The sequence below is a fragment of the Bdellovibrio bacteriovorus genome, assembly GCF_048286975.1.
Classification (GTDB): Bacteria; Bdellovibrionota; Bdellovibrionia; order Bdellovibrionales; family Bdellovibrionaceae; genus Bdellovibrio; species Bdellovibrio bacteriovorus_H.
Genome location: NZ_JBLVRT010000005.1, coordinates 56603 through 113372, shown reverse-complemented (window position 1 = coordinate 113372; position 56770 = coordinate 56603). Strand labels below are relative to the sequence as shown.

The following is a 56770-nucleotide window of genomic DNA, read 5'->3' as shown; positions in this document are numbered from 1 at the left end:
CCCGCCATCAATTGGATGATCCCTTTCAGGTTTATTCCGGTGTCAGTGCCGGGGCCATCAATGTGGCTCTGCTGGCGGGCAATCCTGCATCATTTGTTCAAAGCAGTAAAAACCTGGTGAATCTGTGGTCTAAGATCGACAGCGACAATGTCTTCTATGCGGATCTCATGGCGTTGTCCCGGGGTGGACTTCAGTGGATGACCGAGTTTTCTTTGGGTGGGGGCAGAAAAGATTCCGGCCTGCGTTCTCTTCTTTCCACGCATCCTTTGCATAATTATATTCTGGGGAAGTGTCAGTTCACTGAGATTCAAAAGAAAATCAATGCCGGTATCTTGCGGGCGGTATCGGTATCGGCATTGGAGTATGACAGTGTTTCAACCGTTAGTTTTTTTCAGGGTGTTCCCGAGTTGAAAACCTGGGAGCGAGGCATGCATCGAAGTGAAAAAGTGACTCTTTCCGTCGAGCATATCATGGCCTCATCGGCGATTCCCATGTTGTTTCCTCCAGTGAAGGTGCAGGATCGTTACTACGGCGATGGCTGCATTCGCAATCAGTCCCCTTGCGGACCTGCGATTTATCTTGGCGCCAATCGCCTGTTGGCCGTCGGGGTTCGCCGTCGTCAGGACACATTTTACAGCTATCATCACGCCAGTGGCGGAGAGATGCCCACCGTCGCCAGGGTTGCCAATGTGCTGATGAATGCGGTTATGATGGACGGTCTTGAGTCTGATATCCAGCGCATTCAGCAAATCAATGAAGGGTTGAAGGGGCTTAGCAATGAAGAGCGTCGTCGTTCGAACTGGCACGAACTTGAAACACTGTGGATCTCACCCTCCGTGGATTTTTCGGATCTGGCTAAGAAAAAGGGCAGCGAACTTCCGCGTATTATTCGCTATCTGCTGCGGGGGCCGGGGTCCATTGATGAATCTGCTGAATTACTGAGTTACCTGATGTTCACGCCCTCTTATTGCCGTCAGCTGATTGATATTGGCTTTTCAGATGGCATGAAAGAACAGGATAGAATTTCTGAGTTCTTTGATCGGGCGCAGGAAAAGGTTGATTCCTTCAGAGCGAAACTTTAGCCTAGAACAGAGGTGTTCTATGAGCAACGAGTTTGTAAATGCACGCGGCATGTCTCCGGTGATTGGTGAAAAGGTTTTTGTGGCGGATAACGCCCGTATTATCAGCAATGTGGAAATTGGTGATAATTCCTCGATCTGGTACAACGTGGTGATCCGTGGTGACGTGATGCCGATTCGTATTGGCAAAGAGGTCAATGTTCAGGATGGAGCCGTTATTCATGGCACTTATGGAAAATGGGGCACAACGCTCCATGACCGCGTGACCATTGGACATTTGGTGATGTTGCATGGCTGTGAAATCGGTCGCGGTACACTGGTGGGCATGGGTTCGATCATCATGGACGGGTGCAAAGTCGGCGAGCATTGTTTGATTGGTGCCGGCACTTTGATCACGGAAGGCACTGAAATTCCGCCCCGCAGTCTGGTTGTGGGACGGCCCGGAAAAGTAAAACGGGCGCTGACGGATGAAGAGGTCGCGCTGCTTGAAAAGTCCGCTGACAACTATCTTTTGTACAAGACCTGGTACTGATAAATCACCCTTGTTTTGCTTGAACTCAAAGGGATTTCCGCTCAGAATAACAAAAACCTGCCTCTAGGAGCTTTGTTATGGATCGTGAAGTCCCTTACGCACTGACGTTTGACGATATTCTTCTTCTTCCCCAATACTCTGAAATCACTCCCACGGATGTTGTACCTCGTTCTGTATTTGCCCGTGGTAAATATCTGAACACGCCGATCATTTCCGCGGCGATGGACACGGTGACTGAAAACCGCGTTGCGCGGGTCATGGCTCAACATGGTGGTTTGGGGATCATTCATAAAAATATGGATATCGACAAACAGGCCCTGGAAGTTGAAAAGGTAAAAAAATATGAAAGCGGCATGATCATGGATCCCATCACTCTGGGGCCGGATCATCTGGTGGAAGAAGCTGTGGCCCTGATGGAAAAATATTCCATCAGCGGTGTTCCGGTCACAGTCAATGGTGAGCTGGTGGGAATTCTGACCAATCGCGATCTGCGCTTTGAGGAAAACTTCAATCAGCCGATTCGCAATCTGATGACCAAAGAAAATCTGGTCACTGCGAAAATGGGCACAACTTTGGATGAAGCAAAAAAGATTCTGCAAAAACACCGCATTGAAAAGCTGCCGGTGGTGGATTCCAAAGGAAAACTAAAAGGTCTGATCACGATCAAGGATATTGAAAAGGCTAAAAATTATCCTCAAGCCACCAAGGACGAACATGGTCGTCTGTTTGTCGGGGCTGCGGTGGGCGTGGGGCCTGATTCCCGTGACCGCGTGGAGGCGTTGGTGGCGGCGGATGTCGACGTTCTTTGTGTCGACACAGCCCATGGTCACTCTAAAAACGTGATCGAGATGGTGAAGTATATTTCCCAGAAACATAAAGATGTGATTGTTGTGGCTGGAAACGTCGTGACAGCTGATGGCACACAAGCCTTGCTGGACGCCGGTGCTGAAGTTGTCAAAGTTGGTGTGGGACCTGGAAGTATTTGCACCACGCGTGTGGTGGCCGGTGTTGGGATGCCGCAGATTTCTGCGGTGATGGAATGTGCGAAGGTTGCGCGTTCCCGCGGTAAAACAATTATTGCTGACGGCGGTATTAAATTCTCTGGTGACATCACCAAGGCGCTGGCTTTGGGTGCAAATTCCGTGATGATCGGAAATCTGCTGGCGGGGGCTGAAGAATCACCGGGCGAAACAATCTTGTTCCAGGGCCGTACTTATAAAGTCTATCGCGGGATGGGCAGTCTGGGAGCGATGTCCAAAGGTTCCAAAGACCGCTATGGCCAAATGGACGTCGAAGAAAATGACAAGCTTGTTCCAGAGGGCATCGAAGGCAAGGTCGCTTACAAAGGATCTGCTTCCGGAGTCATTCATCAATTGATCGGTGGCTTGAAATCCGGAATGGGTTATGTCGGCGCCCGCAATATAGATGAGCTGCAGAGCAAGGCGAAGTTCGTGCAGATTTCCGCCATGGGTCTTCGTGAATCCCACGTGCATGATGTCAGCATCACCAAAGAAGCACCTAACTATCGAATTGAGTCATAATTATGCGTGGTTTTGTCATTCTTGATTTTGGTTCCCAGTTCACACAATTGATTGCCCGTCGTCTGCGTGAGATGGGTTTTTATTCAGAAATTCATTCCTTCGAATATCCCACGGAAGAAATCCGTAAGAAAAATCCTTACGGCATCATCTTAAGCGGCGGTCCGAATTCAGTTTATGAAGCCGGTTCACCGCAAAGAAATGTGGCTGAACTTCGTAACATAAGTCCTGTGATGGGTGTTTGTTATGGAATGCAGCTTTTGACTCATCAGCTGGGCGGCAAAGTGACACGCGCTGAACATCGTGAGTATGGCCTGAATTATGTAACATGGTCCAGTCCGATCCAGGGTGTTCCTGAAAGACAAAAAGTCTGGATGAGTCACGGCGACGTGGTTGAAAAAGCCCCCGAGGGTTTTAAAATTATCGCAAATTCCGACGGCCATCATCCCGCAGCCATGCAGGGTCCTGGCGTTTTGGCGGTGCAGTTCCATCCCGAGGTGGCGCACACCGATCATGGAATGGATCTGTTGAAATATTTCGCGCAAGGCATGTGTAAAGCTCCGGCGGACTGGGATGCTCCTCACATCAAGGATATTTTGATCAAGGAAGCGCAAGACAAAGTCGGACCTACGGATCATGTTCTGGTGGGTTTAAGTGGCGGCGTTGATTCCACGGTGGTGGCGACTCTGCTGACCAAGGCTTTGGGTGCTGAGCGTGTTCACTGCGTGTTTGTTGATAACGGTCTGTTGCGCAAAAACGAGTATGAAGCTGTGCTTGAGTCTTATCATCGCATTGGGCTGAATTTGCGCGGTGTGGATGCTTCTGAAGAATTTCTTTCAGCCCTTCAGGGCAAGTCTGATCCTGAGGACAAGCGTAAAACCATCGGACGTGTGTTTATTGAAGTCTTTGATAAAAGCTATGATCACAAACTTCCGATCAAATGGCTGGCGCAAGGAACACTTTATCCGGATGTGATTGAAAGTGTGTCGTCAGTGGGTGGCAGCGTGACGATCAAGTCGCACCACAATGTGGGTGGTCTGCCGGAAAAAATGAAATTGGGTCTGGTGGAGCCAGTTCGCGAATTGTTCAAAGATGAAGTGCGCGCACTGGGGGCACAGCTTGGACTTCCAAAAGAAATGCTGTGGCGTCATCCGTTCCCGGGGCCGGGCTTGGCAATTCGTGTGTTGGGTGAAGTGACGAAAGAAAAACTGCAAATTCTTAAAGAAGCGGATGATATTTATATTTCAGAGCTTCGTCGTCGCGGTCTTTATGAAAAAATCTGGCAGGCGTTCTGTGTTTTGCTTCCGGTAAAAACCGTGGGCGTGCAGGGGGACTCCAGAACTTACGATCACGTTCTGGCTTTGCGTGCAGTCACCTCCAGTGACGGCATGACCGCAGACTGGTATCCTTTCGAATTCCAGTTCCTGCGTGAGGTCTCCAATCTGATCACCAACAAGGTCAAAGGCGTCAACCGCGTCGTCTACGACGTCACCAGCAAACCCCCCGGCACCATCGAGTGGGAATAACCAAAAGGTACCTGCTTACTTTTTCCGAAGCGCTGTGCTAGATGCGCTGCTTCGGAAAAAGTAAGCAGGTACCTTTTTTGTTTGTCATGATTTTTGTGTAACTCCTGATTGGGGGTTGGTTTTGTTAGCCTTCTTTGGATGAAAACAAAACACATCCATAAAATTTCCAAGGGTATTACTTTACTTATTGTTCTTTCCTGTATGGCGGCGCTTGCGGCGGCGGGGCAGATTCTTTATGAAAGCTCTGGCATTTCCAGTTTTAAATTGAAGCAGGCCGAAGACGGCAGTCGTGTGATTCAGCGCACTTCTCAAGACTATCAGACTTATCGCTCTTATTCGGAAGTGGATGGGGATCAGCTGTATCTGATTGGCAGCGCAAAAAACACCGAGGAATATTTGAATGCGGAAGGTATTTCCGGAAGCATTTCCTGGAGTGTTCGTAAAGGCGAGCGTCTGGAGCGGGTTTTGTGGGGTAAAACAGAAGCGGCCACCGAGTTGAATGTGCATGATAGTTATCCTGTGCTGGTTTCAGGCTTGGGAGGTTGTTGTGCCGAGATGACGGGGTATCGGTTGTTCAATCTTGAAGATGGACGCCTGCTGATGTCCTTCAATGATTTCAAGTATCGCCAGAAAGTGACTCAGCCCTTTTCGTTGGAGGTTCCTAACTCGGATCTGGCCATTCGTTACATCGGTTTGCTTTCTCAAGACAGCACCCGAGATCGTGACTTTGTGGCGCCAGCTCCTGGGAAAAGTGCGGTTTTGTTGATCAAGTACGCCAACGAAATGCTTCGTCAAAAGTTGCAGGTGGACATGGAAGTGGCAGATGGGTATGCGGCCAGTGTTTTGGATGTAAAACTTGAGAAAGACCCGGCAGCTCCGAACAGTGACAAAATCGAATTCCGCGACGATCAGGCGACACTTTGGAATATCGATGGGTCGACCCTTCCGGCGCAGGTTTCTGGAGTTATTCTCACAGTCACGATTGATGCGGGTCTGGGGTCAAAAACCATCAAAATTCCCGTTAAAAACGACAGATTGGATCTGGGGTCTGCTCAAATTCCGGGCGGAGTTTCCATTCAGCCGTTGGTGCAACTTGGGGTCTTTTAACGCACTGAGAGAAGTGTGACCTAAACACCCCCTTTTATTGAAACAAAAAGGGGGCTAAGATATGAAATTGTCATGTCTTTTGTTCATCTACACGTCCACTCAGAATATTCCCTTTTGGAAGCCGCTTGCCGGGTTAAAGCCATTGCTAAAAAAGCAGCGGCCATGCAGATGCCCGCGGTGGCCCTTACTGACAACGGCAACATGTTCGGTGCTGTTGAGTTCTTCTTTGCCTGCAAGGACAACAACGTAAAACCAATTCTGGGGTTGGATGCGTACATCGCGCCAGGGTCTCGTCTTGAAAAAAAGCAGGATCGTGATCAGGTCAACACCGGGCCACGCCGCTTGGTGTTTCTGGCGCAGAACAATGATGGCTATCGCAATCTGTGTAAACTTTCTTCCATCGGCTACCAAGAGGGCTTTTACTGGAAGCCTCGTATCGATTACGAAGTTATTCAGCAGTACAACGAAAATCTGATCTGTTTGACCGGCGGCTTGCGCGGTGAAGTTGCAGAGTCCTTCCTGCGTGAAGGTCCGGATGCGGCGTTGGCAAAAATTCGCCAGCTGAAAGAAATCTTCAACGATCGTCTGTATCTTGAAATGTGCCGAACCGGTGTTGCGGAATGGGATCGCCTGAATCCATTCCTGCTGGAAGCTTCCAAGATCACCGGAGTTCCTGTTGTGGCGTCCAATGACGTGCACTACATGACTCAGGATGATCAGATGGCTCAGGAAGTTTTGATCTGTATCGGGTCGAATAAAACTTTGAGCGATGAATCCCGTTTCCGTCTGGGCACTGATGAATTTTATTTAAAAAAGCCAGAGCAGATGACCGAGCTTTTTGCCGATGTGCCGGAAGCAATCGCGAACACTCTGCAAATCGCTGAACGCTGCGATGTTAAATTTAAACTGAAAGATGATCAGGGAAAACCGATCTATCACCTTCCAACTTTCCCGACAGACGATGGTTTGTCGCTGAAGGAAGACATTGCCCGCAAAGCCAAAGCAGGCCTTCTGGTACGCTTCGAAGAGGCCGCCGCGCGTGGCGAGATGGTGCCGGAAGATAAAATTCCCGAGTACGACAAGCGCCTGGAATACGAACTGGGCATTATCGATCGCATGGGCTTTAACGGTTACTTCCTGATCGTCCAGGACTTCATCAACTGGGCAAAGGTGAATGACATTCCGGTGGGGCCGGGGCGGGGTTCCGGTGCCGGTTCCCTGGTCGCTTATGTTCTGCGAATCACGGATCTGGATCCGCTTCCTAATTTCCTTCTGTTTGAACGTTTCCTGAATCCTGAACGTATTTCCATGCCCGACTTCGATATCGACTTCTGTCAGGATCGTCGCCAGGAAGTCATTCAGTATGTAACCCGCAAGTATGGTCAGGAGTCTGTTTCCCAGATCATCACTTACGGTAAGTTGCAGGCCCGTGCCGCCATCAAGGACGTGGGCCGTGTCTTGGGTATGACCTTCCCGGAAGTCGATGCCGTGACAAAATTGATTCCGGAAAAACTTGGCATCAATCTTAAAGAGGCCATGGAAATGGAACCTCGTATTGGCGAGATGATGGAGATGAATCCAACAGTGAACACACTGATGGATCTTGCTCAGCGCGTGGAGGGGATGGTTCGCCATGCGGGTATCCACGCCGCCGGGGTTATCATCGCCGATGGTCAGCTGGTTCGTCATGCTCCGCTTTACAAGGGCGCTGACGGCGAACAGGTCGTTCAGTACGACATGAAGCACGCCGAAAAAATCGGTCTGATCAAGTTCGACTTCCTGGGTCTGAAGACCCTGACTCACATCAATCACGCTTTGAAGCTGATTCTGAAAAACCGTGGCAAAAAAATCCAGTCGCAGATGATTCCGATGACGGATGCCGCGACCTTCGAAATGATGTCCCGCGGGGATACCGCCGGGGTGTTCCAGTTCGAGGGTGAGGGCATCACCGATGCCACTCGTAAAATTCGTCCATCTTCGTTTGCCGATGTCACTGCGATCACGTCGTTGTACCGACCGGGTCCAATGGCGAACATTCCGGACTTTACCGATCGTAAGCACGGAAAAGCACCGGTGGAATACCTTCTGGAAGACACCCGTGAAGTCCTGTCCGAGACCTACGGGATCATGGTCTATCAGGAACAGGTTATGGGTATCGCCTCTCGCATCGCCGGATACTCTCTGGGTGAAGCCGATATGCTTCGTCGTGCGATGGGTAAGAAGATCAAAGAGGAAATGGATCAGCACCGCGAACGCTTCATGAAAGGGGCGATTGAGCGCGGGCATGACAAACAACGTTCATCAGATCTGTTTGATCTGATGTACAAGTTCGCCGATTACGGTTTCAATAAATCCCACGCCGCCGCGTACTCGGTCGTCACCATTCAGACGGCCTGGCTGAAATGTCATTATCCGGCTGAATTCTTCGCCGCTCTTCTCAGTACCGAGCTTTCGGATACGGAAAAGATCGTAAAATACTCCAAGGATGCCACCAAGCGTGGTCTGACCGTGCGTTCGCCAAGCGTGAACTTCTCTGATTATCTGTTTGATGTTCATGGTGATGAAATTTACTTCGGCCTGGGGGCGATCAAGGGCGTGGGGCAAAATGCGGTCGAGGCGATTATCGAGGCCCGCAGCAGTCTGCCGGACAAAAAGTTCACCACGCTGGATGAATTCTTTAATTCCATCGACACCCGTCGTGTGAATAAAAAAGTGATCGAGTGTCTGATCAAAGCCGGGGCCTTTGATGGTTTCGGCGCGCACCGTGCGCAGCTGGTTGCCGGTTATCAGAAGTATCTGGATCGCGCCATTGGTCTGCAAAAAGACCGTGAAATGGGGCAGTCTTCGTTGTTTGACCTGGGGCCATCGACGGAAACCAAAGTGACTTTGGAAGACGTAAAACCTTGGGCGCGCACGGCTTCATTGACTTACGAAAAAGAAGTTCTGGGCTTTTACCTGAGTGATCACCCATTGAAGGGTTTTGACACGCTTTCTGAGCTTTGGACAACGTGCAAGGTGATTGATCTGCCGGCGCAGATGCCAGCTCCGGGCAGCCCGGAAGCGGAAGCCTTGAAAGCTGCCAAAAAAGACTGGAAGAACCGCGATGCGGGTAAAAAACGTGTCGTCGTGGCGGGACTAATCACTGAGCTTCGCGAGCTGATCACGAAAAAAGGAACCCGCATGGCGTTCGGCAAGGTCGAGGACCTGACGGGCAGCTGTGAGCTTGTGATCTTCCCGGATTCTTATGCTCGATTTGAAGCCCAGCTTCGCGATGAAAGACCGGTCCTGGTCGGGGGTGGTCTGGAAGTGGAGGATGGTTCGGCCAAGATCATGGTTGATACCGTATCTCCCTTGGAAGATATCCTAAAAAAAACCAAGCGAATGGTACTAAGATTGGATAAGATTAATCCTGATGATTACCCACGCCTGCAGTCGTTGATGAGGGACTATCCGGGAACAACCTCGGTCAGTCTGGAAATTGAACTGGGTGAGCTGAACCGCCGTGTCCTGATGGAGATGGAGGAAGCTCAGGGAATCAGTGTGAATAACGAATTCTTTGAAGGTGTTCATTCCCTGTTTGGAAGAACAGACTTTATCGAGTTGAGGAGCTAGGAATGCGTTTAGTAAGTGTGGTTGCAGCAGCATTGATGATCTTCGTAAGTGGCACCGCCCTGGCCCAGCAGGCAGAACTGGTGGATCGCACCTATTCCGGTGTGTCCAAAGAAACCAACCCGCAGGTGGCAAAAAGAGTCATTCAGGATGAAGCGGCTCAAAAAGTCTCTGAAGAAATCATTCAGGAACTGATTGGTAACGACCGCTTCCTGAAAAACAAAACCCTGATTCAGAATAAAATCATCCGAAATTCCGCACGCTACATTCCGTTTACGAAACCTTCTGCGCTGACTCAAAGTGCGGATGAATTCAAAATGTCCGTGGCGATGAAGGTGTCTTTGAAGGATCTGAAGCAGATGCTTCAGGACAGTTCTCTTTTGAATGAAAACGAAGCGGTGCCGGTGGTGCTTCCGCTGGTCAGCTGGCAGGACCGTGTTGAAGGTCGCAGCTATCGCTGGTGGTTGCCGCTGGATAAAAATCCACAAGGCTTCCTGGTGAAGGAAGGCCGTCTGCTGGAAGAGGCCCTGCGTGGCGCTTTCCAGAAAAATAATTTTTATCTGATCAAGCCGATTGAAGCAGGCTTGGCAGCCAGTGTTCCGGCGGACTTCCAGAATGAAAAAGTTGGTGGCGAAGACGCTCAGTTCTTTGCTCAGTATTTCAATGCTCCAGTGGTGGTTGACGGGCAAGTGAACCTGACCAAAGGGGAGCGCAATAACTTCCGAATTGAAATCAAAATGACGGCTTTGCAGGTCAGCAACGGCCGTGCTATTGCCGATGTGTCCCGTCGTTTTGATACGGACGGTGGTTCTTTTGAAAATGCCATTGACAAGAAACTGCGTGAGGTTCTGGAAGGCACAGCCAATGATCTGGCGGTGCAGGTGATGGATGCATGGCAAAGAGGTTCTGTCGGGACTTCCGTGATTCGTCTGACCATTCAGGGGCGTCAGCCTTTGCCGGTTCTTGAGGGTGTGAAGGAAAAAATCCGCTCGCAGTTGACTCAGGTGAAAAATATCCGCGAGCGTCTGGTCAGTGCTGACAGCGTCAGCTTTGAGGTTGACACGTCGGTGCCGGCATCTGAGCTGGTGGGTAAGCTTGAAACTTTGGATCTGGACGGGAAAAAGCTTTCCCGTGTGTCTGAAGGACAAAATGAGATCGTTTTGAAGTGGGCTCAGTAGGAAAGGACTCCTGGTGAAAAAGTTATTCTGTCTGGCAATTGTTTTCTGTGTGACTGCGTGTGCAACTTTGGATCGCAGTGCAAATCCAACCACCCGCCGGGAAATCAAGGATGTGAATTATGAGGCGCGCAAGGATGATTCTGCTCCTCGCAAGCGCATGATGGTTCTGCCGTTCCTGGATGCGGGTGACAAACGTCCGCAGGAACTGCGTGATCAGGCTCGTGCTGCCTTTATTGCGGATTTGAATCGCACAGGCGAAGTGATTGCTTTGGACAGCCGTGAGTTGAAAGTGGATCTGGCCAAGATGGTTGAAAATGGTCAATACAAGCTGCCGGAAGTTGCCAAGGCAGCTCAGGCCCTGGGTGTGAACACCGTTCTTGAAGGCAAGATCATCGACATTCGTATCAAACGCAAAGCTGACAACGTGGGCGTGGTTCGTCATTTGACCACGGCATTTGAAGTGGTGGCGCAGGTTCGTGTTGTCACGGGTCGCGCGGGCCGCGAGGTGTTTAACACGGTAAAAACTGTCACGGTTGAAGAGCAGGGTGTGCGTGTTGCAGAACGTGTTGAAACGGACAAGTTCCTGGCGAACAACCCGGATATGATCACAGTGTTGGTAAAAGATGCCTTCCTGGATTTCACTCCGCAAGTCCTGGCGTCTTTGGATAAAGTCACCTGGGAGGGTCGCATTGCTGCGATCAATGGCGACAGAATCTATCTGAATGTCGGCAGAGTGTCTGGGTTGCAGGTCGGTGATCTTTTGAAAGTCACTGAAGATGGAGATGATGTGTATGATCCCGAAAGTGGTGGTCATATTGGTCGTGTTCCGGGCAGACTCAAAGGAACACTCGAGGTGATTAGTTACTTCGGTAACGATGGATCTATTGCCGTCATACACTCGGGATCTGGATTTAGAGAGAATGATCGCATTGAGCTGTACTAACCTTGTGGATAGTTGCGGAACATCAGTGTTTCGTGTCTCGATATAAACATACCTTGTTTTCTTTTATTAACAGCTGGCAATTCTAAATTGCTTGTTTGGAGCCCATAACCGCATCAGATATACTCGCTGTGTGGGCACAAATACGTTTTGTTTTTTTATCAGCGCATTTCTTTTATCTTTTTCTTCACACGCATCAACGACGTGGAATGTTCCTGCTTTATACTGGAGCATGAAGATTGAAGGCCAGGTCGCCATGCGAAAGGGCTTTGAAGAGGAGATTGAGAAATTCAACAAATCCAATTCTGATAAAATCAAAGTGATTCCTTATGTGGCTGGTGAAGGCCGCAAAGGCATCTTGAATCAAACAACCCAACTGGATGATGCTCTTAAAAAAGATCCGAATGTGATTGTGATTCAGCCCACAGACAACTCGGCTTTGGCGCGTGGTCTGCAGGAGGCCAACACCAAGGGTATTCCGGTGATTGCCTATGATCAGTATATTGTGAATGGAAATCTGGCGTCATTCCTTACCAGTGATAACTATCAGGGGGGGCGCGACAATGGCGACTATATCGAAAAAACTTTTGAAAAAGGAAGCACGATCCGTATCGTGGTCTTTGAGTATCCGCAAGTGTCTTCCACGATGGATCGCGTGGATGGATTCTTTGATGCTCTTCGTGAGCACAATCGCAATTTCAAAGTGTTGAAGCGCTATCAGGCGGTCGATCCCGCTTCGGGCGAATTGGCGGTAAAGCAGTTTCTGAAGGATTTTCCGGAAAAAGGCAGTGTTGATCTGATTCTGACCGTGAATGACGGCGGAGGGATCACAATTGTGAAAACCCTTTGGGAGAAAAAACGCACCGAGATTCGTCATGCCACGTTTGACGGTGATCCGGAGTCGGTTGAAAATATCAAAAACAATAGACTGACGATCATTGATTCCGCCCAGTTTTGTGCAGAACTTGGTCGCGAGACGGCGCGAAACCTGATTGCGTATCTGAAAAAAGAGAAAGTTCCATCCAAGAAACTTGTTCCAACCTTCCCTGTGACTGCCCAGTCGGTGAAAGATTATCCGGGGTGGATGGGGCGTCCTTCATCGAAGTATGTCACGGTGACGCCGGAGAAAACGCCCGTGCCTGTAAAAACGAAATCAATTCCCACCTCTTCTTCCAATCGTCTGATTGTAAAGATCGGGGTGGCTCCATTATGCCCTTACCTTTGCGAAAAAGGTCCTGGTGTGTGGGGTGGATATATCTATGATATTCTGAAAGACATCGCCCAAAAGCAGGGCTTTATCCTGCAGATGGAAAGCATTGCCAACACCCGTTTGGTGTCCAATCTTCTGTCGCGCAAGGTGAACTACATCATCGTGCCCTCTTATATGGTTCGCTATCTGCCGAATATCCGTATTGTGGGCCCTGATCTGGGGATGAGTTACCTGGGCGCGCTGGTGCCTTTGAATTATAAAGACTCCCTGATTGACAGTGAATCCATTGCTTCCAAGAAAATCGTCTATGCCGATGTGGGAAGCGAAGGCAGTGCAGAGGTTTTTTCCACTTCCGGAGGTTCCCGTGTGATCAAGCTGACGGGTTCAGATGTGGCTGATCGCATGATCAAGATGATCAATGATCGTCGCGTGGATCTGGCATTGGGCGATTATAATTTGCTCAGTTATTCGATGGGTCGCAAAGTGGGCGTGAATCTGAAATTGGTGCCGACTTCATTGACTGGTTTTAGTTCTTTGGTTTTGGTCAGTGTGCCGAAAGAGCCCGAGTTTGGCTCTGTTCCTCAGCACCTGCAGAACTGGTTCCTGCAGGCACGTCAGAGCGGTGAATTGGAAAGTATTCTGAATAAATACAATCTGAAAGACTGGCACCTGATGTCTCAGGACTAGCTTTTCCAGACTTCGGCGGTCAGTTCAAAAGAGCGCAGACGATCGGCGTGATCGTACATATCAGACAGAATCATCACTTCATCAGCACCGGTACGCTGGATAAATCTTTCCAGCCCCGCTTTGACCTCGTGTTTGTCGCCGATGATGGCATTGCTCAATTTGCTTAAAACAATTTCTTTTTCACCCGGGCGCCAGATTTGCTCCATGCTGCTTACGGGTGGCAGCAGATTCACGCGCTGATTGCGGATGATTCCCAGAAAACGCAGATACAAGGTTGTGGCCAGTCGCTGGGCTTGCTCGGTGGTGTCAGCGGCAACGACCTGCAGGCCCACCATCACATAAGGTTTCTTCAAGTATCGCGAAGCCTGGAATCCTGAGCGGTAAATATGAATCGCCTCTTCCATTTGTTCCGGCGCAAAGTGCCCGGCAAAGGAATAAGGAAGCCCCATGACTGCCGCAAGTTGCGCGCTATAAAGACTGGATCCCAGCAACCACACCGGGACTTCTGTTCCCATGGCTGGAATCGCGCGCACGCGTTCATGCCCGTGGCTTTTTGCAAAGTATCCGATCAGCTCGCGCACATTTTCAGGGAAGTCATTTTCATTTCCCTGCATATCGCGCCGTAAAGCATGCATGGTCAGGCGATCTGTGCCCGGAGCTCGTCCCAACCCAAGATCAATGCGACCAGGATACAAATGCGCCAGCGTGCCGAATTGTTCGGCGATCACCAAGGGCGCGTGATTCGGCAGCATGACGCCGCCAGATCCCACGCGGATGGTTTTGGTTCCACCCGCCACATAGCCAATCAGCACCGAAGTCGCAGAACTGGCAATACCATCAAGATTGTGATGTTCGGCCAGCCAATAACGGTTGTAGCCCCATTTTTCTGTGTGCTGGGCCAGATCCAGAGTGTTGTGAAATGAGTCTGCAACGGATTTACCGTCGATGATGGGCGCAAGGTCCAGGACAGAGAGCTGAATTTCAGAAAGCTTTTTAGTATCAGACATAGGCACATTATAGTCCTGTCTGTCCGAAACAACAACTCGTATCCGCAATAAAAAAGGGACTGATTTCTCAGCCCCTTTTTCGTGGTCCGAAGTAAAAACCTGAATTACAGGCTTTCAGATCTTCTCATAACCAAATAAGCCACTTCCTGATCGGAAAGCTCAGCGGAAGCTTCCACTTGCGCACGCGCCAGGAAATCACGCTCATAGTTCATGGCCTGCGCCAATGCCGGAGTCGGCTCGCCGCCTTCAGCAAGGAAGGTTGCAGCGTCCTGATCTGCGTGCAGATAAACTGCCTGAGAATGGTTGGCCGTGATGTCGCTCAGGAATAGAGCTGATGTGGAAAGCAGCAAGCCTGCCAATACACCATCACCGAAGTCGCTGTTACCATGGTGACCACCGTGGCCACGGCCGTGCTCTGGGCGCGGTCTGTGGTGAGGACGAGCCATTGCGGATTCCATGCCGATACCCATGATCAACAAAGAGATCAGTACTAGTTTTTTCATTAAAACCTCCTGCGGTTTGTTAGTAGTTCTAGGTTCTGTTTAATTCCAACAAGTTCCTGGTCAATGCCCGGGAACTTTTTCATAACCAAATCTTTGTAAGCTCCGCCCCATTTGATGCCTTCTTGCAGGCGCAAAGCGACTTCTTCATCAGAAACCACTTCTGCCGCCACAGGCACACCATAACCGCCTTGGGCCAATTTCCAAGGCAGACGGTTTTGTGAAGCCTGATTGATGCCGGCAATCACCTGCACGAATGCGGATTCGCGGTTGTCACCTTGAAGCAGGCGGGCGATCAGTTTTCCTTGCAGACCTTGTTGCACCAAATTGGCGTACTTTTCCAGAATGTAGGCATTGCCAATATCTTCGAAGGTCTCTAGCGTCTCGTACACTTTTGCACGCTCTGAAGCTTTGGAGTGTTCCGCCCACTCGGGCAAGTCACGATAGCCCAGGAAGTACGGGCGCATGTGATTAAAGGCCTTATCCAGGGATTCTTTCTGGCTTGGGAAAAAGTAGCCTTTGCGTTTGGCGTCTTTTTCATCTTTCAAAAGACCTTCATCCACCAGGCTGTGCAGTTTCAAATTGCGATAAACACCCAGTGGACTTGCCGCAAAGGTGTCCTGATAAGCATGACTTTTCGGCAAAGCCGAGCGCATCAACTGATCGGTTTCCGAAGCACAGTTGTTGGACAGGAATTTATAGTCGCCCGCATAGCTCCAATAGTGCTCAAGAGCGCTTTCCACCAGAATTTTCTTTTCGGTCGCAGAAATCTTCAGTGGCAGACTGATCAGATCGCGCCACTGGCCACGAGTGTATTCATCAATGACCTCACTCATGGCGAAGGTCATGATCTGTGAGGGATACTTTCCAGTCAGACCATCCCAGTAATTCACGATCACGTCATCAATATTGGCGCGATAGCTCAGCACCACATGGAAAGCCACGTCTGCCAGACATTCCGGGCCCACGGTTTTGCGGGTCGGGGCGCACACCACCAGGCGCAGCATTGAATGCCCCCAGCGGCTCATCATCTCTTCACCTTTGCTGGCAAAAAGGAAATGCACTTCGTAGACTTTGGCAGGGTCGATGTCGATCTTCCATGCACCGGTGCTGGTGTACAGATGGGTGACGGGGGCACAGTTTTCGGCAGCAAACGGAACAAATCCGGTCAGGCTTTGGAAGTAAGTGTGGAATGAAGGTTTACGGCACTGATAGCTGGGATCAGTCAAAAACTGAGTGAAGTTGTAAGCGAAGTGTTCGTCCGGCGAATCCAGTTCGTTGATATTTCCCACGCGCACAGGCAGTTCGTTTTTGCTGTGAATGCGGTTCCCCTTAAAGTCAGAAAGATTCTTGTAAGACGGGGATCCGGAAACGCGATAAGAGCTTTTCAGATAGTACTGGCAGATCGGAAATAGATTTCCATTTTGACGATCGGTTTCATGCTGAAATTCGCAACTGGACAGGGCGGCCTTATCAGCGGCATTGTCCCAGTGTTTGTCAGAGCGGTCATACAGGCGGGAAATCTCAAAGATCAAGGCGCGGGCCGCGATGTTTTGAATGCTGTCGCCTGGACAAGGGGATTTGGCTCCCTTGAGATAAGGCAAAAGACCTCTGTGCAGATAAATGCGCTTGCGGAATTTTAGAATGCTGCTCTTAACCAGATCTTTATAGTTCACATCTTTGCTGCACAAGTTGCCCGGCAGCGCACCCATGTCTTTAAAAGCAACTGTCTGTGGACCCACGAACTTGATCACTTGGGGAGGCAGGCGCATTTCCGTTTTTGAAAGGAATTCCCGGATCAGTGTCGTATTGACCTCGGAGTCAGCGCTTAATGACGCGGCATTCGCGCTGATTGTCGCGAAAAACAGAAGGCCCAGAGCTGTAATAGATCTGTATTTCATATGAATACCATTCCTTAAAGCCCTCTGATGTGGGGCTGGTCGCACAATGACTCCAAAAAACACAAGCAGTGTCATTAGAGCAAAGTGAGTGCCAAAGGGTGGTAACAAAAAATTTGTAAATTATGGAATTACTAAGAGGAAATGATGGAACGACAGTGAAGCAGAGCGTAGAGATTGTGAGTCCTACGGACTGCTCAGAGGAATTATGATTTTAGATTTTGAATAAGCGTCTTGCCCAAGATTTTGAAACTCTTCATTTCGCCGCGAATGCGCGCCACTTGCAAGCCCCCTTGAATACTGGCTTGAATCAGATCAGCGGTTTCTTCCACGGGCAGATTTTTTCGGAATGTTTTTTCCTGAATACCCTGTTTGATTGTGCGAACCAGCCAGGCTTTTTGTCCCAGATGAAATTGCAGCAGCTTTTTCTTCATTGGATTTGAAACGCTGCCATAGTCGGCACACAAAACTCCACCGGGACAGATCTTGTGATCGGCACCGATTTTGACAAACATCCGGATCAATTGTTCCATTTTTTCTTCAGCAGGGAGATGCTCTCTTTTCAGGGCCCAGTCGGCATAGGATTTTTGGTATTCCTCAATCAGTGCCATGCCCAAGTCTTCTTTTGAGGCGAAATAATAATGCAGACTGGCTTTGCGGATACCCAGAGCGTCAGCAACTGTTTGAAAGCTGAAGCCGTTAAAACCAAGGGTTTGCAGATAATGGCGTCCCAGGTCCAGGGCGCGGGTTCTAGTGTCCATACTCTAATCCTTTTCAGTCCTTGCATTCAAGGACCGACAGGGATATTATCTACCTATCAGTAGGTAGGTATCAAGCAGAATAACTGCAGGTAACCAGAATAGGTACCAGAACAGGACAGGTAGATATGAACAACCGTAAAACCATGAGACCCGTCGCCATCCTGGCCGGCTCCAGAACTCCGTTCACCAAATCCTTCACGAATTATTCCCGCACCTCCAACCGTGAGCTGATGACAGCCACTGTGCGTGATTTGGTCGACAAGACCCAGCTGCGCGGGGCTTTGCTGGGGGATGTGTCCTTGGGGGCGGTGATGAAAAATGCCTCGGACTGGAACCTGGCCCGTGAAACTGTTCTGGGTGCAGGACTTGATCCGCACACGCCGGGTTATGACGTACAACGCGCGTGCGGGACGGGTCTGGAGACCGTGGCGCAAATCGCGTTGAAGATCGCCTCGGGCCAGATCGAAAGCGGTATCGGTGGCGGGACTGACACCAACAGTGATATCGCCGGCGTTTTGCCTCATGAATTTTCCTGGATCATGATGGAGGCCCAAAAAGAAAAAACACTGGGCGGGCGTCTGAAAAAGTTCGCGGAACTAAAGCTTCAATATCTGAAACCACGCTTCCCGAATGTGCAGGAACCGCGCACCGGTAAATCCATGGGTGATCACACCGAGATGATGGTTAAAGACTGGATGATCACACGCGAAGCGCAGGATGAGCTGGCTTACCACAGTCATCAGAATGCGGCGAAGGCTTATGCTGAAGGCTTCTATAAGGATCTGGTTTTTGATTTCAAAGGTCTGAAACAGGACATCTTTGTTCGTCCGGACACGACCATGGAAAAGCTGGCAAAGCTGAAGCCGGCTTTTGATTTCAATGGCACGGGCACACTCACCGCCGGTAACAGCACTCCGCTGACGGATGGTGCTTCCGCAGTGTTGTTGGGCAGCGAGGAATTTGCCAAAGAGAAAAATCTTCCGGTGCTGGCGTACTTTGTCGATGCCGATTATGCGGCCGTGGACTTTGTTAAAGGCGAAGGTCTTTTGATGGCGCCGACTCGCGCGGTGGCGAATTTGCTTCGCCGTAACAACCTGACGCTGCAGGATTTTGATTTCTATGAAATTCACGAAGCTTTCGCAGGCCAGGTGCTGTGCACTTTGAAAGCCTGGGAAGATGAAGAATACTGCCGTACACAACTGGGTTGGGACAAGGCTTTGGGATCCATTGATCGTTCCAAAATGAACGTCAAAGGCGGAAGCCTGGCTTTGGGACATCCTTTTGCTGCAACTGGCGGTCGAATCGTAGCCAGTCTGGCGAAAATGCTGGCACAAAAAGGTTCCGGCCGTGGTTTGATCTCCATCTGTACCGCTGGTGGTATGGGTGTGGCTGCGATCATTGAAAGATAGTAATTGTTTCTCTTCCGGGCAGGACCTCCCACTGCCCGGACGACCTTTATTAAAATCTCCTAACTCGATCTTTCATAAAGCTTTGTCTATATTCCCTGGCCTTCACACAATGCAGGAGAAATATATGATGAATCTGTCCCTTTTTATTCTGATCAGTTTACTTTCCGCCGCCGCGTTTGCAGACACCACGATGATTTGTCGTATGGGTGATATCGCCGATATGGATATTCGTGTGGAATCTCTTGAGGGACGGAAAGAGCGTTTGACTGTGACGGTGTATTCAATGGATGGCGAAAGCAAAACATCCTACACGAATTCATCATTTGATAATTCTTCTTTAAGTCAGTCGTTGGCAGCAGGGCATTTGGATGCGTTGGTGTCTGTCAGTGATCTGCAAGACACCTTCGGTGGTGCTTATCTGGAGGCGGGTCGTCTGCTGATGAAACATAACAAGTCAGAGGACCGTTATGATGTTCAGTTCGCGGCAAAGGACGTAATCTTTACCGCGTCTTGCAAGTAGGACTATTTGATGGTTGCGCCCAGGCCGTATTTGCTGGGTGACTGGGCGTAGGCGGCTTCGGCTTCCGGCAGCCAGCTTTTCAGATTGTTTTTACGAGTCTGATCAGATGGGTGCGTGGAAATAAATTCGGGTGGAGCCGCCCCCTGTTTTGCGGCATTCATACGATCCCACAAAACCAAAGATTCTTTTGGATCATATCCGGCCTTGGCCATATAGATCTGACCTTTTTTATCTGCGGATGTTTCATCACCACGGCTGAATTTTCTTTCCAGGAATGTCAGGGCAAAGCCTGCGGCCACGCCACCCAGGGCGCTCCATTTGCGGCACTCATCGGTTTTACACAACAACTGACCGCCGACGACGGTGGCGCCCGCAATCAGGATGCCGGCATAACTTTGTTGTTTGGCGCGGATATAACCTTCCATCCCGTGGCGCAAAGTCGCGTGAGCCACTTCATGCCCCATCACGGCAGCCAGGGCGCCTTCGGTTTTTAGCACGGGCATGATGCCGGTATAAACCGCCATCTTACCACCGGGCATGCACCAGGCATTCACTTCCGGGCTGTCGATCAGGATGACTTCCCATTGAAAGTTTTCGCCAGAGGCTTTCGCGATACGATCGGCCACACGTTGAACCATCGCGGTCCATTCTTTGTTGGTGGAGATTTTGGATTTGGTTTTGATTTCAGCGTAAGCTTTTGCTGCTTCGGCGTTGATGTCGGCTTCGTTCACTTTCGGAGCCAGAGTGGAGCAGCTGATAAGCATGGATGTCATTAGCAGGGCGATGAGTCTCATTGTTTTCATGAAACTAAGATAGCGCAGAAAACTTGCAAAAATCAATCTGCCGCCGCAGGAGCCTTTGTTTACTAAAGCAGTTTGTGATCTGACGGGGTTTTGCTCGAAAGCAGAGAGGAAGAAAATGGTGCGAATAACTGGACTTGAACCAGTGACCTCTTCCATGTCAAGGAAGCGCGCTACCAACTACGCTATATCCGCACGTGTGGTATGAAGACAAAAATCTATCCCATTAAGATGGTGGCAGCAATCATGGATGCGGGTGGTCAGGAGTCCCGTTTTAACGAAAGCGGGTCTAAACTAGGGTCTTTCGCCTTAAGGAGTTCATCTATGATCGAGTTTTACACCGCCTCCACCCCCAACGGCCGCAAAGTGACCATCATGCTGGAAGAGTTGGGTCTTGCCTACAATCTGCACAAAGTGAACTTGAAGGATCTGGAGCAAAAAAAGCCTGAATTCCTGGCGATGAACCCGAATGGAAAAATCCCCACCATCATCGACAACAAAGGGCCGGAAGGGCAGACGACAGTGTTTGAAAGCGGCGCAATCCTTTATTATCTGGCTGAAAAGCACGGAAAGTTTCTGGGAGCATCTTTGCCGGAAAAAACCCGCACGATGCAGTGGGTGATGTTTCAGATGTCGGCGATAGGGCCGATCTTCGGGAACTACTATTATGGTCTGAACACGCTGACTCCGCACAACCCGGGATTTATCGAACGCTTTGAAAAAGAGGCACGTCGTCTGGTGGGTGTGATGGAAATCCAGCTTTCCGGGAACAAGTACCTTTCGGGTGAAAGTTACACCATTGCCGACATGGTGACCTATCCTTGGGTGGCAGGCTTTATTCACGCCCAGCCGGGCTGGTTTGAAGACAAGCCGGCAGTTAAGCGCTGGGCCGAGCTGGTGGGAGCGCGCCCTGCAGTCCAAAAGGCCATGGCCTAAGGGGCTTTTTTCACGCAACTGTTTGCTGCATTGTGGGCTTTCTTGAAGTGGATTAAAAATCGATCCATCAAGGAGGCCTTTGTGCTTAAAATGATCCCTGTTCTGTCTTTGTTACTGGGCTCTCAAGCCCTTGCCCATGTGTCCCTGGAAAATCCTCATGCCGCTGCTGGCAGCTATTACAAGGCTGTTGTGCGCGTTCCTCATGGCTGCGATGCCACAGCCACCACGTCCTTGACGGTGCATTTGCCCAAGGGCTTCACCACTCCGAAACCAATGCCAAAACCAGGCTGGGATGTGAATGTTGAAACTGACGGCAACGGTGTTGCCACGGCAGTGAAATTCAGCGGTGGAAACTTGCCGGATGCATTCTATGATGAATTTGTGATTCGGGCGAAAATCACAGCCCCGGCAAATTCGACTTTGTATTTCAAAGTGTCGCAGGTCTGTGAAAAAGGTCAGATTGACTGGTTTGATATCCCGGCACCAGGTCAGGATGAACACGAACTGGCCGCTCCGGCGGCAAGTTTGAAAGTCACCGCAGGAGCTTCAGGCCACTAGATCTTGAGGTTCTTAAAGTCCCACAAATCCTGATCCATCATCTGACTTGGTTTGATGTTCGACATGGAAGTCTGGATGGAGGCATAGATGTTCGGGATCTCTTTTTCGAGGTCTCGAACAAGCTTCTTGATACGCTGACGTTTCAGTCCGTCCTGGGATCCGCACAGGTTGCACGGGATCACCGGGAAGTCCCAGTCCGCCGCCAGTTCTTCGATATCTCTTTCAGAAACATAGCACAGCGGGCGAAGCAGAATGTTGCGTTCGTCGTCGGATTTCAGTTTTGGTGGCATGGCCGCCGTCGTGCCGACATAGAACATGTTCAGCAAGGCCGTGTGAACCAGGTCATCGCGGTGGTGCCCCAGCGCCAGCTTGGTAAAGCCATTGTCATGAGCAAAATTATAAAGAATCGCACGGCGCAGGCGAGAGCAAAGCGAGCAGAACGTCCCGCCCTGAACTTTTTCTTTTACGATCGAATAAGTGTCTTTTTCAACGATATGAAAAGGCACGCCCAGGCTTTCCACCCAAAGTTTGAATTTGGACACATCAAAGCCCGGTTGCTTTTGATCCAGGATAGCCGCTTCGACTTGGAATTTACGCTCAGAGCGTCTTTGGATTTCGGTCAGCAAAGCCAGCAGAACGCTGGAATCTTTGCCGCCGGAAACGCAGACCATGACCTTGTCGCCGTCTTCAATCATGTTGAAGTCGTTCAGCGCCTGCACGATCTGTTTGCGGATTTTTACCGCCAGTGGATGTTCAAAATTAACGACTGATTTCATGGCCTTGGTTTGTATCTGATAGCTCAACCACTTGTCGAGCTAATTTGATGCCCTGAGCCTTCAGAGCCTCAATCCCGCGCACATATACCTTGTCGCCAATATTGAACTGAGAACCGTAGTTATCAATGAAGTAGATGATTTTCACTTCCACCCAATGTTCATTGGTGTCACTGACATAGGCCCAAGGTGCCGGAATGCCTCGGATTTCACCCACTCCTGCGACGGTGCGTTCCAGAATCTGCTTGGCCAGTTCAATATTCTGCCCAAATGCCAGGCGGAAGATTTGACGACGAACAATAGGGTTGTCCGGCGGGGAGAAGTTTGAAATTTGAGCATTGGCCATAAAACGGTTCGGGAAGGTGATCAGCTCATCAGAAAAACCCACCAGGGTTGTGGAGCGCCAGGTGATCTCGCGCACCTGGCCGGTGGCTTTCTGAATACCGCTCGTGATTTCCAGCCAGTCACCGATCTCAAAGTTGCGATCCAGCTGCAAAGAAATTCCGGCAAACAGATTTCCCAAAGTGTCCTGCAGCGCCAGACCCAGAATCACCGAGGCCGCGGCTGATGTCGCCAGCAGCGGGCCGACTTCCAGTCCAAAGACATGCGTGATGCCCCAGAACACCAATACGATAGACAGGATCAGAGAGAAAATGTTCACCAGAAGCAAAGGAACACCGTGCTTCATTGAGCCCAGGAACAGGTACTGCAGGACTATCAGACGGGATGTTTTCACAAACACCACGTTGCCCCAAATAAAAGTCAGGAAGGCGACATACGGAATGAACTTCGCAAAGCGCCCGATTTGGGGTTCAGAGGTCTGCATGAATATAAAGAGCAAAAACAGGAAGGCCAGGATGACATAATGGCGAAGCAAAGTGCGGAAATGATTGCGAAGACTGCGATGTCTTTCGTCGGAAGCTTCCTTCAGGAAGAACTTGTAGAAGATCCACGTGATGGCAATCAAAGCCCCCAAAAGTATGAAAGGCTCAAGTTCAAGGAGTCCATAGAGTGCCTGAATTTTGATAAACTTTTCTGCCATGCGGATGTGTCCCTCTTGAACTCTGATTATAGTGACTAATTTTTAGTCTAGTCGAGTCTAAAATTCATCCCGAGTGTAATCTGTCCAAGTAAGCCTGCCGATAAGTTCCCTATGAAAACACACGGAATGGTTTTGATCTTAGGGATGATGATGACGGCCTGCGCACCACAGGGGTATGAGGCCATGAACAATATCGCTTCGCAGGTGGGTAATGACATTGCCTGCAAAGACAACAAGCTGGAGATGAAGCTCTGGGATGGCCTGAAGGCCTATCTGATTGAGCAAAAAGAGATCCCGGCGGCTGAAACACTGAAACAGGCCATGCGCGATCAGGTGCAAAAGCTGGCTGCTGAAAATCCAAGCATGACAATTGAGGATCAGGAAAAGTTGCAAGCCGAGCTGGATAAGCTGGTGGTGTCTTTGCTTGAGGAAGCCCCAAAAGGTGAACGCGTGGAAACGCCAGAACAGCTTTTGATGCTTCTGTCAGCGATTGACGTTGGGGACCGTTCCACAGTCTTCAGAAGCTACATGCAGGATAAAGTTCGTGGCAATTTCACTCAGCTTTCAAAAACAGTGGAAAGTTTTGAGCTGAATTGTCCTTCCGGCGACAACTCCACAGCGGGTACGGGTTCTTCCGGTTCTGATTCTGGCAGCACTGATGCGGGTTCAGGATCGGGCGGCAGTAATGTGGTGGAAGAGCCAACACCGACGCCAAATCGTGATTATGAATACCACAAAGCCCAGGCCTTGAATGCCGGGGAGCCTTTGGCTGTATTCGGCGCCCGATGGGCCTTTGCAACCTCTTATCAGACCTGCCAAAGCGTGGCTTTGCCGGATCTGAATGCGCAGACCGAGACTATCTCCGGTATCTCTATCGTGGGCAAACACTCTGACGGTGTGGGCAGCAAGCGTGAGATCGCAAGTCTTTCCAAGGTTCAGGCGACTCATCCTTATATCAAGGGTGTGTCAGGATATGGTGAAGGTTGTTTTGCGGTTAAGTCGAATCCTTTGATTTACGATTACGGCGGTAAGCCATACGGTACAACTGCCGCTGATTCCCCAATCGATATGTTTAAGAACAACGGTGATGGCACCAAGGTTCTGGGTATTGACTGTTCTGGTTACGTTTACACTTCCATGGCGACGGCGGGTCTTCGTTTGAAGGCGGGTCGGGTGTTGAAGGCTTCTGACTCCTGGGCGTGGGGCTCCAGTTCTTATGTTGAGCCTCAGAACAATGGTCTGACTTGTTTGAGCAAGATCTCTGTGACACCTTCGACGTCCCTGAAAGCCGGTGACATTGTGGCGGTTTATGGTCACGTTCTGTTGATCGATAAAGCGGGTTCTGATCCATTCGGTATTGCTTCGGCAAAAACCGAAAGTGATTGCTCGAAAATCAAATCCAGCGGTTTTGATTTTACTGTCGCGCAGAGCTCTCCGAACGTGGGTGGCGTGGGTATCAATTTCTTTGATGCTCGTGTGTACCTGCCAACCAGTGCGAAAATGCAGACGGGTCTGGAAAAGTACGCTTACTATGCGTGTCTGGCGAAGGTGAACAACAAGACCTACACACCGAACGTGGGTACATTGTCGGTGATTCGCCACAAGGGCACGGCGGACTGTATGGCTCCGCGAGTGAAAATGGCCCGTGAAGCTTGTATATCTTCTTGCTCTTCGCTTCGCAGATAGTCCCGGGCGATGCTGCTTCAGCTTTTGGCCCGACCGGGCCTGCAGCTCTGCCGGCTGGCGCCAATGAATAACTTTTTGACAGAGTGACAATAGGGGTCTCCGTGAAAATCACGGGGACCTTTTTATTTGGTTTTTACGACTGAAAAGTCATTACAAAAAAATATCTTTTAGGGGTGGATGTGAACGGGTGCTGAGTGTGATATAACTCTCCTCATGAAAAAGACATTGCTTCCCCTTATTGCTCTAAGTCTGTTTGCTACAAACTCTTTTGCTGCCGGTTCCAAGGCTCTGGATAAGTCTTTCCGCTATTGCCAAGACATTTCCCAGGTCGACAAACTTCTGGATCGCAGCCGTGAAAGCGTGGACCGTCTTCAGGCTGAAGAGTTGAAGGTGGAAAGAATTGTGGTCTCTAAAGACCGTAAAGAGCTTTATCTGATCTCTGGCGACACTTTGTTGAAAGTGTACCCGGTGGCCTTCGGCAGAAACCCTGTCGGCCACAAACAGTTTGAGGGTGACAACAAGACGCCGGAAGGTTTGTACTCTATCGACTATAAAAATCCTCAAAGTCAGTACACAAAAGCTCTGCATGTTTCCTATCCGAACAAAGCGGATGTGGAGTTTGCAAAAGCGCAGGGAAAATCCGCGGGTGGCGATATTATGATCCACGGTCTGCCTTCGGAAGAGCGCAAGGGCCAGGCGGTGGGTTTGATCCATCCAATGAACTGGACCCAAGGGTGTGTGGCGGTGACAAATCCAGAGATCGAAGAGATTTATTCTCTTGTCAAAGAAAAGACTTTGATTGAAATCTGCAAAATGTCCGGCAACTAAATTTCAAATATTTCGGTACGTTTCAAAGAAAAAGCCACCTTTATCAGGTGGCTTTTTTATTTTTGCTTCAGCCTACGTTCCGGTCGGGGCCGAGCAGGCTTTTTTGTAGTGTTTCAGCAGGGCCGTGTCGACCAGGCTTCGTTCGTATTCATCCACAATAAAGACACCGATGGCGTCGTTGGCGTTTTTCACCCGAGGTAGCCCGCGCACGATGTCGGGAGCATAGAAGTCGTCCTCTCGTCCATCAAAAACCACGATCTGATCCCGCAGAGGCTGATTGGAATCATAGACGCGGATTTCGATCCGGCCGTTGCTTTTAATTTCAAAGGACTTGGCCACCACAACGTGCTGGGCGGTGCGGGTGGGGCGTAACAAAAGCAAAGTCAGACGGTGGGATTCAAGGTTTCTTAAAAGCACATCACGGGTCTGGCGGTTCTTGCGACCACTGCGGGCGTCATCACCAATCACGAATTTCAGGTTTTTTGCAAACTCATGAAAGCGCTCTTTTTGATAGTGTTCAATTTCATGCTTCCAGGCGCGGTACATTGTTTTGCCGTTTGAAAACTTCTGGGAAAACCCGTACTGCATCTGCGACCACAACGGCGTATTAGTGCGCCACTGGGAATCTTTTTGGCTGAAAACTTTAAATTCACTCAATGCCGTTTCTTTCAGTCCGCTGCCTGAAGCATATGGCCGACTGCCGCGCACCATATCCAGGATTTCAGTTGTCTGCTGAGGTGTTGGATCGCTGTGCTGACTCCAGCGCGACAGATAAAAGAACAGACGCTGCGTGCGCGACAAGGACCAGCACGCCGCCAGATCATACAGCCCTGCTGAAAACGGCCAGTTCACTGACAGAGTGTGATAGCTGCTGCCTAAGGATTCAGGGCGGATGCGTCGATAGATTTCATCGGTCGAAATCCGGTCACAGGCCAGATTTTCCACCAGGGAGTCCGAGATTTTCCCGGTCGGGGCGGCAAAGCTGTGGGTTGATAAAAGGGACACCAATAAAATGAGGATTTGTTTTGCTGTTTTTGTCATAACTAAGGTCCAGAGACCGCAAGAATTGATGCCCCGTCAAGTTGCTATCGTTTAACATACTTGAGGAGGTTTCATGGGGGAAGAACAGCTAAAAAGGCCAACGGGAATGTACCTGATGGCGATTCTTTTTATTCTGGCTCCATTGGGTAATCTTCTGATCAGTTTTGTAAGCTCTGAATATGTTAATTCACAAAGCGGTTTTGTCTCGTTCGCGCAATCAGTTTCAAATTTGGATTGGATGTGGCTGGGGCTTTTGCTTCTGACCGGGGTTTTGCTTTTGCGCGCTCATAAGGCGACATGGACTTTGGCTATCGGCACGTTGATGCTGGTGCTTTTCATCAACTTGTACCGCTGGGGTAATGGCGAGTTTTCCGACAGTGGTCTGCTGGTTCACGGACAGCTTTTCATGTCGTGCCTGATCACGGCCTTTGTTCTGTTATTGGCGTTTTATTTCCGCTTTCCTTATCTGGATCGTCGCGCTCAGTGGTTGTTCCCGGCGGCGTCCCGCTATGATTTCCGTACTCCAGTGAATGTGGTGGCTCAGGACATCTTTGATGGTGTTACTGAATCCATTTCGGTCAGCGGGGCACGGGTTCGCCTGCAGCGGGATCTTGAGGGGTCCCAAGGATTGCGTTTCGTGGATGTGATTTTCCCGGACATTCGTAATATGAAGGTCAAAAGTCGAGTCGTGGAATATCGCGATAACGTGCTTCGCCTGAAGTTTAAAGAGCTTACAGAGCGGGACCGGGTGTATTTGCAAGAGTGGCTTCGGTCTCAGATTGAGACAGCCACAGAAAAGTTAAGTTAAGTCCGGGTTCTTTTTAAGTTTTTTAGAATGTGTACCGAAAAGACTCAAAAGCATGAGGTCGTTATGAGATGGAAGTTGAAACCGAAGTCATTGATGAAAAGTCTTGCAGCCAGCGCATCGGCATTCACGATGTGTATGGCGCCAGTCGCACAAGGTGCGGCGGCACAGGATCAGAAGAAGCTGATCAATCAATACCTGAAAGAAACAGGGCTCACGACAAAGAAAATGACCGTCGGTGAATTCTACCGCATGGTTCGTCACGTTTATCCGCACAAGCTGCAAAAGCAGATGGATCAATGGGTTGAATTGAATCGTCATGAAATGATGCCTGCCGTGGAAGCCTCCACTTACAAAGGCTCTGACGGAAAAGAACAAGTGCGTTTGACTTTGACTCATGCTGGTCAGACCTCCACTTGGACTTTCACGGGTGATGACGAAAATCCATTGAAAGTAAACGGCGTCAACTTCAAGCGTAAAGAATTGATGAACTATAACAACTTCAACGCAATCGCTGGTAAAATGGTGAAGCTGGATCCGGTTGTTGCCAAGTCCCTGAAAACGGGCAAACAAAAGCCTCTGAGCAAAAACTTTGTACTGACTTACAAAGAATACACGCGTCTGACTCCACGTCAGAAAGCGGAATACTTCGTGCGCATGCGTGCGGCTTTGGAGTCTGCTCAGAAGGTTTACAAGACAATTTATGGTGCACAGGCCTTGAACGAGTTCAACAAACGTCATGAATGGGCAGCTTCATTCCTGTTCGGGGAAGAAGCTCAGGCGGCAAGCCTGACGGGTAAACCTTGTATCGTGGCCGGTTATCTGTCGATCTACGGTGAAAACGGTTCCTGCGGCGGCAGCAAGCAGGGTGCGATCGATTTGAAAAACAAAATGGAAGTTAACAGCGCCACTTGTTTGAACAATGGTGTTTCTTGTAATCCGATGGTTTACGGCTTCAGTGCCAACGGCTCGCCACATTGCGTGTCCCGTTCTGAAGTGAAGTATGCCACCCGCGTTTGTAATAGCAAATCCCCATTGCGCACAAACGACCCCAAGTCTGAAGGTGAAGATAAAAAGCGTATTATTGAGTCCTACCTTAAAAAAGTTGAAAAGCAGGACATCAATCTGGTGCTGAACGAAGAGGGTAAGATCTCTCAAGAGCAGTACAACCAGATCTCTGCTTACCTGGGGGGCCTGCAAAACTTCATTAACTCTGCCGTAGCAGAGTGTGGTCAGGCGCCACTTCAAAAAATTGCGCAACAGCGTGATGATCAAATGTCTGCTTGTAATGAGATCAAAACCCGTGCGTTCTCCCTGCAGTCCTTCGTGGTGTCTCCAGAGCCTCCGCCTCCTCCAGGTCCGATTGCTGGTGGCGATTGTTCTGTTGAAAAACCAGGTTCCGTACCAGGCGAAGGCGGCAAAGGCTGCGTGTGCCCTGAAGGAACCAAAGAAAGCGAACCAAGCGAAAGTGAATCCCGTCCAAGCTGTCTGGTGATCGAAGCCGGTGGCGAGGGTGATCTGCCAGGTGGTAAAACAGAAGTCGGCAAAGACGACAGCTGTGGATTCTGGTGCCGTAATAAGAACTGGATCATCCCAGTAGGTATCGGTTTACTGGCTCTGGGTGCATTCTGGTGGTTGTTCAGCAAGAAATCAAAATCTGACTCCAAGTCTCCAGAGTATGTGCCACCAGCACCGGCTCCGGAACCAGAGCCAACGGCAACAACGACGGTGACGACACCTCCAGTGGTTGATCCTCCACCAACGGCTCCGTGCCCGGCTCCGAACCAGTTGATTAACAACGTGTGTGTGCCGGTCGTGGTGGTGCCTCCTCCGACCCCGGATTCCGAGGGCGGAACAACTACTGACACTTCCATCCGTGCGGGTGGGGTTCGTTAGGAAAATTAGAAGTGAATATCGACAAGCATCAAGAGAAAAACATTCCACAGCGGGCTCCCCAGAAAAGGGAAGCCCCTGTGCCGTTAAGGGGCCCAGCCCCGCGTCGTCGTGGGCCGGCAACGCCAGCTCCGTCACGAGTGAACGGCTTGTTCAAGGATCGCCGGGATCTGAGTTTTGAACAGGGGACGGGTTTTCATGGCGGACCTTCCGCACGCCGCAAGGGTTATAAACTTGCGCTGTGGTCGTGGCTGGCGTCTTTCATTGATGCTTTGATTCTGATTGCGGTCAGTTGCGTGTTCATGCTGATGTTTTCGATGATCGTGAAAACACCGGTGGGTGCGCTCTTGAATCATTTGTTCCACAGTCAGCATCAGCTGACATTCTTTGCTGAAGTCTTTGTGATGTTTGCCTGGGTGTATATGATCACTGTGCGCAGCCTGATGGGTTCCACTATCGGGGAATGGGCGTGTGATTTGCGTTTGGGGCAGCCTCATGAGCGTCTGCAAATCAGTTATATCTTCCGTGTGGCATTGCGCAGTTCCTTGATTTTAATCACCGGAATTGTGACCTTGCCGTTGCTTTCGCTGTTGGCCGGAAAAGATCTGGCTGGCGCGCTTTCAGGCTTACGCCTTTTCTCTTTGAAGTAGTCCCAAAACCTCATAGTGATCCGTTTGCGGGAATTGGTCGACGATATAGGCCTCTTGCATGCGGTATCCGCATTCCTGCAGGGTCACCAGATCCCGGGCCATGGATTCAGGATAACAGGACATATAAATAAAGAACTCGGGCCGCTGTTCGGGCGCAAGGCTTTTTAGCGGATTCAAAAAGCCCATCAGGCCCGATCTTGGTGGATTCGCCAGCACCCCATCAAACTGAGAAAAATCCTGAGTCAGTTTTTTCTGGAAGTCCCCGCGATAAATAGTCACGCGATCCTTCAGATGGGACATGCTTGCCGGAAGCTCGTTTAAAGAGCGCTCCAGGCCTTGCAGCGACAGTTCGTCGATTTCACAGGCCAGAACACTCTCTGCCCCCGCCAAAGCCGGGAAGGTCAGGTTGCCGATGCCAGAGCCGAACTCGATCAGGCGCTGGGCTTTGTGGCGTTTCACCCAGTCATAAATCACATCGCAAATGATTTTATTGGCGTTGTGGCTGGGCTGAGTGAAGCTCGCCACCTGACAGTACAGATTTACGGGAATGTCGTTCATCCAGGACTGGAACCACACGTGGTGCTCGGGATCGCGCAATTTGAATTCAGTGCCAGTCCAAACCGGTACTTTGCGCCGCTGGCCGATTTCCACAAAAGCCTGCTGTTGCAAAGAACGCAGGATGTTCTGCTCATCCATAAGGGTTTTGATATCCACATTGGCCAGATCGATCCACAGTCCGCGTTGTCCGGCAGGTCCGACGCGAAGTCGGAAGGATCCGCGCTTAAAGGGCCACTGGATTTTTCTAAAGTCCGAGAGCCATTCTTGCAGTGCGGGGCTGAGCTGGGCGCAGACTTCGATATCCAGAATTTCATGACGATCCGTGCGGTAAAGTCCCAAGCGGCCGTCCTGCAGGCTGAAATCCAGGCGGTCACGCAAATGGGCGGGGCTGGCAGAAAGAACTTTGAGGGGCTGTGGAAACTCCATCGATGCCGCCCTAAACAAGCCTGAAAGGTCGTTTATTTTGTTTTGGGCCTGGTCGCCATAAGGCACGCCGATATGCTGACAGCCGCCACAGTCCGGGGCGTAGGGACAAGACACAGTGGTCAGTTTGTCAAAGATTTCGAATTTCTGAAAGTTCGGCATTGAGTGCTTGCCCCGGCAATTTCGCTGTTATAAGAAAAACCTATCTTATCAAAACTAATGGGGGAATGGTGAGAATTTTATTGCTTGCTGGCATGATCATCTTTGCGGGAGTTTCCTCCTTTGCCGCCAACAACAACCCTTGGATGCGCACTTGCCGTATTGAGGCGGGTCAGTTCTGGGTTCTAAAAGCTGGTTCCGAGGAATACTCCATGTGTTTCTTTGGTGAATCCGCAGTGGGTGCTGAGGCTCTTTTTCAGTTTAAATCCAAATCTGCGACTCCAGAGGCTGTTGTGGCCTACAAAAACCGCAATGCCTCTTCTGCTCGTGGCGGGATCTGCGGATCTTTCGATGCGGAAGTTCTTCAAGGGAAAGACACTGACGGTCAGACTTTCAATGTCTGCAAGTTCTCAGATGGTTCTTTGATGGAAGAAACCACGTTGTGGCTGGGCCCTGGTGCTGGCACAACTCAGGGCTTGGACAAAGCTCTTTCAAGCACTTACTAGTTTTTTACTGCTTCAGACGGGCGCAGGGAATAGATACAAGAACTTGCGTCCTTGATCACACCATCTTCCAGGTGCAGATCTTTCTTTGTAAAACCCAATGTCACATGCGGATAGTACTGTTCAGGATTGAAGTCTTCGGCTTTGCCGCCTTTTTGCGTGTAAAGCACGTGCACGGCTTTTCTGATCTGGAACAGACGGTCTGATTCCACCACCGCATAATAGGTCGCATCTTCTTTCACGGCTCCTTTACCCACACACAACAAGTGATAAGGGCTTTTGGCCATGTCCATGCGCTCGGCCAGGGCATTGATTTCTTTCATCGAGATTCGCTTTTTCAGTTTCGTGAACTCGACCGGGGAAATCACCGTGATGTGCGCTTCGCCGCGATGCTGAAGTTGGACATTCTGGTTTTTCTCCACCTCGTGGCGCATTTTTTCAAAGGCCGCATAAGGCAGATCCAAAGACAGATAGGACTTTTCTTTGTGTTCAACAGAAGCAATCCCACGCGTGGCTTTCGGTTTTAGTTCCTCTTCGGAATAACTCAGGCTGGAAAGCTTGTAAGGTGATGAACTGGCGCAGGCGGTCAGTGAAAGGCAGATGAGAGCCAAGTGAAACGTGCGGCGCATGAGTTTCTCTTTTCTTCGCTTGGGTTTGACTTAAGATGGTCCTGCTTTTAGCCTACACAGACTATGAAAAAAGTGAAAGTTCTTCTTACAAGTGCCTGCATTTTCTCGCTAATTTCCGGCCTGGTGGCGTGCCAGATGAAGGACACCAAGTCCGCTGTTTCCAAATCTGAGACTGCCGCTTCCGGTGCCTTTTCCAATGAACCTCACACATTGGTGGGTGAAGCCCGTCAGCTGACCTTCACAGGTCCTAAGTCAGGTGAAGGCTATTTCAGTCCGGACGGCAAAAAGATGATCTTTCAAAGTGAGCGTGAGCCGGGAAATCCGTTCTATCAGATGTACATTCTGGATCTGATCAGTGGTGATACAACCCGCGTCTCCCCGGGTCATGGCAAAACCACCTGCGGCTGGATTCATCCTTCCATGAAGAAGGTTCTTTATTCCTCAACCCATCTGGATCCGGAAACGAAAAAGAAAACCCAGGAAGAATATGACAACCGCAAAAAGGCGGTCAAAGCCCGTTATTCCTGGAGCTTTGATGATAGCTACGACATCTTCAGTTCTGATCTGAGTGGAAAAAACATTCAGCGCCTGACCCGCGAAAAAGGCTATGATGCCGAGGGGTCTTATTCTCCGGATGGTCAATGGATCGCCTTTGCTTCCAACCGTGCGGGTTACAGCGAAAAACTGGAAGGGGAGGACAAGAAGCTTTTTGAGCAGGATCCTTCTTATATGATGGATATTTACATCATGAAAGCTGATGGCACCCAAGTGAAGCGTTTGACTGATTCCAAGGGTTATGATGGCGGTCCGTTCTTCAGTGCGGATGGCAAGAAAATCACCTGGCGCCGTTTCTCCCCGAATGGGTCTACGGCTGAAATCTTCACCATGAATGTGGATGGTTCTGACCAGAAACAAGTCACGAAGCTGAAGTCCATGTCCTGGGCTCCGTACTTCCATCCATCAGGGGATTACATCATCTTTGGTTCCAGTGTTCTGGGGTATCACAACTTTGAACTTTTCATCGTCGATGCGGATGGCAAAAAAGCGCCGGTGCGTGTGACGTCGGATGATGGCTTTGATGGCCTTCCGGTATTCACGCCGGATGGCAACAGCCTGTCCTGGACTCATCGAAATGAAAAAGGGGATTCACAGATCTTTATTGCGAAGTGGGATGATGCTCAGGCCAGAAAGCTTTTGGGGCTGCAAGCGCAGGATCCGGCGGCGGGGTCTTTGACTCCGGAAGTGAAAGTCGAAGACATCAAGAAATGGGTTTACTATCTGGCCTCCCCGCAGCTTCAAGGGCGCGGTACAGGCACTGGCGAAGAAAAGATTTACACCGAAAAGCTTGCGCAACTCTTGAAGTCCTGGGGTTTGACTGGAGCAGGTCCTGACGGATCGTTCTTTGAAACATTCGAATTTACTTCAGGTGTGGGTCTGGGTGCTGCCAACTCACTTGAAGTGGTGGGTTCATTTAAAAAGAAATACACGGTTTCCAAAGATTTCGAGCCGGTGTCATTCTCTAAAACCGGAGACTTCCGCGAAGCGCCGGTGGTGTTTGCAGGTTACGGTATTAAAGCTCCGGCCAGCGACAAAGAGGCTGAGTACAACTCTTACAAAGGTCTGGATGTTAAAGGCAAATGGGTGCTGGTGTTGTCGGATCTTCCGGCGAATGTGCTGCCGCAACGTCGTCATTATTTAAATCTGTATTCTCGTTTGCAGCACAAAGTGACGGTGGCAAAAAATGAAGGTGCCGTGGGTGTTATTGTGACCAACGGACCTGAAAGCGGTCTGCCGGATAAATTCGGCAAGATCAAATTTGAAGGGTCACTGTCTGAAAGCACGCTGGCCGTTTTGCGTCTGTCGACACCGGCCGCGCAAGAGATGATTCGTTATGCGGGTCAGGATCTGATCAGCCTGCAAATGAAGCTGGATAAAGGCGAAATGCTTGAAGGTTTTATGATTCCTTCGGCGTATATCAAGGCTCAGGTGGATTTGCAGTTCCAGAAAGCTCAAGGCATCAATGTCGTGGCGAAGCTGGCTGTGCCGGGTGCTAAGTCCGCCGTCATGATTGGTGCCCACGGGGATCACCTGGGGCACGGTCAATTCGGCAGCAGTCTGGCTAAGACTGGTGATGTTGGCAAAGCCCATGTGGGCGCTGATGACAATGCTTCTGGTGTGTCCGGGGTGATGGAGCTTGCGCACTATTATGCAAATCTCAAAGCGTCGAAGCCGGGGCTGCTGCAGAAGAATATCTATTTCGGCATCTGGTCCGGTGAGGAATTGGGAAATCTGGGATCGTCCCACTTCACCAAAAACATGACGAAACATAATATTGCCGCCTATATCAACATGGACATGATCGGGCGATTCAAAGATCGCGTCTTTGTTCAAGGTTTGGGATCAGCTGACAACTGGACCCGTCTGGCGGAAGAAGTTGGTGTGCGCAGTGCGGTTCCGATGATTGTTCAAGAAGATCCTTATCTGCCGACAGATTCTTTGGCATTCTATCTGGCTGGAGTTCCCACGGCGAATTTCTTCACCGGTTCCCACGCGGAGTACCACAGTCCTCGCGACATTCCTGAATTGGTAAACTATGAAGGTGTTGCCCGTGTTCTGACGGCCGTAAGAAGCCTGACGGACCTTTTGGTTGATACGAAGCTTCCGATGGTCAAATACGTGAAAGTGGCCAGCGCCCAGAACCGTCTGGAAGGCCGCAGCTTCCGCGTTTATCTGGGCACGGTGCCGGACTATTCCCAGGAAGGTGTCAAAGGGGTGCGAATCTCTGGAGCGTCCAAAGACAGCCCTGCTGAAAAAGCCGGATTGAAGGACAAGGATATCATCACCGAGTTCGGCGGAACCAAGATTGAAAACCTGTATGACTATGTTTATACGCTTCAATCGGTGAAACCAAACCAAGAGACCATTATGAAGATTCTTCGTGATGGCAAACAGCTGGAGCTGAAGATCACTCCAAAGCTGAAAGAATAGAAAATAAAAAAGCCAGTCAGGATTCCCGACTGGCTTTTTAGCTTTTAAAGCGAAGCGATTTAGCGCTTCAAGCGGAGCGATTTAGCGCTTCAAGCGGAGCGATTTAGCGCTTCAAGCGGAGCGATTTAGAAAGTCAGTGAAGAACAGCGGCTTTTCAGGAAGGTTCTCAAACCAGTGTCAGAGAACTTGAAGCGCACATCCCCGTCAGACGTGTATTTGAACAGATCATAGTTCTTCACGCTGCAGGTTTTACCGTTTTTGTCGGTAAAAACAGAGCTGTTCCCTGAAACGGCCGTGGGTGCAGATCCCAGTTTAAAGCCGGAATCCAGTTTCAAACCCTGATACTTGTTGATTTCAACTCCTCCACGGTTGTCCGGACGGATGGCTGCGGCTCTTTTGATTTCAGCCCCAGTCATTTCAACCAGCTCGGCGTCTTCATAGTCAAAAGAGGCCTTGTTGCCATTGACTGTCGTTACCGTCAGGCGGCGGGTTTCATCATTCCATTCAAATGTGGGAACCGGATTGATACGTGGAAACAGGAAAAATTCGCGAGCCCCCGTGGTCGAGGACTCATCGCCATAACCCAAAGAGTTAAAGACCATCAGTTCGCCGTCAGCTGTGAACAGGTAATCACGGTAAACCAGGCCCTCGGCCTTGCGGTTATGAACAGAGACGTAGCAATTGTCGCCATCACTGGAAGAAATCATCTGGACTTGGATGCTGCCACGTCTCTCAACGATATCCTGACAAACTGCCTGGGAGTCGAAAGCCATTGCGGAAGCCGATCCAACGGTGGAAAGAACAAGAACGTTCAAAAGTAATTTCATGTGCACCTCTTTGATGTAAGCAGAACCCAGTCAAAACAGGCTGTCAGCTGGGGAGGCACAGCGGCAAGGAAAATAACAGAATCTGGACTCGATCTGTACTAACCGATTGTGATTGTATAAGGGTCTCCTTGAGGAGCGAGGTTTCCTGCACATGTCCTCTTTTGTAGAAGAATTCAAAAAATACCAAAGACAAGAACGCCTGCTGACCGCTGGCTTGGTGCTGCTTTCAGTGATGGCACCGGTGTCGTTCACATGGCTGATGGATGAAAAAGTTCATTGGGCGGTGGCGCTGGGGGCGGCGTTTGTGTTGGTCTGTGGTGCCATTTTGCTCCACGTTTTACGTGCGCGTGTGGCGGGGAAACTTTTAAGTAAATATGAAACTCTGGATGTGGGATCGGTTCTTGCCAAAAAGATATCTCCCGCCCAACCCCGCCGTTTTGTGGTAACCAACAGGGGCTTCAATCACTTCTATCTGCGCTGTTTGAACACGGGGGAACAAGTTCTCGTGTCTAAGCACAGAGTCCGCGAAGATTTCGATATTGCAAATTGATTTTTCATAGGCCTCAAGGGACCCTTTTCTCTGTGTAGAGGGGGGTCTATGAAGAGGATGACTCTAGCTTTTCTCCTTCTGTGCGTTTCACTATGGGCTCAAGGCTATGATGACGTAACCGATGACTATATGCTTGCAGAAGCAGATGTCCCGGAAGCCGAGTTTGGTCGCGGACGGTTTATCTGTGATTCAGAAGAATTGCAGGGCGTCCGGTTTAAGTACTGTTACCGGGATCCAGACAGCGCGAACAACAACGACATCGTCTATTTCTTTCATGGACTGAACGGTTCAGAGAAAACCTGGCATCGCCAGTTTTTGGGAACCCGGACGATCCAGGACTGGTGGGAGCTTCGCGGTTATCGCCCTCGGATCATTTCGGTTTCATTTGGCCCCCAGTGGCTCTTGGTTAACAACAAACGATATCCTCTGCTGCCGGCCTTCACCCGGGTGATCATGCCCTTTGTGGAGAAAAAAGTCGGGGGCTTGAAAGGTGGACAGCGCCACATCATCGGGCAGTCCATGGGGGGATTCAATGCCGCAGAAATATCCCTGAAAAATCCGGGGATGTTTTCAAAGGTGGCTTTGTTGTGTCCGGCACTTGCGACGATCAGCCCTTTTGCCAGCGATCGCGAAATCGACGCTTACATCCGTCGCACCGGGGCGCTTCGTTGTCAGGTTGAAAAAATGCAGCGTATTTCGCAATCCGTGTTCGTGGATAAAAAGGACTGGGACAATCACGATCCGCTCAGGCTGATCAGCAGATATCCCAAGGGTAAAAAACCAAGGTTCTATGTTTCCATCGGGCGCAATGATGGTTATGGATTCCAGGAGGGCTCGGCCGCCTTTATCAAAGGGGCCCAGGCGTTTTCCTTCCTGTTTAGCTGGGTGCCAGTCCCGGGACCGCATTGCAACTTTAAGCGTATAGGCACAGCCAATTTCATCATGGGGGATTAGGTTCTATGAACGACATCGAAGCCTTTAAGTATGAAGAACGTAAAGTCAAAGGCGCAGACATTGACCAGGAGAAATACCGCGAGGAGATCCGTCAGCTGATTGAGCATATGGTGCGTCTGCTGGTGGATCACCCTGACACGGTGACAGTCAGCACTTACGTGGGGCCCAAGACCACGGTGTACCGGGTGAATTGTGCCAAAGAAAATCTGGGTCAGGTTATCGGCACTCAAGGCAAGACCATCATGGGTCTGCGTGCCGTGGTTCATGCCATGACAGCTCGGACGGGAATTCGTTCGATCGTGGAAATCCCGGTTTAGAAAATTGTTTGAGGCGACGCAGGGGAGTCCAGTAGGCGGCTCCCCGCTTAGAATAAACTCAATCTTCTTGAGTTTTGGTCCGGAAAAAAAGTATTCTGAACTGCGAATGACTAGCGCGACCGTATTGCCTCATCTGCAAGAGATATTGGAACTTTGGCCTTTGGGGGCCATTCGTTCGGTCGTGGAGATTCTTAATGGTGCTGTCAATCAGGTGTACCGGGTTGAAGCCTCTCTGGGGAACTTCTATTTAAGAATATATAAAACCGAAGACAAGTCCCGGGTGCAGCGTGAACACGCGCTGATTGAGTTTGTGGCAGCTCACAATCTGCCTGCAGTGCAGACTTTGCCTTCCCGTTACGGGACCTCATTGGTTGAACATAAGGGCAAGTACGGGGCTTTGTATTTCGAAGCTCCGGGCCATCAGGTGAAGAAAAACGATCTGACCTTGATCCATGCTCGAGCTGCAGGTTCCATGTTAGCTCGTCTGCATAAGGTATTAAAACCACTGCCGGATGTGGGCTATCGCAAGTACTCCTTGAACTGGGATTCTCAGGAATGGATTGCACGTCTGGATAAAATTGAAGCGGTCATTTTGCAAAAACCGCATCTGTCTGAAGCGGACCAGTGGGTGTTGTACCGACTTAAAGATCAGCGCGAGTGGATGCGAAATCCTGCTTGCCTGCATTCTTATGTTCCAAAGTATTCAGCTCAAGTTCTGCATGGGGACTATCATCAGGGGAATTTGTTTTTCCAAAAAGAGACTGTTTGCGGCGTGATCGACTGGGATCAGGCTGTGTATATGCCTCGGGGCTTTGAGGTGGCCCGGGTGGCTTCTTACATGTTTGATCTGAAACCGGATCTGACCACGGCATTTTTGGAAGCTTACATGGCTTTAAATCCATTGCCTCAGGAAGAACTTGAAGATGGTGCGAAAGCCTGGGGCTGTCATTGTGATCACTATGTCTGGGCTCAGGAAGAGATCTATCTTCATGGCAACGAGCGCGCCCGTGTGTTTATTCCCGATACAGCCTATAGGCCCTTCTCTGAGGTCTGGGCACAACTGACAAAGACCCTTTAAAATAATCTGCAAGGTGTATGATGGCTGTATGGAATACCTGAAGGGGTTGCTTCTTCTTTTGGTGTGTTTCTTATGCGTGAAGGCGCAAGCCCTGCCTTCGGTGAATGCTTTGTCCTGGGTTTTGCTGGATGCTTCCAGTGGTCAGATTCTGGCGGAACTTAATAAAGATCAACCGCTTCCGCCGGCTTCTTTAACCAAAGTGATGACAGCTTATATGGTATTAACTGAGATCCGCGAAGGGCGGCTTTCCCGCTTGGATCGGGCGAAAGTTTCCGCGGACGCGGTCATACATCGTCCTGAAGAGTCCAGTATGTTTTTAAAGGTCGGGGAGTCTGTGACGGTGGATGAACTTCTGCGTGGGCTTATAGTGGCTTCGGCCAATGACGCCGCTCTTGTATTGGCCGAAGTTGTTTCAGGCAGCCAGAGGGCTTTTACGGAGCAAATGAACAAGACCGCACAAGGCTTGGGAATGACTCAAAGTCTTTTTGCGAATGCTTCGGGTTTATACACGGAAAAGCACTATTCAACAGCCAAGGATCTGGGATTGTTGGCGGTGCGTATTTCCCGGGAATTCCCCGAGTACTTTGAGTACTCGTCCAGTAAAGAGCTGAACTTTCGGGATTTTCACAAAAAAAACACCAATGATCTGCTGTTTTCGAAGCTGCCGGTGGATGGCATGAAGACCGGACATATCAAAGCGGCAGGCTGGTGTGTGATGGTCAGTGCGCGAAAAAACAAACGCCCGGATAAAAAGTCCGAGCGTTATATTGCGGTTGTTTTGGGGGCACCCAGCAATCAGGATCGCTTTGCCGCCGGCCGGGCTTTGCTGGAGTTTGCCTTCAGTCAGCCCCGTGTCATCAAGGAACCTTTTTAGTAACCGACACCAAAAGACAGCGTGTGCTGCACATCATTTTTGGACAGGTCGGAATAGTCTCTGAAGACCATCGTGGCACTTAAATTCACTGAAAACACGCCGAGCTTCACGCCCACCTGAGCGCCGGCATAAGGGTTGTACTTCAGGTCTTTGTCCTTTCTGGTGACAACGCCACTGGATGTGGATTCTTCAAACCCTTTGGTGGCTTGAGCTCCCAGACGTGCGGAAGAAAAGAAATACTGATTGAATCGGTAGGTTGAGCGGATCCCCAGTTTGTAGTTTTCATCTTCGTGATAAACCTTTTCTGGAGTCCCCGAGAAGGTTTCAGTATCCGACGCTCTGGAGTATTCTGCTTCCCCGGAAAGCAGATCCACACCTGCTGACAGGCGCACGCCATACATCGCGCGAGTGGCGATATGCGGACTGGGGCTGCTGCGATAAACGGTTTCATAGCCGTACAGAGGTTCAATCGCATAGCCAGACCCCTTGACCAGGGTGAACTGACGAGCGGAAGCTGCAGAGCTTGCAACTAATGCCAAAAAGACAGTCAGGATTTGAATTTTCATAGGAGCCTCCCGCGAGTCCGGTTGTAGATGATACATCGGCAATAAACCCACAAAGATGAAGTTTGCTGGACATTAGGCTGTGCTGGATTGAGCTGTGGCTTTACCGCATAGACACAGCCGTAAATCTGCCGGTGTCTATCGCGATGACACGTCAGCGCGGATTAAACTCTCTGCGAAGGAGGTTCTGACTTTGCATTGCTGCTTACCAACGTCAGGAGTCTTTATGGTTAAAAAAGAGATCATGCTCTTCGTGGGAGGCTTGTTGAGTGCTCAAATCTGCGCAGCCCAGGGATTTCAGGCTCAGAACATTCTTGATCCGAATCAACCGGAGAATATCGCATTTGAACAACAGCAAAAATACAAGGGTTTGTTCGACAGCGATGTTAAGAAATCCCTGGAGCGAATCCAGCTTCGGACACAGATTTCTGTGGACGAGTCGGATTCAACTCGAGTTCCGGTTGTTATAAAAAAGCAAAGACTCAGCGATCAGACGCTGGAAAGATTGAGTCATCCTAACTATCAGCACCCTTCCCACGCGGCGGTGTTTCTTTTGTTCCGTTTGCCCAATCAGTTTCGGACTCAGGCGAGCCCACAGTCTGAAGAAGCGGTCACGACCACTGTCGCCAACACGATGATTCATCCCTCGGTTTTACAAGGCAAGGACGGCACCTCCCGCTATCAATATGTGGATCACTTGGGAAAGGCGACGGAGATTTCGCTGACTCAAGGCGATCAGGTGCGGCAGTTGAAACTCAGTCTGCGTCTGCTGAACATCGCAGGCAGTGCTTCAGGAGATCTGGCATTGTATCCCGTTTCGGATCGCTTTATCGAAAAAATACATTCTTTGAGAAATCTGAATGACCCCTATGCCCGTCACGAAAAAGGACTGGATCGGGTGGTTGTGGATATGCGTGATGCCGGTGGGGAGTCCCTGCAGATGCAGGACGGGGAGACCTATGTGCTTCCCCTGCTGGTGGACTATTCTCAGTTTAAAAAACTCTATGAAAGCGACAAAGAGCTGCTGACGTTAAATGCCGGAATTCAGGGCCAGGCGCCGGTGTCGTCCAGGTTCCAGCAGGCCGGTGCAGGCACCTATGCCAATGTGTCCTTCACTCGTGAGGTGGGCCGCCAGTGGCTGATGCATTTTGCTTTGGGATTCGGGGCGAATGTGCAAAAAAATATCAGCGGCGGATATCAGCACTATGATGGTGCTATGGATCTTAGTCTGACTTCCAATGTTTTAATTGGGCTGACCCGTGTGGATTCTGATTTGAAAGGCAAAACCTCCCTGGTGGTCTTTGGCTCTCAGAGCAGCTCTTACCTGGAGGAGGCGGACTATGCCCAGAACACGCAAGGCCGCTTCGTGGACCGTCAGTCCAGGATGGCGATGTTTCGTCCGGACCGACGCTTTGGTCTGGCATTGGTGCGCGAAAACCAGAATATCATACTGCAAATTCAGGTGGCCGAAGACTACATTGACAGCGCCAATAAAGTGAATGGGTTGAACCACGAAGACTTTCAAGTGGCTATTCGTGTATCGCGAAAGCTTTGAGTCAGACCGAAAAAAATGTAATGTTGAGAAGAGTATTATTCCTTTAATGTCCCTGCCTTCAGAGAGATAATGGAACTCTGGAGGTCTTGCTTGAAGGCCCTTTTGCTCGTTGTTTTTTTACTTTTGCCATGCCGGGGTTGGACGCTCCCTCCGGTGCGAGTGGCATTTTCTCTCGATAAACCGCCTTATGTAATTCATGAAACCGCGAGTGGTTTGGAAGTGGAACTTTTGCGCCGGGTGTTCCGGGATATGGGTTATGAGATGATCCCGGTCTTTCAGCCTCCGGCACGCTCTGTGCGCAGTTTGGAGCTGGGTCATGTTGCGGCTATGGCGACCATCAACAATATGCCGAAATTCCATCTGTCGGATTCCTATATCACGTTTCAGAATTTCGCATGGACCCTGAAGTCCAAGTCCATTAGGCTCAATGAATTGGGTGATCTGGGTAAGAAAAGTGTTATTGCTTTTCAAAATGCCCGATATTTTCTGGGGCCGGAGTTTAGTGCCGCTATCAGCAAAAGTTCAGACTATCAGGAGTATGCCGAGCAAAGACGGCAGATAAAGATGCTCATGATGGATCGGGTGGATGTAATCATCTGCGAAGAGCGCACCTTTCGAATAAATCAGGAAAAGCTGCGAAAAGTATCCGGTCATCCTCTACCTGAAGTTGAAAAACACGCGCTATTTGACAAGTCCCAGTACTCGGTGGCCTTTCGTGATAAAATAATGCGCGACCTGTTTAATAAGTCCCTGAAGAAAGTCCGTCAAAAGGGCGACCTCAAGGTTGTTCTTAATCGATACGCAGATTGATCTGGTCCTCATTTTGTGGCCTTTGATATGGCTTTACTGCAGGTAAACGAGTATCTTGGTGTCTTGGAGTGATTTAAGATCAAGCTATGAAATACGATTTATTCCTTTTTGATTTGGACGACACCTTGTTGGACTTTAAAGCGTCTGAAAAGCTGTCCTTTGTTTCGGCGATGAATTCAGTGGGTCTGACAGCAGATCTGGACAGCCTTTTTCGCACCTATCAAATTGAAAATGCCGCTTTGTGGAAGCAATTTGAACAGGGAAAAACCACCAAGGACCTTTTAAAAGTCGAACGCTTTCGCAAGTTGTTTGAAATCCACGCCATTGAAATCGATCCTGTCTTGACCGCGAACAGATATCTGGATGCTTTGCCAGAAGCTGTGGTGTTGGTCGATCACGCCGTCGAGTTGTGTGAATATTTAAGTGGCAAAGGTGAACTTGGAATTATCACCAATGGGATTCAAACCACTCAAGTTCAACGTCTCAGTCGGTCGAAGCTGGCTCCATTTGTCAGCTTTATGGCTGTGTCTGAAGAAGCCGGCTATGCCAAGCCCGATGTTCGATTCTTTGAATACACCGTCAAACAGGCCCGTAAGTTTGATAAAAGCTCGACCTTGATGGTTGGAGACAAGCTGGAAACAGACATTCTGGGAGCGCATCATTTCGGCATTGATTCCTGCTGGTTTAATCCCGGCAAACTTAAAATCGAAGACGATGAAGTTCCTCCACAGATGGAAATAATGCATCTATCTGAACTGAAGAAAATGGTTTAAGGCCGGAGTTGAATCCAAGACATGGAACCATCCCGGTTAAACGGCAACAGGATTGAAACATAATGAATACAGCCATTTTGTCTCCCGCAATTCCGCAGTTGCCTTCTGGTGACATCGAAAAAACAGCTCAGTTCATGGAACAAAAACTGGGTTTTAAGGTCGTTGCGAAAATGATTGAGCATGGGTTTTTGTCCGTAAAACGCGGGCCGTGTGAGATTCATTTCTGGAAAACCGCTTCTGAATCTGATGCCAAAACTCTGGGGAGCCAAAGCAGCTGCTATATTCGTGTGGAAAATATTGAAGCTCTGTTTGCCGAATTCAAAGACCGTGGTGTTGTTTTCAGATATGAACTGACAAAGCAGCCCTGGGGCATGAATGAAATGCAGATAGATGATCCGTATCTTAATGCCATCCGTTTTGGGGAGTCTTTCGAATGAAATCCAGATGGAAAATTGCTTCATGGATCGTGATTACAGGCGGCCTATTGTTGGGTCTGCGCTATTGCTATTATGGCTCCTTGCTTAGATCCTGTGTCTATACTGAAGAAACCAAAGTCGTATCTGCCAAATTTTCCAATGCAAAAGTCCGTTTGATTCGACCGGCAGCTGTTTTGCGCGGGATCGACAAAGAATATCAGTGCCTGGCTGAAATGGGCGCGATCACCAACAAGATTGTTGAAGCAAAACACGCTAGCCATTACCGGTATCAAATTGAAAACCTGCAAACCGAGACCGTGGATGCGGGTTCAAATCTGGAATTTGAAATCGTAAAAATGATCGCCGTAAAAAAACATGGAATTAAAACCATGGATTCAGGTTCTGGTCCCATTGAGCATTTAATCCTGAAAGACCAGCACGGGAATTTATATGAAGTCGCCACAGTCAGTCTGGGGTTGAATGCCGGAGATGAATACTTAAAAGCGATCACATCAGATGGTCAGGAAATCATCCTGAATCCCGAAGCTTTTTAAGAACAAAATCAGCAGGGGAAGACGGGGAGAGATGTTTTTCACTATCCCCGTTTGATACAAAACTATTTTTTGCGGCTGATGAACTCTTCCATGAAAGCTTCAAAGTCTTCATAGAGATCTTTTTCAATTCCAGCATGCATAATGGTCAGATCTTGTTCTTGTTCCAGTTGCAGAATCAAAGACTTTGCAGGCAATGGACGCTGATCTGTGATCAGGAAGAAATGATATCCCAAAATGCAGGATTCCGTGGCGTTTAAACCTTCAATACGGGTGCGCACCGGAGCTGAAAGTGTCTCAATATGTTCTGGATTGAATGCGGCCCAAAGGTGATAGTCGTTTTCTTCGATAAAACGGCCATTAAAATCATGGGATAAACGTTCAAAGCTGCCACCCAAAAGGTCCTCGCCCTGAGCTGCCAGAATCAAATGTTGTTTCAAATTCAATCCCACCAGGAAATACAACAAAGCGATACGGGATCTTTTAAGATGAAGTTCTGAACCATAGAAAGTGTCGTAATAATCAGGCTCATTGGTTTTCTTCAAGAATGCGCGCTCTTTGAAAAATTCCAGCGTGAAAATGGCATTTCGTTCAAAGCGTGTTTGGCAGGTCCCACAAATATTCAAAGTCGGGTTTTCAGAAGCATTCATCCAAGCTGGAAACAACGGTTCGGAATGAAGTTGAGATTGATTTGAGCAAAGCGGGCAAGATTCCATATTAATTAAGCCTTTAAAGAGATGATTTTGAATGTAAATCCGGAACCAGTTCAGGGTCAATTCGATGAAAATCCCACGGTTGAAGTGGGATATATAATCTTCTGATAAGTTATATTATGTAACGGTAGCTGGAGGGGCTTATTGGGATATAGGCCCTAGGTCTTAACGAATTGATTCATTCTGGGCACTGAAACGATCCATTTTAAGTCTTTATCGATGCGTTTACGAAGCTCATCTGCAGCCGTCGATTCCCCATGTACCAGGAACGTTCTTTTTGGGGCCTCGGGAGCTTGTTTTAACCAGGTCATCAAATCACTTCTATCTGCATGCGCCGAAAATGAATCTGATGGAACCACTTTGCAGTTAATCTCCACATAAAGACCATGGATTTTGATCTCTTTAGCGCCATTCAACAGGCTGTGTCCGCGGGTTCCGGGGCTTTGGAATCCTGCCAGCAAAACAATGTTTCTAGGATCCGGCCCGAAAGCTTTCAAATGATGCAAAACTCGGCCGCCAGTTAACATGCCGCTGGCTGCGATAATGATTTTTGGTCCGGATTTATCATCATTTAAAGCCCGGGATTCTTCGGCGGTTTTAATGCAATGAACTTCAGACATGATTTCAGCGAACTGTCCTGAAGCCAGACGTTGGAACGGGTGATAGCGTTCGTACAATTTTGCAACTTCATGACCCATGGGAGAGTTAAAATAAACGGGGATATGGGCGGGGACCTCCCCGTCTCTTTTTAGTTCCGTGATTTCAAACAACAGATTCTGAGCTCTTCCCACGGCAAAACTAGGAATCAGTAACACTCCCCGTGTTTTTGCGATCTCTAAAATGCACTGTTTTAAGACTTCTTTAGAGCTGATCTTCGAATGATCGCGATCCCCATAGGTGGATTCCATCACGACATAATCTGAATGCACTGGCGGTTCTGGCGGCGGCATCAAAGGGTCATTATAACGGCCTAAATCACCGGAAAACTGGATGCTGGTTTCACCGTTGGAAATCCATGCCGAAGCAGCCCCCAGGATATGGCCGCTGCTGGTGAAATAGACTTTCAAAGTCCCGATATCAAATTCAGTGTGCAGATCCACCGGAGTTAAAAGAGGCAACGTTTTTTCAGCATCTTCAATGGTATATAAAGCCAGCGCGGGACTGTGTTTGGAAAAGCCTTTTTTGTTGGCGTATTCAGCGTCTTCTTCCTGAATCTTGGCTGAATCAAGCAGGATGATTTTAGTCAGTTCCAACGTCGGTTCTGTGCAGTAAATTCGACCTTTAAATCCTCGTTTCACCAGCAAAGGTAAAGCTCCGCAATGGTCCAGATGTGCGTGCGTCAGAACGACGGCGTCGATATCACGGGGGTTAAAAGGAAAGTCTTCCCAGTTGAGCTCGCGAAGTTCTTTAAAACCCTGGAACATGCCACAATCGACCAAAATTCGAGTGCTGTTATTATGTACCAGAAACTTGGACCCCGTAACGGTGCCTGCTGCGCCTAAAAATCCAATTTCCATAAGCTCCCCTTTGTCGATTCCTTTAAGAATAGCCCTAAATCTGACCGTATTTTGACCTTTTATGCATGCGGTCAGAATTGTATTCACGCGGAAGGTCCGCTAGTCTTTGCGGGCGTTTTTGCGTAAGGGGGATTTATGGCTAAAACGACGTTCGTTTCATTGTTTGTGCTTCTGACAGCATTTCTGGTTTCTTGTTCAGATTCCAGCAATAAAAAGCCCACCCAAGGTGTAAAGCCTGTCGCAAAATCAGACGACTCCTGGAAAGCTCCGTATCCTGCGCACTGGTGGAAAGAAGTTCCCCGTGACGAAGCCAAATCCTGGGAGATCCTTCCGCAAGATGCCGGCCGTATGGAAGTTGTTCTAAGTAAACGAAACGAGCTGGGTCTGCTTTCAAACTTCGCGGAAGCGTCTTTCGTATTCCATGGTGTTTGTTATCCAACGGTTGAAGCTTTCTGGCAGATGATGAAATACCCAGAGACCGAAAACGATCCTCGCTGGGCTTGGGCCAAGAATTGGAAATACACGCGCGAACAAGTATCCCAGATGAATGGCTATGCCGCTAAAAGTGCTGGTGGCTATGCCAACTTCCTGATGGAAAAAAACGACGCCAACTGGGTGACCTTTGAAGGCAAAGTGTTTCCATTTGCGACCAAAGAACCAGCCGAACATTACAATCTGATCTTCGAAGCTCTGATCGAAAAGCTGCGCCAGAATCCTGAAGTTTTGGATGTTCTGGTAAAGACAAATGATCTGAAACTTCTCCCCGACCATGGTGTTTCGGAAAAATCCCCCCGCGAATGGCATTACTATTTGTTGTGGATGGATATCCGCGAACAGCTGAAAAACAATCAGTTGTCTTTGGTGACCGGCGAAGATCTGTCTTTGAAAACCTGCAAAGGTCGTAATAAGTAATTATGTTTCAGGATTTTTCCGCCGCTTTTGAGAAGTACAAAGACACATCCTTCGTGAATCTCAACAACGGCACTTTGGGGCTGTGTCCTTCGGTTGTTATTGATCAGCAAAAGGCCGAGCTGGGCACTTTTGAACACAACACATCTACTGGGTATGGTGCAGCCTGGGCTCGTCTGTGGGCCCTGCAAGAGCGTCTGGGGCATTTCATCAAAGCCCGACCTCAGGATCTGTTTCTTCGCCCCAATGTCACTTTGGCATTAAATGAAATTATCATGGGTTTGCAGCTGCCTGCAGATTCTGAAATTCTTTCCACCAGCTTTGAATACGGTGCAGTTGTTAACATTCTGCATTTCAAGGCACGCAAAGACCGTCTTTCTGTGCGCTTTATCAACGCGGATTTTATGTATGATGAAATCTCGGCGGATGAAGCAGTTTTAAAGATCGTTTCGCAAATCTCTGATAAAACCCGTGTATTCGTCGTCAGCCATGTCTTTACTGGCAACGGTCTGACCATGCCTTTGGCAAAACTGGCGACTGCTTTAAGAGCCAGAGACGTTTTATTGGTGGTTGATGGCGCTCACGCACCAGGTTTATTGGATTTAAACTTCACAAACGAGCTTCAAAACGTCGATTATTATGCCGGAAATCTGCATAAATGGTTTATGGGCCCCAAGGGCACCGCGTTTGGCTGGGTGAATCCATTGCTTCAGGATCAGATGCAGCCAGCTTATGGATCTTGGACCACCGAAGAAAAGATTCTGCCTGGTATGGGTGCTTATTGTGATCATCCGTTTGCAGCACGCATGCTGTGGTCGCATTCAATGAGTTATGCAAGCTTGTATGGTTTGGAATCGTGCTTTGATTTCTGGGATCAGACCGGACCTGAACTTATCAGAACCGAAATTCAAAAACGTATGAACTATCTTGAAGACGGCTTAAATCAATTCAAGATCAAATCACTTAAAGACCGTCATTCAGATATTGCTTCAAGTCTATTATGTTACAAGGTCGGAAGTTTCCCCGGGATCGAGTTTGACGGCCTGTTTATCCGTCATTCGAAACCACAGCTGCAGGTCGGCCTGCCAAGAGTTCCAGGCTTTCCTGTTCTAAGACTGACTCCGCATATCCATAACACCAAGGATGAGCTCGACAGTGCCATCCAGGTGCTTGCAGGCTTTAAATCCTAATCGCGAATCTTTACGATCACTTTACCCCGGCTGCGACCTTTCTCTAAATAGTCCATGGCTTGCTGGGCTTCAGAGAACGAAAAGACCTTGTCTATGACGGGCTTGATAACTCCCGCCTCAACAAGCCGGGTGATTTCCGCCAGTTGTTTTCCTGACGAATGCATGAATATAAATCGATAGTAAGCCTTGGCTTTTTTAGCAAGACCATTGGCTTTGCGTCCTACGATTCACAGGATCTCGCGCTTTATAAAGTTCAACTTCATATCATCAGCAAGGTGTTGATCCGGATCGCCAGAGATTGAAACCACCCAGCCTCCAGGGCGAAGAATCTGGAATGACTTATACAAAGCATCGCCGCCAAGAGTATCAAAAACGATATCCACGTTCTTTAAAACGTCTTCAAATTTCCGCGTGGTATAGTCGATAACCTCATCAGCACCCAGACTGCGCACGAATTCAACATTGCGACTGCTGGTGGTCGTAATAACATGGGCGCCGACGTGCTTGGCATATTGAATGGCAAAACTTCCAACCCCGCCAGAGCCTGCCTGAATGAAAACACGATCACCCTTTTTCATGCCGGCGATATCGACCAAGGCCTGCATGCTTGTAAGTCCTACCAAAGGCAGGCTTGCCGCTTCTTCAAAGGTGGCATCCTTCGGCATAAGTGCCAGCTCGGTTTCATCAATGGCGATCATTTGAGCCAGACTTCCGGTGCGGCCGTTACGTGGTCGAGAATACACTCGGTCGCCCTTTTTAAACCCGGTAACTTTGCTTCCCACGGCAACAACGACACCAGCCACATCATGCCCCAGTATCAGCGGAAATGAATATGCCCGCAGGAACTTGATCTTGCCATCCCTGATTTTAAAGTCGATGGGGTTTAAACTTGTTGCGTGAATCTCAACCAGAACGTCGGTGTCGCCACAAACGGGAGCTTGAAGGTCTCCGAAAACAAGCTTCTGATCATGTCCATACTTCGTGATGAATGCAGCTTTCATAGTGGTCATATCAAAATGATGCAGACAGGGTCCTGTAATGACAAGTGTATTTCAATTCTACCCACCACTGACAAGAGCGACATTGTTTAAAGCCTTAACAGCCGTCGACGCAAATTGCCTCTTTCTCAGAATGAGACGGGGAGTACCCTCCCCCTCCCCGTTCAAGTCCATTGTAGTGCTTATGACCTAGCACGGGCATTGCTTTAGTAATCTTCTGAATAAGAGGAGTTATTATGCCTGTGCATAACATGTTTAAGTTCATCCTGTCCCTGTTGCTGACAATCAGCTTCATGAGCCCGGCCCAAGCCGCTCAGATGTGTGAGTATGTCTTTACAGATCCCCAGGTAAAAGCCCGCGGCGTGGACTTCGGCCTGCGTTCCGAAGTGAAGCAGCCGGAAACACCGCGTGAACTCCTTCAATTTAAATCCATCAAAGCGGACCTTTGGGCTACTCTGGAAAAGATCCCAGCTCAACGCAAGAACCAAATTGAACACCTTTTGGCTTCAGTTGAATTCTTCGATTACACGCACACCGCTGATAAGCTTTTGCCGAACTTCCTTGAAGGCAAACGCGAAGTTATGGACTTCTCCAAGATCTACGATCGCGGCGAAGCTGAGGCGGCTCCATTTAAAGGCTTCCTGAGCGCCCGTGATAACTTCCTAAGAAAAGAACAGCCGGCACTCACCGCAGACCTTCTGCCAGAGATTCATAAGCGTATTATGGAAAACGGCGTTGAAGGCATCCGCCCGGATCAGCTGGGTGTATGGCGCAACGGTCACTGGATGGGGAACGTCGCTGGCGCATTCAAAATGACGCCGAAAGAAGCTCAAGTCGTTCTGGAAAATCCCTACCTGAACTTTGTTGAAACGGCCCGCGAAGGCAGCACTTTGAATGAAGGCGTCTGGAAGAATGTAAAAATCTGGGGTTCCAAACGCAACATGGTTGTGGAAAATGGCGACACCACTTTGGTCAGTGGCCGTATTCACTATCCATACGTGACAACTCCAAAGCAAGCCACTGTTGATATTATCAAAAACTCCCACCCGGAGCTTTATAAAGAGATCATGGCGTACCGTGAACAAAACGGCACGTCCCTGAATGGTCAAGCCACTCCAGCCTTGGAACAAGCCTTCACCAAAGCCCTGGTTGAACAGCGTTTCGAAAGATTCAATGCTGAGCGCGCGGCTTTGGGTGAAGTTAAAATCGGTATTAATGAACACAGATATATCGACATCGTAGCGGACCTTCAGCGCGATCTGGTGGCGATCCACCCGGTTCTGAATGGTAACGGCCGCACGACTCGTTTGTTGATGAACTATCTTCTGACGAAAGAAGGCTTGCCGCCGGTTCGCCTGGTGGATCCTTTCCTGGATGTTCAGGTTTCCCAGAAAGAATGGCGTGAATACGTTCACAAAGGTGTTGTTAACAACGCCCAGTTGCAAGCCGATGTTCTGTTCCGTGTGAAAAACGGTCTGACTGTAGAGCATTCTCCAGAATTGCTGTACCCAGGTCTGCCAGAGATGGTGAACATTTCCCTGAAACAACAGGGTAAAACCAAAGTCGTTGAAAACTACACTCAAGCTAAAGTTGACAGTGAACAGTTCAACGCCTTCATTAAAACACTGGTTCAGGCCCACCCTGAACTGAAAATCGAGATCCAGAACAACCGTCTGCGTGCAATGTCCCGCATCGCTGACCTGTTTGTTGAATACTACAGATCAAAAACTGTTCGCTACATCCACGATAAAGATGGCGAACGCCAGATCGGTCTGCGCCTTGTTGATCCTGACTTTATCGATATGTTCGGTGTAAATCGTTCCGGTTCCAAAGCCCTTTGGGATGCAAAAATGAACCGTTGGTATGACAAAGAGCTGCTGGTATGGCGCGGTCTTTCCAACAGAACCAAAGAACCGACTCGTCAAGAGCTGTTGGATTACTTCAAAAAACCAACATCTCACCTGGTGTCCAACAGTGTATTAAGAGCTCTTCGTTCCGGCACTCCGCTGGTCGAGGCGATCAAGAATGACTTTGCTCTGTATAACAAGGAATCTCTGAATGGTGACATGGTTGAAATGGCGATTGACCACCACAGAAGCGGTCCGAAGTACGGTGTGTCCTATGGTTACTCCACTTCCAAACGTGAAGTGGTCGGTAAAGCCTTCGCCATGGGTGCGATGGTTGTTGGTGAGTACGGCAAGCACATGGATCCAGCCCTTCAGTCTCAGTTGAAGTCCCGTATCAACGTGGCTTCATACAGAGCGATGAAAGACGTGGACCTGGGCCGTCTGAAAGCATTTGACCCTGAATTCGCCTACACGTACGGCCGTCAGGCAGAAGTTATGGGTATCGGTGGTACTGATCCAGATGCGGTGATGCTGATCCAAAGACTGGATGCCGCTGGTAAAGTAATGGAAACGCTTCTAAGAAACGTCGAGAAGCCAAATGAAGTGATGGTGATCGAAGGTCGCTACGTGCCGGGAGAAGGTCCTCTCCCGACAGAAAGAATCAAAGAGCGTTTGCTTATTCAGCCAACCACTCTTTAAAGCCCAACTTCAGGGCAGCGTCCAGGTCCTTACGATCGATCTCGTAGACATTGGCGTTGCCTGTAGGGCTTCCACAAAGTTGAATACGCATCATCCCGTCGTTCTGATTGGATGAAGAAAAGACCTCAATGCCCTTGAGGTCTTTTTGCATTTCAGCCGGGGCGATTTTTTTACCCTGACCGCACTGCAAAGATCCGTCGTACTTAAACACCTTCACACGATCCGTGGCTTTGGATTTTTCCACAACAACCTCGCTTTTAGGGGCGTTTTTCTGAGCCTCTTTCTGGGCGCGGCAGTTCCCATGACTGCACGCTGCCAAAGATCCCATAACTGACAAAACCAACAAAAGCTTTTTCATGACTTACTCCTAAAAGTAAGGGGTTTTGATCCAACCAGCGTCGATCGCATAAAGATTCGCTTCGCCGGAAATAAAGTAAACTCGACCCGCCTTTTCATCCACTTGTGGGGAGGAAAGGATTCCGCGGCCCGGTTCGAAAGATCCCACTTCGGTGCCGCCATTGGCATCCAGGAAGCGCAAAGAGCCTTGGGATTCACCGAACACAAGGACCCCTTTGTAGGTTCTTACCTGAGTCGCGATGCCGTCCTTCAGCTTATAAGACCACAGCTTATCACCAGACGCTTTATTCAAAGCCTGAACTTCGCCGTTGGTCGTTGGATAGATCAATTTATCGCCGACAACAGTGACACCGCTATAGCCGCCACCATCAATACGCCAAACGACTTCGCCTTTGTCTGCAGAAAGGCAGTAAAGCTTGTCGTCATAACCAGCCACATAAAGCTGATTGCCTTCAACCACCGGGGTCGCATCAATGTCACGGAAGCGCTTGTTGCGATTCAGTTGAACTTCCCACAAGGAAGACCCTGTCTTGGCATTCAAAGCCACCACGGAGCCATCAGAGAAGCCCACATACAAAGTGCCGTTGCTTAAAGCCGCCTGACTGCCGCCACGGATAGAGAACTGGGATGTGTCCTGACGGGAATACAACCAGACCTGGTGGCCTGTGGAGGCATCCAGTGCGTAAAACACGCTGTTGCCCGCAAGGAAGTACACAATACCGTCTTCCAACAGAGGAGCGGCCAGGTTTTCAGATTTGGTATTGAAAGTCCACTGGACTTTGCCGGTGCTGGCTTCGATAGAATAGAAGTTTCCATCGCTCGCCCCCACAAACAGACGATCACGGATCAAAGTGGCACTGGGTTCAGCGCCATTTTCAATCGGCAGTCTCCAGCGTTCCTGACCGTTGTCGCGGCTGTAGGCCACAATACCGTCCAGACCATTCCCCTGAATCACCAGATCGCCGGCCAGAACCGGCGTCATACGGTTGATCTTGCGGAAGCCCAGATTGTCTTTTTCAGTGGTGCGACGTATCCACGCGGCCTTGACCTCGTACTCACGCTTGCTGTTGTTTAAAGAGCTCCATTTCTCCAAACCCGAGTTCAAAGTGGTGCATCCTACCAGCGTCAGCAATAGAGTTCCGAACAGGACAATCTTCATGAATTCCCCGGATTAAAGGTTCTTCTTGGCTTTAAGCAAGCGCAGGTATTTTTGCGCTTCTTTGGCTGCCGCGAAGTCAGTTGTGTTCATGTCTTCTTTTTTAGCGATCTCAGTGTAAAGCGCTTCCGCTTTCGCCAGATCATTCATGGATTCAAAGCAAAGACCCATGCGCAATTTTGCTTCATCATGAGCAAATGCCAGATTTTTGGAGTCAGCCAGTTTCTGCCATTTTTCAACAGCCGCTTTGCAGTCGCCTTTGTCAGCCTGAACATTTCCAGTCTGCATCAACACCAAAGCTGTCAGAACATCGCCACTCTTAAGACCCGGCTCGACTTTCGCCAATACCGCAGCAGCTTCATCGTTCTTTTTGTAAGTCAGATAGATTTCGCTCAGGTTCAAAGCTGCCATTTGAGCTGCTTTGGTTTTAGGGGCGTCATTGATGAAGGCTTCAAAGCCCGCCACGATTGTGCCGTAATCCTTTTGCAGGTCACCGGAAGCTTTTTTAGCCGGATCAAAGGCAGGAACGTTCTTTTTGTCTTTGCTTTGAGCATTGATCTGCTCAGCACGAGCAGCTTCCTCAAAGCCTTGCTTTTTCGCGCTATAAGCTTTTTCCAGAAGGAAATACTTTTCCTGTTGAGCGGTTTCTTTCTTGTCAGACAGATGCGTGGCGATGGAGTAACCCACACCCAACACGATGAAGGCAGCAACTGCTGCGATTACAATTTTGGAGTGACCAGTGGTCCAGACAAAACCTTTTCTCAAAGTTTGAGTGACCTGATCCGGGGACTTCAAATCGTCTTTAGAAATTTTAGTGCTCAAGATAATTCCTCGCTGTTAATAAATACTTACGAGGAAAGATTGTTCTTTGGTCCAGAGGGGATGTCAAGAAAACGGGCCGTAATGAATGCTATCACTCGGCGCATAAAAAAAGGGGTCTTTCGACCCCAATTTTAAGCTGCTTCAGCTTGCGTGCCTGCCGGCACTCCAGCTCTGCCGGACGGAGCCGAAGCTCTGCCGCTACTAGCGATTGTGCACTTCACGCAGCGTGGTGAACGCGCGGGAAGATTTGCCCGGATGGCGCTGTTTCAGGCGACCAATTGTGTTGATACGCTCTTCAGCAAGACGGTCCGCAGCGGTGTGGGTACCGATACCATCACGTTTTGCGATTTCGTAAACTTTAAGGATGTTGTCGTAAACGCGTTTTGTCTTTTCGAAGGCGCGCTCTGGAGAGTAGCCCTCAAGCTCAACAAATACGTTCATCAAGCCACCAGCGTTGATGACATAGTCTGGAGCATACAAGATACCCAGTTCTTTCAACTGGTCACCGTGACGTGCTTCAGCCAATACGTTGTTAGCGCCACCAGCGATAACTTTGGTTTTAAGCTTCGTGATAGTTTGATCATTCACAATCGCACCCAACGCACACGGAGCAAGGATGTCGCACTCTGTGAATAGAATGTCGTCAGAGCTAACAGCTTTGGCGCCAAATTTATCAGCCACGCTTTTAGTACGGTTCATGTCGATATCAGCCACTGTGATAACAGCGCCTTCTTCAACCAGGTATTTCACCAGGTTGGAACCCACGTTACCCAGACCTTGAACAGCAATATGGATGCCTTTCAAAGAGTCTGTACCGAACTTTTCTTTAGCGGAAGCCTTGATACCCATCAATACACCGTGTGCAGTGTATGGAGATGGATCGCCGGAACCACCGAAGTCCTTAGGGATACCAGTCACCCAAGGAGTCTCCATGTAGATGTGCTCCATGTCCTGAACAGACGTACCAACGTCTTCAGCAGTGATGTATTTACCATTCAGAGAGTTCACGAACTGACCGAAAGCACGGAACAGACCTTCAGACTTTTGTGTCTTAGGATCGCCGATGATAACTGCTTTACCGCCACCCAGATTCAGGCCGGAAGCAGCTGCTTTATAAGTCATACCTTTGGACAAACGAAGAACGTCAACAAGAGCCTCGTCTTCATTCTTATAGTTCCACATACGGGTGCCGCCTAGTGCAGGCCCCAAAGAGGTGTTATGAATAGCGATGATCGCTTTCAAACCAACATGAGGGTCGTTACAGAAAACAACCTGCTCATGATCACCATGCTTAGAGATAATCTCAAAAGTTCCCAATGTAGGCTCCTTCATTTTTGAATTGCCGAAAGATCATGGGTCCAATTGAGTAAAAAGACTAGCGTTAATGCGGGGTATTAGCTCAGGCCTCCAAATTTTCATTTAGAGGCCTTTTTTCTCATTTAAAACTACATTTTCTCCGGTGCAGGCATTCCCAGAACCGCCAGACCATTTTTCAGAGTCATACCGACAGCCTCACTCAAG

The 56770-nt window shown here is 49.4% G+C and carries 52 protein-coding genes, 1 tRNA gene and 1 pseudogene (2 of these 54 cut by a window edge); 33 read left to right on the top strand and 21 right to left on the bottom strand.

Annotated features, from left to right (window positions below; genetic code table 11):
- The 9 genes from ACNQKP_RS14865 to ACNQKP_RS14825 all read left to right on the top strand — a co-directional run.
- A protein-coding gene (locus ACNQKP_RS14865) for a patatin-like phospholipase family protein (RefSeq protein ID WP_417865597.1) crosses the window boundary here: on the top strand, window positions 1-1082 show its 3' portion. The gene continues 88 nt to the left of window position 1, outside the view; the window shows 1082 of its 1170 coding nt (coding positions 89-1170); its start codon lies beyond the left edge, outside the window; the stop codon is at window positions 1080-1082.
- A 19-nt stretch (window positions 1083-1101) separates the two neighbouring features.
- Entirely contained in the window at window positions 1102-1611 is a 510-nt protein-coding gene (locus tag ACNQKP_RS14860; protein WP_015091174.1) for a gamma carbonic anhydrase family protein, read from the top strand.
- A gap of 77 nt (window positions 1612-1688) precedes the next feature.
- Window positions 1689-3152, top strand: coding sequence for an IMP dehydrogenase (gene guaB, locus ACNQKP_RS14855; protein ID WP_011164528.1), 1464 nt, complete (start codon window positions 1689-1691; stop codon window positions 3150-3152).
- A 2-nt stretch (window positions 3153-3154) separates the two neighbouring features.
- Window positions 3155-4675 carry a glutamine-hydrolyzing GMP synthase gene (gene guaA / locus ACNQKP_RS14850; protein WP_417865594.1) on the top strand — a complete coding sequence of 507 codons (1521 nt, stop codon included), beginning with the start codon at window positions 3155-3157 and terminating at the stop codon, window positions 4673-4675.
- A 138-nt stretch (window positions 4676-4813) separates the two neighbouring features.
- On the top strand, window positions 4814-5782 hold the full coding sequence (locus ACNQKP_RS14845) for a hypothetical protein (protein WP_417865592.1): 969 nt from the start codon (window positions 4814-4816) through the stop codon (window positions 5780-5782).
- Window positions 5783-5854: 72 nt separating this feature from the next.
- Window positions 5855-9394 carry a DNA polymerase III subunit alpha gene (gene dnaE, locus ACNQKP_RS14840; protein WP_417865590.1) on the top strand — a complete coding sequence of 1180 codons (3540 nt, stop codon included), beginning with the start codon at window positions 5855-5857 and terminating at the stop codon, window positions 9392-9394.
- 2 nt (window positions 9395-9396) lie between these two features.
- Window positions 9397-10569 (top strand): hypothetical protein, encoded by a 1173-nt coding sequence (locus tag ACNQKP_RS14835; protein WP_417865588.1) that lies wholly within the window; start codon window positions 9397-9399, stop codon window positions 10567-10569.
- A gap of 13 nt (window positions 10570-10582) precedes the next feature.
- Complete coding sequence (locus ACNQKP_RS14830) at window positions 10583-11512, top strand: hypothetical protein (protein ID WP_417865586.1); 930 nt, start codon at window positions 10583-10585, stop codon at window positions 11510-11512.
- 229 nt (window positions 11513-11741) lie between these two features.
- On the top strand, window positions 11742-13406 hold the full coding sequence (locus ACNQKP_RS14825) for a substrate-binding domain-containing protein (RefSeq protein WP_417865584.1): 1665 nt from the start codon (window positions 11742-11744) through the stop codon (window positions 13404-13406).
- On the opposite strand, the gene ACNQKP_RS14820 is transcribed toward ACNQKP_RS14825, so the two are convergent.
- From ACNQKP_RS14820 to ACNQKP_RS14805, 4 genes are all read right to left on the bottom strand, one after another.
- The gene (locus tag ACNQKP_RS14820; RefSeq protein WP_417865582.1) at window positions 13403-14413 is read right to left on the bottom strand and encodes an LLM class flavin-dependent oxidoreductase; all 1011 of its coding nucleotides are present in this window, start codon (window positions 14411-14413) and stop codon (window positions 13403-13405) included. The genes ACNQKP_RS14825 and ACNQKP_RS14820 overlap by 4 nt on opposite strands.
- A gap of 104 nt (window positions 14414-14517) precedes the next feature.
- Entirely contained in the window at window positions 14518-14916 is a 399-nt protein-coding gene (locus ACNQKP_RS14815) for a hypothetical protein (RefSeq protein WP_417865580.1), read from the bottom strand.
- Window positions 14916-16814 carry a DUF4105 domain-containing protein gene (locus tag ACNQKP_RS14810; protein ID WP_417865578.1) on the bottom strand — a complete coding sequence of 633 codons (1899 nt, stop codon included), beginning with the start codon at window positions 16812-16814 and terminating at the stop codon, window positions 14916-14918. Before ACNQKP_RS14810 ends, ACNQKP_RS14815 begins: the two co-directional genes overlap by 1 nt.
- Before the next feature lie 203 nt (window positions 16815-17017).
- Window positions 17018-17572, bottom strand: coding sequence for a TetR/AcrR family transcriptional regulator (locus ACNQKP_RS14805; protein ID WP_417865576.1), 555 nt, complete (start codon window positions 17570-17572; stop codon window positions 17018-17020).
- A gap of 125 nt (window positions 17573-17697) precedes the next feature.
- Between ACNQKP_RS14805 and ACNQKP_RS14800 the strand changes: the two genes are divergently transcribed.
- Both ACNQKP_RS14800 and ACNQKP_RS14795 read left to right on the top strand, forming a co-directional pair.
- Entirely contained in the window at window positions 17698-18981 is a 1284-nt protein-coding gene (locus ACNQKP_RS14800) for an acetyl-CoA C-acetyltransferase (RefSeq protein WP_417865574.1), read from the top strand.
- A gap of 124 nt (window positions 18982-19105) precedes the next feature.
- Window positions 19106-19501, top strand: coding sequence for a hypothetical protein (locus ACNQKP_RS14795; protein WP_417865572.1), 396 nt, complete (start codon window positions 19106-19108; stop codon window positions 19499-19501).
- Window positions 19502-19503: 2 nt separating this feature from the next.
- Here ACNQKP_RS14795 and ACNQKP_RS14790 read toward each other — a convergent pair whose 3' ends face one another.
- Both ACNQKP_RS14790 and ACNQKP_RS14785 read right to left on the bottom strand, forming a co-directional pair.
- Window positions 19504-20304 carry a M48 family metallopeptidase gene (locus tag ACNQKP_RS14790; RefSeq protein WP_417865570.1) on the bottom strand — a complete coding sequence of 267 codons (801 nt, stop codon included), beginning with the start codon at window positions 20302-20304 and terminating at the stop codon, window positions 19504-19506.
- A gap of 116 nt (window positions 20305-20420) precedes the next feature.
- A tRNA-Val gene (locus ACNQKP_RS14785) sits at window positions 20421-20496 on the bottom strand.
- A gap of 129 nt (window positions 20497-20625) precedes the next feature.
- Here ACNQKP_RS14785 and ACNQKP_RS14780 point away from each other — a divergent pair.
- Both ACNQKP_RS14780 and ACNQKP_RS14775 read left to right on the top strand, forming a co-directional pair.
- Window positions 20626-21237, top strand: coding sequence for a glutathione S-transferase family protein (locus tag ACNQKP_RS14780; RefSeq protein ID WP_417865568.1), 612 nt, complete (start codon window positions 20626-20628; stop codon window positions 21235-21237).
- 81 nt (window positions 21238-21318) lie between these two features.
- Window positions 21319-21795 (top strand): YcnI family protein, encoded by a 477-nt coding sequence (locus ACNQKP_RS14775; protein WP_417865566.1) that lies wholly within the window; start codon window positions 21319-21321, stop codon window positions 21793-21795.
- Here the strand turns inward: ACNQKP_RS14775 and ttcA are convergent.
- The gene (gene ttcA, locus ACNQKP_RS14770; RefSeq protein ID WP_417865564.1) at window positions 21792-22571 is read right to left on the bottom strand and encodes a tRNA 2-thiocytidine(32) synthetase TtcA; all 780 of its coding nucleotides are present in this window, start codon (window positions 22569-22571) and stop codon (window positions 21792-21794) included. The genes ACNQKP_RS14775 and ttcA overlap by 4 nt on opposite strands.
- Window positions 22555-23610 (bottom strand): mechanosensitive ion channel family protein, encoded by a 1056-nt coding sequence (locus ACNQKP_RS14765; protein WP_015091156.1) that lies wholly within the window; start codon window positions 23608-23610, stop codon window positions 22555-22557. The genes ttcA and ACNQKP_RS14765 overlap by 17 nt, the downstream gene beginning before the upstream one ends.
- A 111-nt stretch (window positions 23611-23721) precedes the next feature.
- On the opposite strand from ACNQKP_RS14765, the gene ACNQKP_RS14760 reads away from it, so the two are divergent.
- The gene (locus ACNQKP_RS14760) at window positions 23722-25296 is read left to right on the top strand and encodes a hypothetical protein (protein WP_417865562.1); all 1575 of its coding nucleotides are present in this window, start codon (window positions 23722-23724) and stop codon (window positions 25294-25296) included.
- Between the two features lie 213 nt (window positions 25297-25509).
- Window positions 25510-26124: a L,D-transpeptidase family protein gene (locus ACNQKP_RS14755; protein WP_038449295.1), complete on the top strand. Its 615-nt coding sequence runs from the start codon at window positions 25510-25512 to the stop codon at window positions 26122-26124.
- Between the two features lie 72 nt (window positions 26125-26196).
- On the opposite strand, the gene ACNQKP_RS14750 is transcribed toward ACNQKP_RS14755, so the two are convergent.
- Window positions 26197-27165 (bottom strand): hypothetical protein, encoded by a 969-nt coding sequence (locus ACNQKP_RS14750; protein ID WP_417865560.1) that lies wholly within the window; start codon window positions 27163-27165, stop codon window positions 26197-26199.
- 73 nt (window positions 27166-27238) lie between these two features.
- Here ACNQKP_RS14750 and ACNQKP_RS14745 point away from each other — a divergent pair, with 73 nt between their 5' ends.
- The 3 genes from ACNQKP_RS14745 to ACNQKP_RS14735 all read left to right on the top strand — a co-directional run bounded on the left by ACNQKP_RS14745 (window position 27239) and on the right by ACNQKP_RS14735 (window position 30513).
- Window positions 27239-27973 (top strand): PilZ domain-containing protein, encoded by a 735-nt coding sequence (locus ACNQKP_RS14745; protein WP_417865558.1) that lies wholly within the window; start codon window positions 27239-27241, stop codon window positions 27971-27973.
- Between the two features lie 63 nt (window positions 27974-28036).
- A complete protein-coding gene (locus ACNQKP_RS14740) occupies window positions 28037-29866 on the top strand; it encodes a hypothetical protein (RefSeq protein ID WP_417865556.1) in 1830 nt (609 codons plus the stop codon).
- Window positions 29867-29943: 77 nt separating this feature from the next.
- Window positions 29944-30513, top strand: a complete 570-nt coding sequence (locus ACNQKP_RS14735; protein ID WP_226988141.1) for an RDD family protein — start codon at window positions 29944-29946, stop codon at window positions 30511-30513.
- Here ACNQKP_RS14735 and ACNQKP_RS14730 read toward each other — a convergent pair.
- Window positions 30490-31497 (bottom strand): RNA methyltransferase, encoded by a 1008-nt coding sequence (locus tag ACNQKP_RS14730; RefSeq protein WP_417865554.1) that lies wholly within the window; start codon window positions 31495-31497, stop codon window positions 30490-30492. The genes ACNQKP_RS14735 and ACNQKP_RS14730 overlap by 24 nt on opposite strands.
- Window positions 31498-31721: 224 nt before the next feature.
- On the opposite strand from ACNQKP_RS14730, the gene ACNQKP_RS14725 reads away from it, so the two are divergent.
- The gene (locus tag ACNQKP_RS14725) at window positions 31722-32159 is read left to right on the top strand and encodes a hypothetical protein (RefSeq protein WP_417865552.1); all 438 of its coding nucleotides are present in this window, start codon (window positions 31722-31724) and stop codon (window positions 32157-32159) included.
- Here ACNQKP_RS14725 and ACNQKP_RS14720 read toward each other — a convergent pair.
- Complete coding sequence (locus ACNQKP_RS14720; protein WP_417865550.1) at window positions 32156-32785, bottom strand: hypothetical protein; 630 nt, start codon at window positions 32783-32785, stop codon at window positions 32156-32158. The genes ACNQKP_RS14725 and ACNQKP_RS14720 overlap by 4 nt on opposite strands.
- Before the next feature lie 63 nt (window positions 32786-32848).
- Between ACNQKP_RS14720 and ACNQKP_RS14715 the strand changes: the two genes are divergently transcribed.
- A complete protein-coding gene (locus ACNQKP_RS14715) occupies window positions 32849-35773 on the top strand; it encodes a M28 family peptidase (protein ID WP_417865548.1) in 2925 nt (974 codons plus the stop codon).
- Window positions 35774-35898: 125 nt separating this feature from the next.
- On the opposite strand, the gene ACNQKP_RS14710 is transcribed toward ACNQKP_RS14715, so the two are convergent.
- Window positions 35899-36600, bottom strand: coding sequence for a hypothetical protein (locus tag ACNQKP_RS14710; RefSeq protein ID WP_417865546.1), 702 nt, complete (start codon window positions 36598-36600; stop codon window positions 35899-35901).
- Between the two features lie 151 nt (window positions 36601-36751).
- Here ACNQKP_RS14710 and ACNQKP_RS14705 point away from each other — a divergent pair, with 151 nt between their 5' ends.
- The 5 genes from ACNQKP_RS14705 (at window position 36752) to ACNQKP_RS14685 (ending at window position 40373) form a co-directional block, all read left to right on the top strand.
- Window positions 36752-37150 carry a hypothetical protein gene (locus ACNQKP_RS14705; protein ID WP_417865543.1) on the top strand — a complete coding sequence of 133 codons (399 nt, stop codon included), beginning with the start codon at window positions 36752-36754 and terminating at the stop codon, window positions 37148-37150.
- 48 nt (window positions 37151-37198) lie between these two features.
- Complete coding sequence (locus ACNQKP_RS14700; protein ID WP_417865541.1) at window positions 37199-38104, top strand: alpha/beta hydrolase-fold protein; 906 nt, start codon at window positions 37199-37201, stop codon at window positions 38102-38104.
- Window positions 38105-38109: 5 nt separating this feature from the next.
- The gene (locus ACNQKP_RS14695) at window positions 38110-38421 is read left to right on the top strand and encodes a KH domain-containing protein (protein WP_015091142.1); all 312 of its coding nucleotides are present in this window, start codon (window positions 38110-38112) and stop codon (window positions 38419-38421) included.
- A gap of 106 nt (window positions 38422-38527) precedes the next feature.
- Window positions 38528-39499: a phosphotransferase enzyme family protein gene (locus ACNQKP_RS14690; protein ID WP_417865539.1), complete on the top strand. Its 972-nt coding sequence runs from the start codon at window positions 38528-38530 to the stop codon at window positions 39497-39499.
- A gap of 28 nt (window positions 39500-39527) precedes the next feature.
- The gene (locus tag ACNQKP_RS14685; RefSeq protein ID WP_417865537.1) at window positions 39528-40373 is read left to right on the top strand and encodes a D-alanyl-D-alanine carboxypeptidase family protein; all 846 of its coding nucleotides are present in this window, start codon (window positions 39528-39530) and stop codon (window positions 40371-40373) included.
- Here the strand turns inward: ACNQKP_RS14685 and ACNQKP_RS14680 are convergent.
- Window positions 40370-40939, bottom strand: coding sequence for a hypothetical protein (locus tag ACNQKP_RS14680; RefSeq protein ID WP_417865535.1), 570 nt, complete (start codon window positions 40937-40939; stop codon window positions 40370-40372). The two genes, ACNQKP_RS14685 and ACNQKP_RS14680, sit on opposite strands and share 4 nt — an antisense overlap.
- 223 nt (window positions 40940-41162) lie before the next feature.
- Here ACNQKP_RS14680 and ACNQKP_RS14675 point away from each other — a divergent pair, with 223 nt between their 5' ends.
- The 5 genes from ACNQKP_RS14675 to ACNQKP_RS14655 all read left to right on the top strand — a co-directional run bounded on the left by ACNQKP_RS14675 (window position 41163) and on the right by ACNQKP_RS14655 (window position 45044).
- Complete coding sequence (locus ACNQKP_RS14675) at window positions 41163-42491, top strand: hypothetical protein (RefSeq protein ID WP_417865533.1); 1329 nt, start codon at window positions 41163-41165, stop codon at window positions 42489-42491.
- Window positions 42492-42581: 90 nt separating this feature from the next.
- Complete coding sequence (locus ACNQKP_RS14670) at window positions 42582-43301, top strand: substrate-binding periplasmic protein (RefSeq protein WP_417865531.1); 720 nt, start codon at window positions 42582-42584, stop codon at window positions 43299-43301.
- Window positions 43302-43387: 86 nt separating this feature from the next.
- A complete protein-coding gene (locus ACNQKP_RS14665; protein WP_417865529.1) occupies window positions 43388-44074 on the top strand; it encodes a YjjG family noncanonical pyrimidine nucleotidase in 687 nt (228 codons plus the stop codon).
- Between the two features lie 62 nt (window positions 44075-44136).
- Entirely contained in the window at window positions 44137-44511 is a 375-nt protein-coding gene (locus ACNQKP_RS14660) for a bleomycin resistance protein (protein ID WP_417865527.1), read from the top strand.
- Window positions 44508-45044 (top strand): hypothetical protein, encoded by a 537-nt coding sequence (locus ACNQKP_RS14655; protein WP_417865525.1) that lies wholly within the window; start codon window positions 44508-44510, stop codon window positions 45042-45044. Before ACNQKP_RS14660 ends, ACNQKP_RS14655 begins: the two co-directional genes overlap by 4 nt.
- Window positions 45045-45106: 62 nt before the next feature.
- On the opposite strand, the gene ACNQKP_RS14650 is transcribed toward ACNQKP_RS14655, so the two are convergent.
- Both ACNQKP_RS14650 and ACNQKP_RS14645 read right to left on the bottom strand, forming a co-directional pair.
- Entirely contained in the window at window positions 45107-45691 is a 585-nt protein-coding gene (locus ACNQKP_RS14650; protein WP_417865523.1) for a hypothetical protein, read from the bottom strand.
- 221 nt (window positions 45692-45912) lie between these two features.
- Window positions 45913-47271, bottom strand: coding sequence for an MBL fold metallo-hydrolase (locus tag ACNQKP_RS14645; RefSeq protein WP_417865521.1), 1359 nt, complete (start codon window positions 47269-47271; stop codon window positions 45913-45915).
- A gap of 135 nt (window positions 47272-47406) precedes the next feature.
- On the opposite strand from ACNQKP_RS14645, the gene ACNQKP_RS14640 reads away from it, so the two are divergent.
- Entirely contained in the window at window positions 47407-48183 is a 777-nt protein-coding gene (locus ACNQKP_RS14640) for an NADAR family protein (RefSeq protein WP_417865519.1), read from the top strand.
- Window positions 48184-48185: 2 nt separating this feature from the next.
- Window positions 48186-49370: an aminotransferase class V-fold PLP-dependent enzyme gene (locus ACNQKP_RS14635; protein WP_417865517.1), complete on the top strand. Its 1185-nt coding sequence runs from the start codon at window positions 48186-48188 to the stop codon at window positions 49368-49370.
- On the opposite strand, the pseudogene ACNQKP_RS14630 reads toward ACNQKP_RS14635, so the two are convergent.
- Window positions 49367-50371 (bottom strand): annotated as a pseudogene (locus ACNQKP_RS14630) (NADP-dependent oxidoreductase). The gene ACNQKP_RS14635 and the pseudogene ACNQKP_RS14630 sit on opposite strands and share 4 nt — an antisense overlap.
- Before the next feature lie 233 nt (window positions 50372-50604).
- Between ACNQKP_RS14630 and ACNQKP_RS14625 the strand changes: the two are divergent.
- Window positions 50605-52914 carry a Fic family protein gene (locus ACNQKP_RS14625; RefSeq protein ID WP_417865515.1) on the top strand — a complete coding sequence of 770 codons (2310 nt, stop codon included), beginning with the start codon at window positions 50605-50607 and terminating at the stop codon, window positions 52912-52914.
- On the opposite strand, the gene ACNQKP_RS14620 is transcribed toward ACNQKP_RS14625, so the two are convergent.
- The 5 genes from ACNQKP_RS14620 to argS form a co-directional block, all read right to left on the bottom strand.
- Entirely contained in the window at window positions 52892-53272 is a 381-nt protein-coding gene (locus ACNQKP_RS14620; protein ID WP_011164481.1) for a hypothetical protein, read from the bottom strand. The genes ACNQKP_RS14625 and ACNQKP_RS14620 overlap by 23 nt on opposite strands.
- 9 nt (window positions 53273-53281) lie before the next feature.
- Window positions 53282-54430: a PQQ-binding-like beta-propeller repeat protein gene (locus ACNQKP_RS14615; RefSeq protein WP_417865513.1), complete on the bottom strand. Its 1149-nt coding sequence runs from the start codon at window positions 54428-54430 to the stop codon at window positions 53282-53284.
- Window positions 54431-54442: 12 nt separating this feature from the next.
- The gene (locus tag ACNQKP_RS14610; RefSeq protein WP_417865511.1) at window positions 54443-55249 is read right to left on the bottom strand and encodes a tetratricopeptide repeat protein; all 807 of its coding nucleotides are present in this window, start codon (window positions 55247-55249) and stop codon (window positions 54443-54445) included.
- 201 nt (window positions 55250-55450) lie between these two features.
- Window positions 55451-56581 (bottom strand): Glu/Leu/Phe/Val family dehydrogenase, encoded by a 1131-nt coding sequence (locus ACNQKP_RS14605; RefSeq protein WP_011164478.1) that lies wholly within the window; start codon window positions 56579-56581, stop codon window positions 55451-55453.
- A 113-nt stretch (window positions 56582-56694) separates the two neighbouring features.
- Window positions 56695-56770: the end of an arginine--tRNA ligase gene (gene argS, locus ACNQKP_RS14600; RefSeq protein ID WP_417865509.1), read on the bottom strand. 1697 nt of this gene lie beyond the right edge of the window; the window shows 76 of its 1773 coding nt (coding positions 1698-1773); its start codon lies off the right edge, out of view; its stop codon occupies window positions 56695-56697.

What these genes read in the sequence shown, in the direction of transcription:
- ACNQKP_RS14680 (WP_417865535.1), bottom strand. Translation starts at nt 40,939, where the DNA reads ATGAAAATTCAAATCCTGACTGTCTTTTTGGCATTAGTTGCAAGCTCT.
- ACNQKP_RS14805 (WP_417865576.1), bottom strand. Translation starts at nt 17,572, where the DNA reads ATGGACACTAGAACCCGCGCCCTGGACCTGGGACGCCATTATCTGCAA.
- ACNQKP_RS14640 (WP_417865519.1), top strand. Translation starts at nt 47,407, where the DNA reads ATGGCTAAAACGACGTTCGTTTCATTGTTTGTGCTTCTGACAGCATTT.
- ACNQKP_RS14715 (WP_417865548.1), top strand. Translation starts at nt 32,849, where the DNA reads ATGAAAAAAGTGAAAGTTCTTCTTACAAGTGCCTGCATTTTCTCGCTA.
- ACNQKP_RS14745 (WP_417865558.1), top strand. Translation starts at nt 27,239, where the DNA reads ATGGGGGAAGAACAGCTAAAAAGGCCAACGGGAATGTACCTGATGGCG.
- ACNQKP_RS14615 (WP_417865513.1), bottom strand. Translation starts at nt 54,430, where the DNA reads ATGAAGATTGTCCTGTTCGGAACTCTATTGCTGACGCTGGTAGGATGC.
- ACNQKP_RS14740 (WP_417865556.1), top strand. Translation starts at nt 28,037, where the DNA reads ATGAGATGGAAGTTGAAACCGAAGTCATTGATGAAAAGTCTTGCAGCC.
- ACNQKP_RS14825 (WP_417865584.1), top strand. Translation starts at nt 11,742, where the DNA reads ATGAAGATTGAAGGCCAGGTCGCCATGCGAAAGGGCTTTGAAGAGGAG.
- ACNQKP_RS14720 (WP_417865550.1), bottom strand. Translation starts at nt 32,785, where the DNA reads ATGCGCCGCACGTTTCACTTGGCTCTCATCTGCCTTTCACTGACCGCC.
- ACNQKP_RS14815 (WP_417865580.1), bottom strand. Translation starts at nt 14,916, where the DNA reads ATGAAAAAACTAGTACTGATCTCTTTGTTGATCATGGGTATCGGCATG.
- ACNQKP_RS14780 (WP_417865568.1), top strand. Translation starts at nt 20,626, where the DNA reads ATGATCGAGTTTTACACCGCCTCCACCCCCAACGGCCGCAAAGTGACC.
- ACNQKP_RS14705 (WP_417865543.1), top strand. Translation starts at nt 36,752, where the DNA reads ATGTCCTCTTTTGTAGAAGAATTCAAAAAATACCAAAGACAAGAACGC.
- ACNQKP_RS14725 (WP_417865552.1), top strand. Translation starts at nt 31,722, where the DNA reads ATGGTGAGAATTTTATTGCTTGCTGGCATGATCATCTTTGCGGGAGTT.
- ACNQKP_RS14685 (WP_417865537.1), top strand. Translation starts at nt 39,528, where the DNA reads ATGGAATACCTGAAGGGGTTGCTTCTTCTTTTGGTGTGTTTCTTATGC.
- ACNQKP_RS14790 (WP_417865570.1), bottom strand. Translation starts at nt 20,304, where the DNA reads ATGAAAACAATGAGACTCATCGCCCTGCTAATGACATCCATGCTTATC.
- ACNQKP_RS14760 (WP_417865562.1), top strand. Translation starts at nt 23,722, where the DNA reads ATGAAAACACACGGAATGGTTTTGATCTTAGGGATGATGATGACGGCC.
- ACNQKP_RS14860 (WP_015091174.1), top strand. Translation starts at nt 1,102, where the DNA reads ATGAGCAACGAGTTTGTAAATGCACGCGGCATGTCTCCGGTGATTGGT.
- ACNQKP_RS14695 (WP_015091142.1), top strand. Translation starts at nt 38,110, where the DNA reads ATGAACGACATCGAAGCCTTTAAGTATGAAGAACGTAAAGTCAAAGGC.
- guaA (WP_417865594.1), top strand. Translation starts at nt 3,155, where the DNA reads ATGCGTGGTTTTGTCATTCTTGATTTTGGTTCCCAGTTCACACAATTG.
- ACNQKP_RS14660 (WP_417865527.1), top strand. Translation starts at nt 44,137, where the DNA reads ATGAATACAGCCATTTTGTCTCCCGCAATTCCGCAGTTGCCTTCTGGT.
- ACNQKP_RS14755 (WP_038449295.1), top strand. Translation starts at nt 25,510, where the DNA reads ATGAAAAAGACATTGCTTCCCCTTATTGCTCTAAGTCTGTTTGCTACA.
- ACNQKP_RS14795 (WP_417865572.1), top strand. Translation starts at nt 19,106, where the DNA reads ATGATGAATCTGTCCCTTTTTATTCTGATCAGTTTACTTTCCGCCGCC.
- ttcA (WP_417865564.1), bottom strand. Translation starts at nt 22,571, where the DNA reads ATGAAATCAGTCGTTAATTTTGAACATCCACTGGCGGTAAAAATCCGC.
- ACNQKP_RS14625 (WP_417865515.1), top strand. Translation starts at nt 50,605, where the DNA reads ATGCCTGTGCATAACATGTTTAAGTTCATCCTGTCCCTGTTGCTGACA.
- ACNQKP_RS14605 (WP_011164478.1), bottom strand. Translation starts at nt 56,581, where the DNA reads ATGAAGGAGCCTACATTGGGAACTTTTGAGATTATCTCTAAGCATGGT.
- dnaE (WP_417865590.1), top strand. Translation starts at nt 5,855, where the DNA reads ATGTCTTTTGTTCATCTACACGTCCACTCAGAATATTCCCTTTTGGAA.
- ACNQKP_RS14835 (WP_417865588.1), top strand. Translation starts at nt 9,397, where the DNA reads ATGCGTTTAGTAAGTGTGGTTGCAGCAGCATTGATGATCTTCGTAAGT.
- guaB (WP_011164528.1), top strand. Translation starts at nt 1,689, where the DNA reads ATGGATCGTGAAGTCCCTTACGCACTGACGTTTGACGATATTCTTCTT.
- ACNQKP_RS14645 (WP_417865521.1), bottom strand. Translation starts at nt 47,271, where the DNA reads ATGGAAATTGGATTTTTAGGCGCAGCAGGCACCGTTACGGGGTCCAAG.
- ACNQKP_RS14845 (WP_417865592.1), top strand. Translation starts at nt 4,814, where the DNA reads ATGAAAACAAAACACATCCATAAAATTTCCAAGGGTATTACTTTACTT.
- ACNQKP_RS14750 (WP_417865560.1), bottom strand. Translation starts at nt 27,165, where the DNA reads ATGACAAAAACAGCAAAACAAATCCTCATTTTATTGGTGTCCCTTTTA.
- ACNQKP_RS14620 (WP_011164481.1), bottom strand. Translation starts at nt 53,272, where the DNA reads ATGAAAAAGCTTTTGTTGGTTTTGTCAGTTATGGGATCTTTGGCAGCG.
- ACNQKP_RS14655 (WP_417865525.1), top strand. Translation starts at nt 44,508, where the DNA reads ATGAAATCCAGATGGAAAATTGCTTCATGGATCGTGATTACAGGCGGC.
- ACNQKP_RS14700 (WP_417865541.1), top strand. Translation starts at nt 37,199, where the DNA reads ATGAAGAGGATGACTCTAGCTTTTCTCCTTCTGTGCGTTTCACTATGG.
- ACNQKP_RS14810 (WP_417865578.1), bottom strand. Translation starts at nt 16,814, where the DNA reads ATGAAATACAGATCTATTACAGCTCTGGGCCTTCTGTTTTTCGCGACA.
- ACNQKP_RS14665 (WP_417865529.1), top strand. Translation starts at nt 43,388, where the DNA reads ATGAAATACGATTTATTCCTTTTTGATTTGGACGACACCTTGTTGGAC.
- ACNQKP_RS14765 (WP_015091156.1), bottom strand. Translation starts at nt 23,610, where the DNA reads ATGGCAGAAAAGTTTATCAAAATTCAGGCACTCTATGGACTCCTTGAA.
- ACNQKP_RS14710 (WP_417865546.1), bottom strand. Translation starts at nt 36,600, where the DNA reads ATGAAATTACTTTTGAACGTTCTTGTTCTTTCCACCGTTGGATCGGCT.
- ACNQKP_RS14800 (WP_417865574.1), top strand. Translation starts at nt 17,698, where the DNA reads ATGAACAACCGTAAAACCATGAGACCCGTCGCCATCCTGGCCGGCTCC.
- ACNQKP_RS14690 (WP_417865539.1), top strand. Translation starts at nt 38,528, where the DNA reads ATGACTAGCGCGACCGTATTGCCTCATCTGCAAGAGATATTGGAACTT.
- ACNQKP_RS14675 (WP_417865533.1), top strand. Translation starts at nt 41,163, where the DNA reads ATGGTTAAAAAAGAGATCATGCTCTTCGTGGGAGGCTTGTTGAGTGCT.
- ACNQKP_RS14820 (WP_417865582.1), bottom strand. Translation starts at nt 14,413, where the DNA reads ATGTCTGATACTAAAAAGCTTTCTGAAATTCAGCTCTCTGTCCTGGAC.
- ACNQKP_RS14650 (WP_417865523.1), bottom strand. Translation starts at nt 45,691, where the DNA reads ATGAATGCTTCTGAAAACCCGACTTTGAATATTTGTGGGACCTGCCAA.
- ACNQKP_RS14635 (WP_417865517.1), top strand. Translation starts at nt 48,186, where the DNA reads ATGTTTCAGGATTTTTCCGCCGCTTTTGAGAAGTACAAAGACACATCC.
- ACNQKP_RS14730 (WP_417865554.1), bottom strand. Translation starts at nt 31,497, where the DNA reads ATGGAGTTTCCACAGCCCCTCAAAGTTCTTTCTGCCAGCCCCGCCCAT.